Source organism: Acidovorax sp. 99, assembly GCF_003096455.1.
Lineage (GTDB): Bacteria > Pseudomonadota > Gammaproteobacteria > Burkholderiales > Burkholderiaceae_C > Acidovorax > Acidovorax delafieldii.
Window position 1 is genome coordinate 1 of record NZ_QEKU01000002.1, and the last position, 56,185, is coordinate 56,185.

Below are 56,185 nucleotides of genomic sequence, written 5' to 3' on the forward strand. Positions count from 1 at the left end.
CCCTGCGCGTAAGTGCCAGCGCCCGATCAGGATTGAGTGGACTTGAGGCCAAGGCCGTGGCTTGGGCAGATCCGTGCAAAGGCGCTCTACGTCGCGGACAATCGCCAGAAGATCAGTGAGCTGGGTTTGTATCGCAGCAACTGAGAGCCTTCAACAGCCGGGAATTGGCATTCATGGATAAAAACACGTTCTCAAAGATGATCCCCTCGAATTCTTTTTCGAACATTCATCAAGAGTATTTGGCAGCGATGAAGTGGATGACCGATCTGGGGATTGACCTGCAGGTTGGACGCACTTCCAACTTTGAAAAGGTCATTGGCTACTGGAAGGATGCGTACCTCACCGCTTCTATCGAGGATAGCGGATCAAGCGTTCCCAGACTTTGTGAGTTCACTGCTTGAAATCGTAGAGTTCACAAGAATCCATCAGGCCTTGCAAGGGGTTGCGCCACTGCAACTGATTTCCGTGACAGAGAAGCTGAAAAAGGCCGTCAATGGCCCGATCAATGCAGCCAATGAAACCCCCAAAACCACCGCCGCACGCAACTACTTGTTCGAAGCCACGGTAGCTGCAATGGCCCATCGGCCGGCTCGCCGCGTGGAGGCGATCTTGAATGCGCGCAGCGACACCGGAATCAAGATTGAGGGACGCAAGATCTGGGTTGAATGTAAGCGCGTGACAACTGAACATGCGCTGGAGCGCAATCTGCGCAAAGCCTGCTCGCAACTTCAGGATACTTTTAATGCAGAGATTGGGTCAGGCCATCGGGGCATCATTGCGATGGACGTGTCAAAGATACTCAATCCCAAGGGAGAGCTTCTCGTTGCGAAAGACGATACCGAGTTAAAAAGGGGGCTGGTGCGCCTGCTGCAGGATTTCAGCGACAAACACTCAAACCTCTGGCAGCGTATTTATGCCGAGAAAAGCCGAAAAATCATTGGGACAGTCTTCCGGCTGTCATGCTTGGCGACATCGGAGGTAAGGAAGATGTCTGTTCAGTGCTCTCAATGGGCGGTAATCCCAAGAGCAGACGCAACAGCAGCAGATGTTCAGCTTCAGGAGCGACTGGTGGAAGCGTTGTCGCAAGATCTGTGAAGCATGTGCTGGCGCGTCACTTCACATAGCAATAGGAGTTTGCATTGCCAAAGACACTTGCTCAGATGAAGAGGCGGCTTGAAGACGCAATGACCGAGGCAAGTGCAGCGGAGGAGATCATCCCGCTGATAAAGCAGGCCATTGCTCGATTTGGATTGGAACCAGAGGATTTGTTCGACGGGGACAACACGGAGACGACCACTGCCTTGTATCGGGACGCAAATGGCAACACGTGGGGCGGGCGCGGGCGACGTCCCACTTGGTTGAGTGAAGCGCTTGCGCTCGGCAAAACGCTTGAAGACTTTCAGGTTGGCGCGGCGTTGGGGAAAACTTCTAAGTAGTTGATTTAGAAATTATTTTGTTCAAAACTTTCTGCTTTTGCCAGAAAACCGAGATCACCCCGATCCGGTGAGTTCTCGTGGCAAGGACGATCAACGCTTGTTGGGCCTGCTCAAGCACGCGTGGCTGGAGAGTGGCGGCGTCTATGGCTATCGCAAGCTCACGATGGACATGCGCGACCTGGCAGAGCGCTGCGGCAAGCACCGCGTGGCCCGATTGCTCAAGCTTGAAGGCCTGCGTTCACAGACTGGCTATCGACGCCGACCTGGCCCGCGTGGCGCCAAGCCAGCGGTGGTGGCACCAAACCATCTGCAGCGCCAGTTCAATGTCAGCGAGCCCAATCAGTCATGGGTGACCGACATCACCTACATCCGCACCCATGAAGGCTGGTTGTACCTGAGCGCCGTCATCGACCTGTTCTCCAGGCAGGTGATCGGCTGGTCCATGGGGCACCGCATCGACACTGAGTTAGTGCTCAACGCGCTGCTGATGGCATTGTGGCGCCGGCAACCCAAAGCCGCTGTCACCGTCCACTCTGATCAGGGCAGTCAGTTCACTGGGCATGCATGGCAAGACTTCCTGCGCGCTCACAACCTGGTTTCCAGCATGAGCCGTCGGGGCAATTGCCATGACAACGCCGTGGCCGAAAGCTTCTTCCAACTTTTGAAACGAGAGCGAATCCGCCGCCAGATCTACCCAACCCGCGATCAAGCCAGAGCCGATGTCTTCAATTACATCGAGATGTTTTACAACCCTAAGCGACGCCACGGCACTGCCGGAGATACTTCACCGGTAGAGTTCGAAAGACGCCATTTCCAACGGCTCAAAAGTGTCTAGGGAATCCGGGGCGATTCAACCAGGCGCGCGGTGGGACGCTCGATGTGGCCGGCATGCTGTTCGCGAACCGTTGCACTTGGGCGCACGTGGCGGCCGAGGCGGCTCAAGGGCTCGGTGTCGATCCGGCGAGCTTGCTGAGCGTCGAGGAGTTGGCGGCCGTGCAGGGGCATGGAGACCCGCGCGTGGTGATGGCCCCGGCTTGACCCCCCTTTCGGTCACATGGCGCGACCGGATTTATCGGCGGTCTGCGGCGACAGACCGCCCTGCCGCTGGTCGCCGTCTTGTGGAATGGGTGTGGTCGGATGTCGCGGCGGCCCATGCTGGATTCGCAAGACCGCCATTGTCCCGTTGCTCCTGGCATTCCGTCAGGTCAGGGCCAAGGCGACTGCAAAGCCAACCGCAGCCATTGCCGCATACGACGGGAACACTCTCCACGCAAGCGCCTTTCCGTCCAACGACGTCAACAGGACAAGTTTGGTGGCTTGATTGACGGACGCCGCGATGAACAACGCCAGGGTGGCCGATGCGGCGGTGACGGCGCCTTCGTCTACCAGACGGCCAATCGAGAGCGTGATCGCATCGACGTCCACAAGACCCGAGGCGGCGGCGGTGAGCATGACTCCGGCATCCCCGAAGCGATCGGCAAGAAAGCGGCCTGCCAGCATCACCGCGGCCAAGAACGCCGCGAAATGTAGCGCGGAGCGCAGTTGCAACGGGTTTCCAAGTTGCAGTTCGGGCAAGTCTTCGGCGGACGACCGCGCCGCCAAGAACGTCCCCACAACGCCGCCAACTGCGGCCATGGCCACAAAGATGACCACCGGGCCCCAGCCGATGCCGGGGGCCGCGATGGCGACGAGGGCCGCCATGCGGGCAAACATGGCTGCGCACGCGAGCGCCGCACCCGCCGCTGCCAGTGGACGCCACCCTGGCGTCTGCCCGGCCCACCGAGCCAACGTGGCCGTGGTGGCGGTGCTCGACACGATCCCCCCGAGCAGCGCTGTGAATACCAGCCCTCGCTTCCTGCCGAGCGAGCGCATCAGGACGAACCCAGTGAACGACAGCACAGCCAGCAGGACAACGGCCCACCAAAGGCGATAGGGATTCAGCGCCTCATAGGGGCCAAAGCCACGGTCAGGGAGCACAGGCAGCACGACCACGCTGATCAACAGCAACTGCGTGCCGCTGCTGATCTCCGCCTCCGACAGCTTGCCGACGCCGGCGTGCAAGAACTGCTTGAAACGCAGCAGTGCCAGCACGACCACGGCCGCGACCGCCGAGACTTGCCAAGCGCCGCTCGTCGCCAGCGCCCCGATGGCGAATGTCGCAAGGGCGGCGACGGATGTGGTCAGTCCCATCACGGCATGCATATGCGCCGTCACCAGGTAGCCGACCGCCAGATACAACCCGACGAGTACCAGCAGCGCGATGAGCATGCCGGCTCCCCAGCGCTGGGCCAGCAGGCCACCAAGGCCGCCGAGCAGGCCGATCAGCGCGAAGGTGCGAACGCCCGCGACCCGATGCCCCTCGGGCCGCTCACGTTGCTGCCAACCCCGTTCCAGGCCGATCAGGAGCCCCGAAGCGAGCGCCAGCCCAAGCCCGACCAGCATGGGATCATTGAGTTCACTCATCGCCGAACCGGGACGCGATCGCGGATGAAATCGCGCCGCAGTCCCAGGGAAGAGTCGGTCCGCGCCATCGACACCAGGGGATCGGCCTCGATGCCGCTCAACGCACGAATCGCATCGATGGTTTCGGGAATCACGATCGCTTGGTTGAAGACCTGGTAGGTGTAGTACACCTGATCGCCATCGACCGAAAGGACGTCCTCCCACAAGGCGACCTCCCACAGGTCGCCGCGCGGGCGGCCAAGATCGGCCATGAGTTCCACCGTGCTGTTGAGGGCGACCAGACCATCGGAGGAACGCACGAACGCGATCCGTGGTGCCGCGCGAAAGGCCGCCAGCACCTCGTCGCGCGTCGCCGGCCTCGTCAGTTCGACCCACCAGGTATGCAGGTGGCTGCTGTTGTGCGGCGCCTTGACCGCGATCGTGACGACGTCCAGGTCCGGGATCACCGTACGCGCGTCCGGTCCCTGATGGCTGGGAATCGTCTTCTCCGGCACGAGCGTGTTGATGATGCCCTCCGCATGCGCCTCCCACGGGTCGGAAGCCCGGCGGATTAGCGTCCCGCGGGCACGCTTGAGCAGGCCCGCTGTCCGAAGCGCCCCCAGGGTGCGCACGATCGACGTCGTGTTGCAGGACACCACCCGGGTGGAGGTGCGGCCGATCGCGGTTGCGTAGTTCTCCTGCGCGACGAACGAATGACCGGTCAACGCATGGGACTCGCCGCCATGGAAGATGGACTTCACGCCGGCAGCGTCGTACACACCCTTGTTGACCGCGGCGACTTTCTTAGGTGTGCAGTCGACCACGACGTCCGCGTGGGCGAGCAGGTCGGCCAGGTCGCCCGCCACAGGAAGTCCAGCAGCACGCATCGATTCTCGTGCTTCAGCGGTCGCCGCGTGTATCGGGAACTCGCGCTGCGCGGCGACCTGCAGGCGATAGTCGTGCACCACGTCCGCGACGCCAGCCAGGGCCATGTCCTCCTGGAGCGCGACCGCATCCGCCACCCTCTTGCCGATCACGCCGTATCCGTTCACCGCCACTCTGACCTTGTTCATGCCTGACTCCTTGCTTGATGAGGCGCCTCAGCCGCGGCTGCGCGCGATGGAAAACGTGAACCGGATCGCCAGCGCATAGCCCAGCAGTGCGAGTACCAGCATGTCGCCCCAGCGCGGGCCCACGCCGTGCTGCATCAGCAAGCTCGAAGCGATGTACAGGCCCAGCGTCACGAGCGCCAGCGCGATGCGCCGGCCGAGGCGGTCGATGCCGCTCAGCATCCTGGCGTCGGGCTTGATCGAGAGTTGCAGCAGCTCGCGCTGCCGCAGGACGCTGTGCAGTCGCCGGGCCAGCAGCGTGGGCAGGGCGTTGGCTGCGTTCCCCAGCTCGTAGGGCAGACGCTGCGATGCCGCAGACTTGCGCTCATCGAAGACGCCCGTGGTCGTGTGGCGCGAGATGGCCTTGATGATGGAAAACTCTGGTGCCAGCAGCCGCACCGTCCCTTCCAGCAACAGCAGGGTACGGGTGAGCACCAGGAGGTCCCTGGGCAGCCGGACCTCCTGGGTCCGGCCGGCTGCCACGAGTTGCGCGAGCGCACCGGAGAGCGACCAGTCCTTCAGCGGCCGCTGCGCGCAGTCCGCGACCAGGGCACGCACCACAGGCACGAACACGGCCCGATCGGTGCCGTCGCCGAGCAGGCCCAGGTCGAGCCAGGCATCGATCACCCATTCGGCATCCTGCTCGACGAAGGCCAGGGCGAACGCCACCAGCGCGCGCCGCATGTTGCCATCGACCCGCCCCACGATGCCGAAGTCGTGCAGGCAGATGCGGCCATCGTCCATCACGAAGACGTTGCCGGGATGGGGGTCGCCGTGGAAGAAGCCATCGCGGAAGATCTGGGCGACGTAGCTGTCCACGAGTTTGCCCGCGGCCGCCACCGCGGTGGGCGAAGGCAGACCGTGCAGGTGGGCACCGTGGCTGAACTGCTGGACCATGACGGTCGGCGTGCACAGGCCGTCCACCACGTCGGGGATCACGATGTCGGCAGAGCCCCGCCACGCGTCGGCAAACCGCCGCACGGAAGCTGCCTCGCGAGACAAATCCATCTCGTAGCGGAAGTTGGCCGCGACCTCGTCCACGATGGCTGCCAGCCCCCAGCGACGCAGCGAGGGAATGAACCACTGCATGGCCAGCACGAGCCGGCGCAGGATGCGCATGTCGGTCTCGGCCTGCTCGGCGGCGCCGGGACGGCGGATCTTCACCACCACTTGCGTCCCGTCGGGCAGGGCTGCACGATGGATCTGGGCGATAGAGGCCGCGGCGAGCGCGTGCATGTCGAAGCGCGCGAAGACTTGCTGCCAGGGGCAGCCGAGCGCCGCCTCGATCTCCTGGACAGCCTGTTCGGGAGGAAACGGCGCCACATGCGCCTGCAGGCTGGCCAGAGCCTCTTGCGCATCGGGCGGAAGAATGTCTGCCCGCAGGCTGAGGTGTTGGCCCAGCTTCACGAAGGTCGTGCCCAATCGCTGCAACACTTCGGCGAAGCGGTCGGCCGCCCGGTGGGTGTCGCAGCGCATCAGTCCCCGGTGCCAGGCCACCCAGAGCAGGAAACCCGTCAGGGCCATCGCGATCTGCGTCGCCCGGCGCAGCGCCGAACGTTGCGGTGTATGGCCCGGAAGGCGTGCGGCGGAAACGGGGCGGTCCGGGCGCGTCATGGCTCATCCACCCTGTTGCGCAGCCGACCCGCATGCCAGGCGGCGATGTTCGAGACGGTCTCGTCAAGGATGCGCGCGATCGCCTCGGATGTGTTGAACCCGACATGCGGTGTCACGAGCACACGCGGATGGATCAGCAGCGGGCTGGATGCCGTCCAGCCGGTATCGCAACCCAGTCCGCCGCAGCCCGTGGGCACTTCGGGAGACAGTGCCCCTTCCTGTTCCAGCACGTCCAGTCCTGCTGCCGCGACGGCACCTTCTTCCAGTGCGTGCAGCAAGGCGGCCTCGTCGATGAGCGCTCCCCGTGCCGTGTTGATCACTACCATGCCCGGCTTCATGCGCGCGAAGGCCTGGCCATCGAGGAGGTGGTGCGTGGCCTGCGTGGCCGGAACATGGAGGCTCAGGACATCGCTGCTTTGCAGGATCTGCTCCCACGTCACCAAACGGATGCCGGCGATAGGCTCTGCCGTGGCGTCGAGGGATGGGTCGTGGGCGAGAACGTCCATGCCGAAGCCCAGGGCGATACGGGCCACGTGGCGCCCGATGCGACCCAGCCCGACGATGCCCAGCGTTTTGCCGTCCAGCTCGAAGCCGGTGAGGCCGCGGTAGGCGAACGAGCCCTGGCGCGCCCGCTCGTGGGCCTGTGTCAGATGGCGGGTCACGCCCAGCAGCAGCGCGAAGGCATGTTCGGCGACACTGGCAGACCCATAATCCGGCACGTGGCACACGGCAATGCCGCGTCGGCGGCAAGCCTGCAGATCGATGTGATCGAAGCCCGCGGAGCGCGTTGCCACGAGCCGCAAGCGCGGCAGCAACCGGAGCACCGATTCGTCCACGCGCGTGCGCACGAAGACGCACAGGACCTCGATTGCTTCATCGCCGGCGTCGGACGCCACGAGGCGTTCGCTTTGGACGAAATGCGCGTGCCAGCGGGGCGGAAGACGCAGCTGCAGCGCGGCCTGGTCCGCTGACGCGATGTCGGAGAACAGAACGGTGAGACGGCTTTGGGCGCTCATGAGGCATCCTTGGTGGCGCGGTACAGGGACAGGATGCCGAAGGCGGTGATGAAGTGCCGTGTCTCGGCGACTTGCGCGAATCCCGCCTGCGCGAGCACCGTCGGCAACCGGCCGGCGACCGCATCGCGCGTGGTCTCGAATCCGTCGAGCAACTGAACCGCGAAAAACGCCGCGCGGCTGACCGGTCCGTGCGCGTGGCCCCAGTCCGCGACGTGCAGTTGGCCGCCTGAGCGCAGCACACGATGCATCTGCCGGGCCGTGGTCCGCTTGTCGGCGGGTCTCAGGTGGTGGAAGAAGAGGCTCGACACGACCCGATCGAAGGCGCCATTGCCGTAGGGAAGCGCCGTTGACAGGCCTTCATCGAACCGGACGCACGCCGACGCGCCCGCGGCCTTCCGGCGGGCTATTGCCAGGATGGCGGGGTCGGCATCGAGCCCAATGACACGGGCCAGTGGGCACGTGGAAGCCGCAAGGAGGGCAAGCGTTCCCGTCCCGCACCCCACATCCAGCACGTCGTGCCCCGGCTGGATCGACGCCTGTGCCACAAGAGCCGGCTTGAACGCGTGCTCCCGCGTGGTCAGCGTGACCACCCGGTCGTACAGGGGGGTGAGCGCGTGGTAAGCGAGTGCGGGCTTGAATCCGGCCGGGCGGTCTGTCATGGCACGGCCAGCCTCGTTCGGGGTACATGGAACTGCCACAGCACGATGATGCTGAGCACGGCGGCGAAGAAGCACCACACCGAGATGAACCAGGTTGCATAGAACAGGTAGGCGGCGACTGCGGAGACAAAGGCGGCCACCCCGAAGGCCGCCACGCGCCGGTGGCTGGAAACCATCAGACTTGCGCAGGTGCCGATCAAGTACAGGGCCATCGTGGTGAGCACGTAGAAGTGCGGCGAGTCGTAGAGGATGTGCTGGCCGACCACGCGGGCCGTGATAGGCAGCTTCACCAGCATCGCCAGCAGGTACAGCCCGACGAGCGCGCCCGCGACTGCAATGGCCACAAGCACCCGGCGGCGCCAACGGACGGTCTCCAGCGCCAGGGCGGCCAGCGGCACGTAGATCGGCCACAGGACATGTGAGAAGAACGAGTAGAGATGCGTCAGTCCCGCGTTCAGCAAGGGCGCGCGGTCGGGGAATGTCAGCCACAGCATGCCTTCGAGCAGTTGCTGGATCCCGAACAGCAGCGGGATGGCGGCATAGGGCAACTCGCGCCGTGAGCGGGCTCGGCGCATGGTGACGGTCCCCAGGCCCAGCAGAACCGCTGCGGCCGTGAAACTGGCGGGTGCAGAAAAGCACATGGGCGGTCATCTCCCCTCGATCGTGAACGTCATGGCGAGCGCGGCGCAGCGGCTCATGGCGCGCCGGCTTCCATCAGTTCCTGCACCGCTGTCGCCAGCGGTGCCACCACGCTGATGCCGTTGGAAACATGCGGCACGGTGTCGCAGGTCACCACCCGCTGGGGCCCTGCCGCAAGAAGTGCGTGGTACGCGTCGGCGGCGAACAGGGCGTGCACCCCGATGCACACCGGTGGCGGCAATCCCACGCTGCGCACACTGGCGATTGCCTGGATCATCGTGCGCGCGCTGGACACGATGTCATCGATGAGCACGGGCTCGCGGTCTGCCAGGGCCGCGGTGTCGGGAAGGCTGACCTCCACGTCCTTGTCGCCCCGGCGGATCTTCTGCAACACCGTGAACGGCGCGCCAGCCAAGCGCGCGACTTCCTGGACCCATTGCTCGCTTTCCGCATCGGGTCCGATCAACACGGGACGGTCCACATGGGCTGCGACCCAGGCCGCGATGGCGGGCGCGGACTGGACCACACGGGTCGGCACCCGGTAGACCTCGCCGAGCGAGCGGTAGCGGTGCAGATGGGGATCGACGGTGACGATACCGTCGAACACCGTCGACACCAGCGCAGCGAACGTGCGGGACGTGATGGCTTCGCCCGTGTTGAAGCGCCGGTCCTGACGCAGGTACGCCAGGTACGGGGCAGCCAGCAATACGCGGGTGGCGCCGAGGTCGCGCGCTGCGTCCGCGGCGAACAACAAGGGCAGCGCCTTGGCGTCCGGCTGTGCCAGGCTGGCCACGATCACGACGGTGCGGCCGGTGACGTCGGCGTCCAGCCGCACCAGCGACTCGCCGTCCGGGAACCGGTGCAGTTGCAGGGCAGCCCGCTGCGCGCCCAACGCCCGGATCAGTCCATCGGCGAAGTCTTCGTCGCCCGGCAGGTGAAAAACGAGAGGTTTCATAGGTTCTCCGAAATCTGGAAGATCGGTGGGCGCGAGCGGACGAACTGCAGCGCATAGGCCAGCTCGCCCGGCGCCTGGGCGTGCAGCGTGAAGAGCGGCTGTCCCGCTTCGACCTGGTCGCCCAGGCGCGCATGCACGTCGATGCCGGCGGCAGCGGCGGTCGGTGCTCCGGCGAGCTTGGCCGCCCGCGCGAGCAGCCGGTTGTCGATTCGGGAGACCCGTCCCGTGGACGGCGATGCGACGGTGTGCCGATGCGTTGCCACCGGGATGCTGCGCAGGCCGCCCTGCTCAGCGCAGATCGCCTGGAACGTGGCCCAGGCGCGGCCGTCGGCCAGCACCAGCGTGGCGAGCGTCAGGCCGCCGCCGGCGGGCGCTGCACCGCCCATTTCGAGGATGTCCGCCGCCAGCCGCAACGCTCGCTCCCGCAGGTCGGCCGGGGCCTCGGGCGTCCCTTGTAGGACGGCCAGCACGTCGCGGGCCTCCAGTGCCGGGCCGATCCCGCGGCCGACCGGCTGCTCACCATCGGTGACGCGCAAGGCCACGTGCAGGCCGATGGCGCTGCCCACCTCCTGCAGGCGCCGACCGAGCGCCGCCGCGGCCTGCGCGCTGCGCACTTTGGCGGTGGCACCCACGGGCAGGTCGATCAGCACATGGGTCGAGCCCGCAGCGGCCTTCTTGGACAGGACCGAGGCGACGAGCTGGCCCTCGCTGTCCAGGTCCAGCGGCCGCTCGACGCGGATGAGGATGTCGTCGGCGGGGCTGAGCCGTACCGAGCCGCCCCAGACGATGCAGCCGCCCGTGCGTTCGACCACGCGCCGCATGCTCCGCACATCCAGGTTCACCGGCGCCAGCACCTCCATTGTGTCGGCCGTCCCGGCCGGCGAGGTGATGGCGCGCGAGGAGGTCTTGGGCATCGTGAGGCCGCAGGCGGCCACGATGGGCACCACGAGCAGGGTCGTGCGGTTGCCGGGCAGGCCGCCGACGCAATGCTTGTCCACCACCAGCGGGCGCCCCCAATCGATGCGGTCACCGACGCCAATCATGGCTTTCGTGAGCGAGACGGTCTCCGCGAGGTCCAGGCGATCGCCGGCGCAGGCGGTGATGAAGGTGGCCAGATGCAGGTCAGAGTAATGGCCCGCCGCGACGTCGGAGATGATGGCGCTGAACTCGGCATCGCCCAGGGCATTGCCGTAGACCTTGGCCCGGACATGGCTGAGCGAATCCAGCGGCGGTGCATGGGTCACCGTGACCAGCTGGCCCGGCTGCGCCCCCAGCGACGCCCATGCCGATTCGGACAGGCCAGCGACGTTCTCGGCCAGCCAATCCCCATCGACGACGCTGAGCGTCGCCACGATGCTGCGGCGGCCGGCCGTCAGCTGCACGCGCGCCTGGGTCGTGAAACCCTCCGACCGGCAGACAGGGCAGTCGCGCCGCATGTAGACCACCGGCTCCTGATGGGTGTCGATGCCGGTGCGCCACGCCTGCAGCGTGTTCACGCCATCCTCTCCGGTGCCGGTCCCGGTCTCGTGCAGGTGCGCCGTCATACCAGATCCACCGTCTGCAGGTACTCGGGCACGGCAACCGACCAGCCCAGTTCATGGTCGATCCGCGCGCGCAGCGCATCGGCCGCCTCCGGCTCGCCGTGGGTCACGAAGGTTCGGCGCGGTGTTTGCGTGAAGCCGCGCATCCACGCGAGGATCTCGTCGGCATCGGCGTGGGCGGAAAGGTTGTCGAGCGAGGCCACCTCGGCGCGGATCGGCACGTCCTGGCCATGGATGCGGACGGTGGACGCGCCGTGCACGATCGCGGCGCCACGGGTGCCGCCCGCCTGGTAGCCGGCGAACAGGATGGTGTTGCGATGGTCGGGCGCGAATGACTTGAGGTGGTGCACCACGCGTCCTCCCGTGGCCATGCCACTGGCGGAGATGATGACCATCGGTCCACGACCGGCGCTGAGCGCCTTGGACTCCTCGACCTTGTTGACGATCTTCGCGGCATGGCACATGCCCTCGCATTCCTCGGGCGAGAGCCGGTGCTCGTCGCGATGGGCGTGGTACAGCCGTGTGGCATCGATGGCCATCGGGCTGTCCAGGTACACGGGCAGGTGCTGGTGGATGCGCCCTTGCTTCTTGAGCTGGTAGATGCCGTACATCAGGCTCTGCGCTCGGCCGACAGCGAACGCTGGGATGACCACGACCCCTCCACGGGCGGCCGTCTTGTTGATGACAGTCTCCAGCTGCGCCAGTGCGTCGGACGCTTCATGCTTGCGGTTGCCGTAGGTGGATTCCACCAGCAGGTAGTCGGCGCCGGGGACCTGCACCGGCGGGCGCAGCACCGGGTCGTTGGGCCGGCCGATGTCGCCGGAGAAGAGCACGGATCGCCGGCCGTCGTTGAGGTGCACGAAGGCCGAGCCGAGCATGTGCCCGGAAGGCGTCAACCGCGCGGTGAGTCCGGGCAGCGCCTCGAAGTCCTGAGAGAACGGACGTGGCGCGAACAGCTTCAGGCAGCGCTCGGCGTCCTCACGGGTGTACAGCGGCAGCGCGGGCTGGTGTTTGGAGAAACCGTGCCGGTTGGCGAACTTCGCCTCTTCCTCCTGCAGATGGCCGCTGTCGGTGAGCAGGATCTTGCACAGCTCGTGCGTCGCGGACGTGCAGTAAACCCGGCCGCGAAAGCCTTGTCGCGCCAGCAGTGGCAGGTAGCCGCTGTGGTCGATGTGGGCGTGGGTGAGCACGACCGCGTCGACAATCTTGGGCGCGACCGGCAGCGGCTCCCAGTTGCGCAGGCGCAGTTGCTTGAATCCTTGGAACAGGCCGCAGTCCACCAGAATGGTCGCGTCGCCATGGCGCAGCAGGTATTTGGAACCGGTCACGGTGCCGGTGGCACCCAGAAATTGAAGTTGCATGGTAGGTCTCCAAGGATGTTGTCGTTCAAAGAAGGACCGGCCGATCCGGCAACTCGTTGCCGTGGTCCGCGCCCCGCGGAAAGTGCTGCACCAGCAGGTGGCTGACGGCCACGATGCCTTCCAGGGCTCCGGCCTCGAAGCGTCCCTGCGCAAACTGGGCTTCCATGCGCTGGCACACAGCCGACCACCTTTCGGCACCGCAACAGGCATGGATGCCGCGATCGGCCACGATCTCCACGGCCCGGTCGGCCAGCAGCACGTAGATCAGGACGCCGCTGTTGTGCGCCGTATCCCACACACCCAGGCGTGCGAACAGGTCCAGCGCCCGCTCGCCCGGCGATTGGTTGCGCCACAGTGGCGATCCGTCCAGCGCACCCTCGACCACGAAGCGCAGTTGGCCCCCATGCTGGAACTCTCCAGTGCGGATGGCCTGCTCGATCGCATCCAGGGCACGCGGGGGGAAGGCGCGGCGGACTGCGCGATCCGTGGTCGCAAGGTGGCGAAGAAGTCGTTGCATGTTCATCTCACCACCGTCCTGACGCGCCGCCGCCACCGAAGCCGCCGCCGCCGCCGCGGAATCCACCGCCACCACCGCCCAATCCTCCGCCCGGCCAGCCGCCTCCCCGGTGGCGCCCGTGCAGGCCGCCGTGGCCACCCATGCCGATGCCCAGCAGCGTGACGAGGAATCCCGCCAGTCCAGCCACCGCGGCCACCGCGAAGGTGCCCACCAACAGCCACGCAGCGGCACCCAGCACGCCAGCCGTGACCAGGGAGCCTGGAAGGCGGCCGAGGGCGTTGCGCAGCACTCCGCCCAGCATCAGGGCCGCGACGAACAGGAAGGGCCAGGCCTGCCCGATGTCGTTGGTCTGCCCCTGCCGCCGTGGGTCCGCCGCAGGCAGGGCCTCGCCATCGATCACCCGCATGATCTGTTCGGCGCCTGCGGCGATGCCGCCGTCGAAATCGCCCTGGCGCAGGCGCGGCGTGATCACCTCGTCGATGATGCGCCGCGATACCACGTCGCTCAGCGCACCCTCGATGCCGTATCCGACTTCGATGCGCACGGTGCGGTCGTCCTTGGCCACCAGGAGCAACGCGCCGTCGTCCACCTTGCGACGGCCGAGCTTCCATTGCTCTACCACCCGCAGGGCGTACTGCTCGACGGGTTCGGGCCGCGTCGAGCGGACCATCAGCACGGCGATCTGCACGCCCTTGCGTTGCTCGAAGGCCCGAAGCTGCGCATCCAGCGCGGCGACACGATCGGCGGCGAGCGTTCCCGTGAGATCGGTGACGCGCGCCTGCAGCGGGGGAACGGCGACCAACTCCTGCGCGGACGCGACCGAAAGGAACAGGCTCAGCAGCAGCCAGGCCAGAGCGTGGGCCAGCCGAAGAGGGGCCGCCGGAGAGAGCACCGCTGTTCTGGGCGTTCTCATGTCAGGGGCGCGCCGCCGGCGCCGAGGCGCCGAAATCGACCTGTGGCGGCGCCGCCATGGCCTTCTCGTCGGCGACCGAGAAATTGGGCTTGACGACGTAGCTGAACAGCTTGGCCGTGATGTTGGTCGGGAAGCTGCGCGTGAGCACGTTGTAATCCTGCACCGCCTTCACGTAGCGCCCACGCGCCACGGTGATGCGGTTCTCCGTGCCCTCAAGTTGGGCACGCAGGTCTTGAAAAGCCTGGTTCGCCTTGAGTTGCGGGTAGTTCTCGCTCACCACCAGCAGCCGGCTCAGCGCGCCGGACAGTTCGCCCTGTGCCGCCTGGAACTTCTGGAACGCCTCGGGGTTGTTGACGAGTTCCGGCGTGGCCTGGATCGAGGTCGCCTTCGCGCGGGCCTCGACCACCCGGGTCAGCGTCTCCTGCTCGAAGTTGGTCTCGCCCTTGACGGTCGCGACGATGTTGGGGATCAGGTCGGCGCGCCGCTGGTACTGGTTCAGCACCTCGGACCAGGCGGACTTGGTCTGCTCGTCCAGCCGCTGGAAGTCGTTGTAGCCGCATCCGCTCAGCGACAGGGCAAGCGCTGCGAGCAGGGACATCAGGATCAGTCTCATGGTTCGGTTTCCGTGGAAGTGAGAAAAGTGCGGGACGGTGAAGCGCTCACCAGGACGGGGTTGGCTGGCCACCAATGCCGCGGAATGAGCAGCAGCGCGAGGGTGGCGGCCAGTGGAATCGACAGCCACACAAAGGTGCTCTGCATCACAGCGCCGAATAGCCATCCGGTGGCGGCCGATCCCAGTGTTTGTCCGAGGCCGGCTGCCGCGGCGAGCCCTCCCATCGCGATACCGAGCCGCCGCGCCGAGGTGCCGGCAGCGAGGTAGGCCAGGGTGGGGAGCACGAGACCCGTGCCCGCAGCCGTGAAACTCACGCCGACGTACAGCCACATCTCGCTGCCATGGCGGGCCAGCATCAGGAGCCCGGCGATGCCCAGGACCATGCCGCAGGCCAGTACGCGGCGTGGGTCGGCGCGCTCCAGCAGGCCGGTGAAGAACAGCACCGCGTTGACGCCCAGCATCACCAGACTGCACTCGGCGAACATCAACGACACCTCTCGGGAGGAGAGATCGGGGTGGCGCTGGCCCTGCAGCACGATGCCGAGTTCAAAGCCGGCAAGCACGAACATGACCACACCGTTGAGAATCCAGAGCGCCAGGGAGCGGCTCCGGGGTGCTCCGTCGTGATCGGCTGCGTCCGCCTCTCCACGGGAGGAAGGTGCGGGAAGCGTTGCGGCCAGGCCCAGCATCATCAGCGCGCCGAGCGCGGCCGAGAGTGCGATCACGAGCGTGGTCGATGAGCCCTGTACCAGCACGCTCAAGAAGCCCAGGCCGACAAGCCGTTCTGCAGCGGCGTTCAGGCCGGGGCCGAACAGGAACCCGAGCAGCGACATCGCACCCAGCCATGCAAAGCGCCTGGCGCGAATCGATTCTGGGGTGTACTGCGCGACGAGCGCCGGCACCACCGGCACGACCGCGGCCACAAAAAAGCCCGTCGCGCCGCGCAGCGCATAGATGCCGACCACGCCCAGGGCCTCGGGGCGCAGCAGCGGGAGCAGGCTGGCCACGTAGCCGATCAGGCCCACCAGCAACACGCGGGCACGCCCCAGCCTGTCCGCCAGCATGCCCCACAGGGGCGCACCCAGCAGGATGCCCGCCGTGTAGATGCCGCTGAGGTAGCCGACATGGCGCGCAAGCGTCGCAGGATCCGCGTCGCCCATCAAGGGCCGCAGCCAGTCGGGGATCAAGGGCATCAGTGCCCCATATCCGGCCGAGACGACGAATACGGCCGCAGCGAGCCAACCCAGCTGCGCGACGCCGAGGTCTTGCTGGCGGGTGGGCTCGGATTCGCGCGGTGATCGCATGGCGCGGCTCTCTACCATGGTGGCCCGCCGCTCAGGCTGACGCGGCCGCTGGGACCCTGGCACGCGACGTCACGCGCTTGATCCCCGGCAGGCGCGTGCGCTTGAGCATCAGCGCATTGATCGCGACGATCGCGGAACTGCCCGACATGGACAATGCAGCGACCTCGGGCGACAAGGTGAACGGATACAGCACCCCGGCGGCCAGCGGGAAGGCGATCACGTTGTAGGCCACGGCCCACCAGAGGTTCTGGTGCATCTTGCGCAGCGTCGCCCGGGACAGTTCGATGGCCCCGACCACATCGTAGGGGTCACTCTTCATCAACACCACCTGGGCGCTTTCCATCGCCACGTCCGTCCCCGCGCCAATCGCAAAGCCCACGTCGGCCTGCGTCAGCGCCGGAGCGTCGTTGATGCCGTCGCCGACCATGCCGACCTTGTGACCCTGCTGCTGCAGTTCCTTGATCTTGGAGGCCTTCTGCCCGGGCAACACATCCGCAAGCACGATGTCGATACCCAGTTCCTTGCCGATGCGCTCGGCGGTCGCCTGGTTGTCCCCGGTCAGCATCGCGACCTTCACGCCGCGTGCCTGCAGCTTGGCGATCGTCTCGCGCGAGGTCGGCCGCACGGCATCGGCGATCGCGATGAGGCCGATCAGCCGGCCACCGCGCGCGACGTGGACCACAGTGCGCCCCCCGCCTTGCAGCCGCGCCGCCTCGCTGGCAAGGGGGGCCAGATCCACCTGTTCCGACTGCATCAGCAGCCGGTTGCCCAGGAGCACCGTCTCGCCCCCGATAGTGGCCCGTGCGCCTTGCCCATCGATGTTGGTGAAGTTCTCGGTGACCTCCGTCGGCATGTCTCCCGCACGCTTGAGCACTGCGAGCGCGAGGGGGTGCTCGGAGAACTTCTCCACCGCGGCGGCCGTCGCCAGAAGCCGCGTCTCCTCGACACCGGGCGCGGCCACCATCTCGACGACATCGGGCTGCCCCAGTGTCAAGGTGCCGGTCTTGTCGAACACCACGACCGTCAACTTGGTGGCGTTCTCCAATGCGGCCGCATTCTTGAAGAGAATGCCGTTCATTGCGCCCAACCCGGTCCCGACCATGATGGCCATCGGGGTGGCCAGCCCCAGCGCATCAGGGCATGCGATCACGAACACGGTGATGGTCAAGGTGAGTGCGAACAGCAATGTCTGTCCCATCACCCAGTACCAGACGCTGAAGGTCAGCAGGCCAATCACGATCGCCGCCAGCACCAGCCACTGGGATGCGTGGTCGGCCAGCAGCTGGCCGGGGGCCTTCGAGTTCTGGGCCTCCTGGACCAGCTTGACAATCTGCGCCAAGGCCGTGTCCGCGCCGACCTTCGTGGCCTTGTAGCGAAAGCTCCCGCTCTTGTTGATGCTGGCGCCTACGACGGTGCTGCCCACGCCCTTCTTGACCGGCATGGACTCGCCCGTCAGCATCGACTCGTCCACTTGCGACGCGCCCTCGACGATCTCGCCATCCACCGGGATCTTGTCGCCGGGCTTGATCACGACCAGTTCCCCGGCTGCAACCTCGGCGGTCGGTACCTTGGTCTCCACCCCGTTGCGCACGACCGTGGCCATGGGCGGGGCGAGATCCATCAACGCGCGAATCGCGTCGGATGCGCCCGCGCGGGCGCGCATCTCCAGCCAGTGCCCCAGCAGGATGAAGACCAGCAGCACCGATGCCGCTTCATAGAACACCTCACCCTCGTAGAAGAAGGTCGCGCCGATGCTGAACAGGTAGCCGGTGCCCACCGACAGCACGACCAACGTGGCCATGTTGGCGACGCCGTTGCGCAGCGCGCGCCACGCCGCCACGTAGAAAGGCCAACCTGGATAGATGATCGCGGCACTCGCGAGGAAGAAAAGAAAGAGCTTGTCGTCCAGCCCGAACGGCGTCTGGAAGTCGCCGAACATCTTCCCCATCGGGGAATAGAAGAACACGGGAATGGCGAAGACCAGGGCCACGAAGAAGCGATTGCGCATGTCCCGGGCCATGTCCTGCATCGAGCCCGACCCGTGGCCCATGTCGTGCATCATGTCTGCCATCGCAGGGTCGCCTGCGTGGGCCTGGTGCGCAGCATGGGCGGCGGGCGTGGTGGCCGCAGCCTTCGCGCGTGCGGCCGTGGCGGGGGCATGCGCGTGGTGCCCCTCATGCCCCATCTCTTGCGCCTGACGTGCGGGTGCGCCGTGATGGCCGTGCACCGCATGGCTGGGGTCGGCAGAGACGCCAGCGGCGGGCGCGCACACGTGCTTGGGCGTCTGCTCGCCACGGCAGTGATAGCCGCATTCGGCGATGCGCTGGCGCAGATCCTCGACACTGAGTTGTCCCTCATCGAGATGGACCGTTGCGCTTCCCGCAACATAGTTGACATCTGCATGATGGACGCCGGGAAGCTGCAGCAGCTTGCGGCGTACTCCCTCCGCGCTCAGGCTCGATACGAGCCCTCCGACTTCAACGTTGATCGACTTCATGGATGTTCTTCCTGTTCGCTGTGTACGTGGTCTCAACGAGCGAGTCGGCCCGAGTCCAGGCAGTCCTGCGAGAACTCGAAGACGATCTCCCGGTCGGGAGCGATGACCTTGTGCTTCTTGCCGGCGTAGTGCAGCCGGGAGAGGATGTCTCTGATCAGGTTGAGCCTCGCCAACCGTTTGTTGTCGCCGTGCACGACAGACCAGGGCGCTGCGGCCGTATGGGTGCGCATGAACATCTCGTCGCGCGCCCGTGTATAGCCGTCCCAGTGCTTCAGCGCGACGGCATCCACCGGGCTCGACTTCCACTGTTTGAGGGGATCACGGCGGCGTTCCCCGAGCCGGCGGCTCTGCTCCTTCTTGCCGATGTCGAGGTAATACTTCAGCAGCTTGATGCCGGAGTTGACCAGCATCTCCTCGAACTTGGGCACTGAGTTCATGAATTCCTCGTGCTCCTCGGCGGTACAGAAGCCCATCACCGGTTCCACGCCCGCACGGTTGTACCAACTGCGGTTGAACACCACGAGCTCTTCGCCAACCGGCAGGTGCGGGACGTAGCGCTGGAAGTACCAGCCCGTGCGATCCCGGTCGGAGGGCTTTCCTAGCGCGACGACCCGTGTTTCCCGAGGACTCAGGTGTTCGACCAGCCGCTTGATGCTGCCGTCCTTGCCTGCGCCGTCCCTTCCCTCCAAGAGGATCAGGATACGGTCGTTGCATTTGATGAAATGCCGCTGCAGTTTCACCAGTTCGATCTGCAGCATGTGCAACTGTGCTTCGTAGTCCTCGCGGCCGATCGAGCGTGTCGCTGTCTCGTCGCGCGCTGAGCCGTGGGCAGTGCCGGTACCGTCCACATCGGCCTTGTGCTTGGCGCCTTTGGCACCCTTCTTGTTCTTTGCCATGGGTTCTCCGTTAGGTCTGGTCGCAGGCGATCAGCATTGCGTGTGTCGACGCCCGGCGGGGCGCGGCGCTCATGTCCGCATCCGAGCGGGAGCCGCAGCCATCGCCTTGTCCGTAGGCTGCAGCCAGGTACGGTCGATTGATGAGCTGACGCCAGCGGGTCTTCTTCATGTCAGCCTCGCTGGCGCGTGTCCGAGAGGGAGGGAACGAAGCGCGGCGTGCGCGCGGCATAGGCGTCGAACTCGGCGCCGAACTGCTTGCGCATGTCCTTCTCCTCGTTGACTGCCAGCCTCGAATACATCACGACGAGGAAGGGGAACATCAGCAGCGTCAACAGCGTCGGCCACTGCAGCAGAAAGCCGAAAAGGATCGCCACGAAGGCCACATACTGCGGGTGCCGAATCCTGGCGTATGGGCCGCTCACGGCAAGTTGGGCGTGCCGTTGCGCGTGGTAGAGCACCGTCCAGGCGCTCGACAGAAGCCAGAAGCCGCCCCCGATGAAGATGTAGCTTGCGATATGAAGCGGGCTGAAGTGAGGGTCGCCGCTCTCGCCCAGCAGGGTCGACCATAGATGGCCGCTGTTGTGCGACAGCAAGTCCAGACTGGGATACTTGGTCTGAAGCCAGCCGGACAGCACGTACAGCGTCAGCGGAAAGCCGTACATCTCGACGAACAAGGCAACAATGAACGCTGCGAATGTCCCGAAGGTTCTCCAGTCGCGCGAGGTCTGCGGTTTGAAGAAGCTGAAGGCGAACATGATGAAGACCGCCGAGTTCACGAGGACGAGCAGCCAAAGCCCATAAGCGGGCGCATCGTGGTTCATTTGCGCTCTCCCGGGTACGGTGGATTCGCCTTGCTACCGTCGCCTGGTACGGCATGGCGATGCATCAGCACATGAGCGATGACGCAAGTCGCCAGGAGGACCAGTGGCAGCGCGGCCAGGTAGTGCCCGCGGTGTTCCGTCAGCAGCATGTAGATGCTCACGGCCAGGAAGACCAGAAAGCCCAGGAACCATCGCGAGCGCGAAAACCTTGGACCGGTGCGGTGAGAAGTTGTCATGGTTGTCCTCCTCACATCGCCGGCTCAGGCATCCGGTCCATCATCATCTGCATCATGGATTGGCACATGTCCATGCGCATTTCGAGCATTTGCTGCCGCTCAGCTGTCGGCGCCGACTCGGCTCCATCCTTCATTGCGCCCATCATCGCCATGCCAGCCCGCATGGCCTGCATGTGTTCGGCCATGAGCGCCTTGCGCTGCGCAGGCGTCTTCGCAGCCACCATCCGTTCGTGCATGGCCTGCATCGACTTCAGTTGCGCATCCATGCCCTCGGTGGTCGGCGCCCTTGGCGTCTCGGCCGCAGTCGGACTCGCACCTGCGGGGTGATGGGCCTGATGGTTGTCCTGCGCGAACGCAGACAAGGTGACCAGTGCGGCGCCAACGATGGCCGCGATCGAACGCTTGAATTTCATTTCTCTCTCCTTTAGCCGCGGGTGCCTGCCAGTGGGGCGGACCAGATGTCGCCGCAAGCGGACAAATCCCTATGAAAACTCCGTAGTCGGGTACAGAGTCAAGGCATATGAGGCGCGCGCCGGGTGTGACCGACACGGCAACTCAAAGGAGGCGCTACAGCGCGAGACGCTCAAACAGCAGCCAGGAAGGCTGCTTTGGAGGAGGCCGCTCGTGCCCCCTCGATGGGATGGCTTGAAGAGCCAACGTCGGAGCCAGCAGTTGGTCTGCATAAGAGGGAGGCGCCAAACCGACGAGGTCGAACGCGAAGGCTGGCGCTTTCTGAATGGCGGACTGGTTGACCTCGCCGCACAGCTTCAGGCAAGGAGCCTTAGACGGGTCGTGGGTCCTTTCTTCGTGCTGACCATGGCCGCCCTCATGCTTTCCATGCACGGACGCTGGGGCGTACTCATATCCGGCAGCATGATGGTGTTGCTGCGGCGATTCCAGAAGGCAGGCATTGGCCACCCCGGCCCCGAGAGCGAACAGCCATACCCCCAGCACCATCCACGCGATGGCGCGAATCCTTCGGTGGTTGAGAAGTGTGCGCATGTGCGGCCTATTGACCCATTGACACCGGTCATCCTATGCCCAACTGAGCTGCGGGATATTGATTTGGATCAAATGGACGCAGGGGTCAACTACGCGGTACTGCGTTATTCTGTCTTGGTCATGAATAAGACAGTGGATCCCTCAATGAACGAAGGTCCGGGTGACTGGATGACGGTCGGCAGGCTGGCGAAGGTCGCCGGTGTCGGCGTGGAGACAATCCGCTACTACCAGGGACGTGGGCTCTTGCCGGTCCCGAAGACCGCCGGCAGCTTCCGGCGCTACCCCGCTTCGATGATCCAGCGGATTGGTTTCATCAAGCGCGCTCAGAGCCTTGGGTTCTCGCTGGACGAGGTGAAATCCCTCTTGGACCTGGAGGATGGACGGAATCGCCGAGCCATTCAAACTGTGACGCGGCGGCGCCTTGACCAGATCGACGAGAAGGTCGGCGATCTTGAGCGCATGCGAGGCGCTCTGCGGGACATGCTGGTGAGGTGCGAAGAGACGGGAGAGACGCTGCCTTGTCCCATCATCGCTGCGCTGATGGCGCCTTTGACTCCGTCCGAATGAAGGTATGGCGTGGGAGCCAGCGCGCCGGCCTCCGGGTGTTCCTGCGCATAGCGTTGGAACACGCCCGGGCTGACGAGATAGGCCGTGTCGCTCACCGTATGCACCAGCGCCTTCGCGTCGTTGATGATGAGCCTGCGAGATTTCGAGTGTGCCAAGCCGCGCGAAGCGCGGCTCACGTGCGCCCTAGCCGCGGAGGTGTTGGCGATAGAAGATGGTGAGCTTGTCCACCGCCGGGCCGACATACTTGGGCTTGTCGTACATGTCCACGTGCGAAGCGCCCGGAACGACGAACAGTTCCTTGGGACTCTGCGCCTTGGCCAGCACCTCGTCGCTCAAGAACTTGGTGTCGGCGTTGCCACCCACGATCAGTAGGAGCGGGCGCGGCGAGATCGTCTCGACCTGGGCCATGGGGAAGAACGCCATCTGCTGTGCCAGGCTGGTGAACACGTAGTTGCCCGGCGCGTTGGGGTGCTGGCCGCGCGGGGTGCGGTAGTACTCGTAGCCCTCGCGGTACAGGGGTGGGGTCTTGTCGGTGAAGTCCGCACTAGAGGCAGGCACGGCCAACGCCATTTGCAGGGGCGCCCCTTGCACTTCCTTGCTGCGCTGCTCGGCCACCTCCTTCAAGCGCTGCATGCGCGCCTCGTAGGACAGCGACCCCATCGCGCGGCGCCGTGCATCGCCCAGGTCGAAGAGACTGACTGTCGCAACCGCTTTCACGCGCATCTCGGTGGGCGCGTTGCCCAGCGCGTAACTGCCGCCGGCGCACACACCCAGCGAGCCGATGTTGCCAACATCCACGCCCGGTTGCTGGATCAGATAAAGACACCAAACTGGAATTGTTAGATCTTGCTTGGTACTTCAGCGCATATAGCGTTGACGATGGAATGATTGACGACCTGGAAGCTTTGATGGTGAGGAGCTTCGCCAATAACCTGCTCAACGTGCGTATGGAAACCTTTGCCCATTCAAAAGCATAGGCACTAGAAGGCATCCGAATCAGTATCCACGCCAGTATCCGAAGGTGGGATTTGCTTGCATCCATTGGCATGCAAGAGACCAATACCTCACTTGAATACACCTTGGTTCACTGGGTACAGGAATAGGTCATCACCATCGGTGACCTCATTGCAATCACAGAGAGCCTTATCACCCAATAGGGACTCAAACAAATAGCCCTTGCGTGCTCTCATCCAGCGAATGGCTGTTCGCTTGCTGCATCACAGCACATCACTAATTTTCTACTGCGAACCTCCCTATGTTATGGAGAAGAACAAGTAGGTATAGAGCAGTGCATGTAGGAGTGGAAGACTCATTGGACCTGCGGTCATGAGATCACACATCGAAAAAGCAGAGGAATAAACACGCGCACTTACCGTTTCTCTTGGTATTGAGTGTTGATTTCCATCCAACCGTAACCCACCATTTCCATCTCGATCTGACCCACCCTTGTTCGTGAACTTCACGCTCACGTTGTGGATAAGTTCTTGGTCGCCTTCTCCTTCTTGGTGGTCTGTGGTGGTTGCTGTGCGGAGCTGTTCTTGAACCTGTAGCTGTCGTTGCCGGTTTCCAGAATATGGCAGTGATGCGTGAGCCGGTCCAGCAGTGCCGTGGTCATCTTCGCATCTCCGAACACATTGGCCCACTCGCTGAAACTCAGGTTGGTGGTGATCACGACGCTCGTGCGCTCGTACAGTTTGGACAGCAGGTGGAACAGCAAGGCTCCTCCAGAGGCACTGAATGGCAGGTAGCCCAGCTCGTCCAGAATCACCAGATCGGCATAGGCCAACCGGTGGGCCAACTGTCCGGGCTTGCCGTTGGCCTTCTCCTCCTCCAACGCATTGACCAGTTCCACCGTGGAGAAGAACCGCACCCTGCGGTGATGGTGCTCGATGGCTTGCACCCCGAGGGCTGTGGCGATGTGGGTCTTGCCCGTCCCCGGTCCACCCACCAGCACCACGTTGTTGGCGTCCTCCAAGAATTCACAGCGGTGCAGCTGGCGCACCAGCGCCTCGTTCACCTCACTGTGGCCGAAGTCAAACCCAGCCAGGTCCCTGTACGCCGGGAACCTGGCCACCTTCAATTGGTAGGCCACCGAGCGCACCTCCCGCTCGGCGGTCTCGGCCTTGAGCAGTTGGGACAGGATGGGCTGCGCCGCATCGAAGGCCGGTGCACCTTGCTCAGCCAGTTCTGCAACTGCCTGGGCCATGCCGTGCATCTTGAGCTCGCGCAGCATGATCACGATGGAAGCGATGGCAGGGTCATGACGCATAGCGCACCTCCCTCAATTGGTCGTAACGAAGCACATTGGCTTGGGGTTCCACCGCCAGCTTGAGGGCCTGCGGCGATGTGACCGGTGCTGGGGCGGGCTTACCGTCCAGCAGGCGGTGGAGCACGTTCAGGATGTGGGTCTTGCTGGCAGCCCCTGACTCCAGTGCCAACTCCACTGCAGCGAGCACAGCCTGTTCATCGTGGTGCAGCACCAGTGCCAGTACCTCCACCATCTCCCGGTCGCCGCCGGGTTGCTTGAGCAAGGTGGCCTGCAGTCGCTTGAAGGCCGCTGGCAGTTCCAGGAACGGCGCGCCATTGCGCAAGGCCCCGGGCTTACGCTGCAGCACCGCCAGGTAGTGGCGCCAGTCGTACACTGTCTGTCCCGCACCATGGTGGTTACGCTCGATCAAGCGCTGGTGCTCGCACACGATCTGGCCTTCGGCGGCAATCACCAAGCGATCCGCGTAGACCCGCAGGCTCACGGGTCGGTTGGCGAATGGCGCCGGCACGCTGTAGCGGTTGCGCTCGAAGTGGATCAGGCAGGTGGGAGAGACTCGCTTCGTGTGCTCAACAAAGCCATCGAAGGGACGCGGTACCGGCATCAAGGCAGCCCGCTCCGCGGCCCAGACATCCGCAACGGTACCCGGCAGCTTGCCGTGCTCGATCTCGTGCCACAGGGCCACACAACGCTCCTGAAGCCAATCATTGAGCTCCACAAGGCCAGGGAATGGCGGCACGACCTGCCACAGGCGATGGCGGGCATCGCGCACGTTCTTCTCCACTTGGCCCTTCTCCCAGCCCGACGCGGGATTGCAGAACTCGGCCTCGAACAGGAAGTGGCTGACCATGGCCGCAAAGCGCGCATTGACGTCGCGCTCCTTGCCACGGCGCACCCGGTCTACGGCGGTGCGCATGTTGTCGTAGATGCCACGGCGGGGCACGCCACCCAGGACTACGAATGCATGGTTGTGGGCATCGAACAGCATCTCGTGCGTCTGCAGGGGGTAGGCGCGCAGGTAGAACGCTCGGCTGTGGCTGAGCTTGAAGTGGGCTACCTGCAGCTTGGTGCGCACGCCAGCGAGAACAGCCCAGTCCTCGCTCCAGTCGAACTGGAAGGCCTCACCCGGACCGAAAGTCAGGGGAACGAAGGTGCCACGGCCAGTGGTCTGCTGTGCCACAAGGCGCTGCTCGTGCCAGAGGCGCGCAAAGGCCGCCACACGGTTGTAGGAGCCGCCATAACCGAGCGCCTGCAGATCCACGTACATCTGCTTGATGGTGCGCCGCTGCTTGCGGGATCGGCCAGCTTCCGTCTTGAGCCAGCCGGCGAGCTTCAAGGCGAAGGGATCGAGCTTGGATGGACTGACCCGCTTGGCATAGTGCGGCTCGGCCTCGCCTGAGCGCAGGTACTTGCGGATGGTGTTGCGCGAGAGGCCCGTGCAGCGGGCGATCTCCCGGATGGACAACTGCTCTCGCAGGGCCCAGCGCCTGATGACACTCAGTGTTGCCACGTCTATCACTCCTGGTCTCCTGCTGCTCAACAAAGCAGCAGGTTAGGGTTAGTACGTGGATCAGATTTGGATGGAAATCCTGGGGGTTAGTGGGTCACTTCTGCGTGGAAATCAACAGCCAGCGGGCTCTTCTGAGCGCCCTCCTCCCCCTCGGGATGGCAAAAGCGCCTTTTTGCTCAAGTGCGAAGCACTCACGAGTGAGAAAAGCGGTTGAACTCAACAGTCGGTTGTAGGGGGCAGAGCGCACGCAGCCTGACCCCGCTTTCGGGCGGGGCATGTAATCCAAACAAATCACACTTTTTGCCCTCGGTCCTGCGCGATATACTTGCAAGGCCACCCCTGGGCGCGCGCCGCTTGCGGCGTTGGGGGTCTATTGAGACCATGGCCTGATCACCATTTACAAACCCTCGATCCTCTTTCTGGACCGGTGGAGCTTTGCGAATGCGCCCTCCCAAGCTTTGGCCCGAAAGCGCCAAGGCAGCTCCATCGTGAATGAAGGAGTTCGAATGAAGTTGTATGTCAACGATGGCGCCGTTTTTGCCGCCAATGTCAACCTTAGCCAAGCTGCCAAGAAGGCAAAATCCCTGAAGTACGTCGAAACCGTTGAGGAGGGCGAGAATCTGATCGCCCAGCTGCTCGGACACCGCGACTTTTTCGAGGTGCGACATCTCGCCAAGAAGGGCGCAGCCAGCCGCAACATTGCGCACCTCGACGAATTTGCTATCTACGACCTGTTGCACAAGAAGTCCGTGACCAAGGGCGAACCGTTCCCTAGCGATCTGCCCCGCCAGTTCAATCGTCCCTGGAAGGATCAAGCCCTGCAGCTTCTGGATGTGGCGCTGGCCAACTGCAAGCCAGACGAACTGGATTTCGTGGCTCTTATGGGTAGTCCTGGATCTGGCAAGACGATCCTCGCAAAAGCCCACAGCCTCAAGACAGGTGGCTACTTCATCGACGCGGACCTGTACGCGTGGTGGGCAAAACTCTCACCTCCGCGTAACGTTGCGCCGGCAAACTATCTGGACCGCCCAGCGAAAACGCCCACAACGACCGGCACCAACGCGCGTTTCGTTGCTGCCCGCGAGTGGCAGGCAACCGGTATGGACCAGCGCACCGAGGCCAAGGCCTCAGGAGTCTTTCGTGTCCCTGAACTCGGCTTCCCGATGGATGAGATTGAGGTCATGGAAAGCAATTCTCCGGCTCGGGCACTGGTGCGCAGCAGCCCAACGGTGATCGCCTTCGGGTCTCTAGATGCCGTACAGAAAGCTCTTGACAACGCTTGGCATGCGTACATGGGCGACCCAGCCAAAACCGCCCGTCTGAACTGGGGTGTAGCCCACGTGGTTTGCTTGGACGACATGACAACGCACACGCTGCGCCGTAAGTCGGGATAAGCATTCTGGGGGTCCGGCATATGCCCGAGCCCCCTCCTCAGCTCCAAGGGTCCAGCTTCACTTAGCTGTCTGCCGCGTGCCTGATGAGCATGCAAACCGCCTTGTAGCTCTCCATCACCAGAAGCGTGCGGGCCCCTTGATGCACTCCGTGACCAGAGCAGGTTTCATTGAGCGTCAACTTCGTCTTCACACCCGCCGCGTAATTGGCGCTTGCCACATCGACCACCGTGGCGATCAGGTCCACCTGCACCAGCGCGCTACGCGGTACTACCAGGTCATCGCTGGAATCGTTGACGACAGTCAGGTCGATGCGGGGAGTCGGCATGTTGGGGCGCTGTCAGACCATCAAGGTCTTGCCAGTCTTGTTGGCCATATCGCCCATGCTACTTGATGGCCCTGAAGGAAGTCACACACGGGCATGCCCTGGCGCTCCCCCGAATAACACACGGGCCCATGGCCCGCAGTCTCACTTTCCGGTTGCTGGAACGGGTGCATAAACGCAAACCAGAGGCCGGAGGAAAGTGAGCCCGTTGAACAGATGACAGTGGCAACTCTCGGGGATGTGGCCATCATCTCCGACGGGGGGGAGCAGTATCTACGCGCAATCAACACAAAGGGCATGAACCGCGACACGCTGGCAGACAACTTCATTGGTGCAATCCAGGCTGAGCCTTCACGGCATCCCCTGACCTTCCAAAACCCATATCCCGGTGGTCATACGCTGGCTTGTCTCGCAACACACGACTGTTTGCTGAGCCACGTTGTGCTTTTCGGGGTCTTCTACGCCACGTTCATAACGCGCAATCCATCGGGTTATGGCGGCGACTCCAGGGTGTTCTTCATCAACCCGGCATCTAGGGAGGACAACGCCAGCGACTTCAGCCGCGAGGTTGCCGCAGGGCGAATCAAGGGCTTGGGGAGACCTACTTCGCCCAGCGCTTGATGCGGGCTACCAGTCGCGCGATTTCTGGAGGCTCCAGTGGCATTGAGGGAGCAAGTTCGAGACACCTTTCAAGGGTCACATACCCTCGACGCAAGAGCCCCGTGCAATACTCCTGATCCTTCGGCCTGGCTGCAGCCGCCTTCGACATGAAAAGGTCTTCAACGTCCAAGCACCAGCCAATGAAGCTGTCGGTATTCCCGTTCTGCACCTTCCATAGCCGTTCCTCCCACCCCTGGGGCAGGACTGCAGTCTCTGGGCCCACGCCTTGGGCATAAAACCCGTTCGCAAGGTGAAACTCGGAACCCTCGCCCAGCACCCCTTCGATCTTCTCCGCAAGCTCAGGCGCGTACCTGGGATAAATGTCAGCCTCTGCAGACATCTTGAACTCGGGGTCTGGGTAGGGAATCTTGCCCAGAATGGACTGGCTCCCGATCACAACGAATTCGTACTCTTCGGTGATCGCACCGCTCGCCCGGATCAGATGCTCCAGTTCGTGGCGATTCATGGAAGGGGCCCTTCCGCACCGAGAACAATCCCCTTCTTGAGAGTTGAAACATGACTCAAGATGCTTTCGCGATCCTCTTTCGAGAGCAACGTGGGCAAAGGAGACGCCTGGCGTAGCTCCTGCGCATGTCTCGAACGGCCCAAAACCTTGCTCCACTTCTTCGCCATGAGGATCTTGAGCCACTCTGCGTAAAGGGTGTGCGAATGCGTATTGCCACTTTTCATCCAGCGATTAACAGTCTCCTTGGCTTCCTCGATCAGCTCGGGATTGGCCCGCACCCGCTCCACCGCCTTTTCGTGAAGAACCAGGCTCAACAGATCCTGCGCCTGATGCCGCTTATTGTCCGCGCTGACCATGATTTGAACCTGAGGCGCTGGTCGATGTGACCGGGCCGCCGCCGTACCAGGCTGCGCTGGATAAACCATATCTCCCGCCAAAAATGCCAAGTCAGCGGCCACGCCTAGAACACCCATCACCCGCAGATAGGTGCCCATGGATGGGCCTGGATCGCCAGCTTCCACCGAAGCGAGTGTCATGCGGGAAATGCCAGCGCGTTCAGCCATCTCGACCGTGGTGAGCTTTCGCGCCTTGCGCAGTCGGCGCAGGCGATCACCCAGCTGCAATAGCAACTGCCGGTGAAGGACGAGAGAATCAGAAGGATCGGGTTTCATTTGGCTAGAATTTTATACAAACTAACTATCAATGTCCATATTTCTAGCCACATGAAAAGGCGCGACCACATAGCTAATGCGACGACAAAGGCTCCTGCTCAATCAACCTTTTGTCATGACATACCAACGCACATGGCCCTCAGGCGGCTGGGGCGCGTCTGGTAACTCGACTGCAGCCACAAGGCGCTGGACCAGCCACATGACCTTCCGGCCCGAGCAAGAGGACCCTTGGCAAGCTTATCCACCACACCATCGTCCCGAATGCCCAAAAGCGGCTGCGGGCACCGCACTGAGCCCCCAACCATGGCGATCTGGGTTCCCAGCGAAGATCGCCCTTGCCCTGCCCTTATCCATGTGGGGCCTCACAAAGATGGCCTCGAAGTCCTCCACAGCCTTCGGACTTGGGGCCATGCGCGTAACGGGCACCTGCGGCTGTGGGCCCGACACAGAGGTACCACAAATGGCCGTCCAGCAGCGCAACGGCAATAGGGGGTCGCCTCAGAAAACGGAAAATAAAGCACGTTAAGCCGGTTGCAGCGGTCGTAATGGCCTGAACTTGCCCGCGCCGATCTTGGCGCTGTTGCGCCACAGGTAATCGCCGGTCAAGTTGATGTGCTCCCAACCCAGTGGGGACAGGTACTGCAAAAGCCCATCATCGACGGCATAACCATTACCATGCAGCGCATGCGCTGCGCGCTCCAGATAGACCGTGTTCCACAACACGACAGCCGCCGTCACCAAGTTGAGGCCGCTGGCCCGGTAGCGCTGCTGCTCAAAGCTGCGGTCGCGGATTTCGCCCAGACGGTTGAAGAACACGGCGCGGGCCAGTGCATTGCGCGCCTCGCCCTTATTCAGTCCTGCATGGACACGGCGGCGCAGCTCCACGCTTTGCAGCCAGTCCAGAATGAATAGCGTGCGCTCGATGCGCCCCAGCTCGCGCAGGGCGACAGCCAAGCCGTTCTGGCGTGGGTAGCTGCCGAGCTTGCGCAGCATCAGCGAGGCCGTCACCGTGCCCTGCTTGATCGAGGTAGCCAGCCGCAGGATTTCATCCCAGTGGGCACGGACGTGCTTGATGTTGAGTGTGCCGCCGATCATCGGCTTCAGAGCGTCATAGACGGTTTCGCCCTTTGGAATATAGAGTTTGGTGTCGCCCAGGTCGCGGATGCGCGGCGCAAAGCGGAAGCCTAGCAGGTGCATCAAGGCGAAGACGTGATCGGTGAAGCCCGCCGTGTCCGTGTAGTGCTCCTCGATGCGCAAGTCGGACTCGTGGTACAGCAGACCGTCAAGCACGTAGGTCGAGTCGCGCACGCCGACATTGACCACCTTGGTATGGAATGGCGCGTACTGGTCGGAGATGTGAGTGTAAAAAGTCCGTCCTGGGCTGCTGCCGTACTTCGGGTTGATGTGCCCAGTGCTCTCCGCCTTGCTGCCCGTTCGGAAGTTCTGGCCGTCCGACGATGACGTGGTGCCGTCGCCCCAGTGCCCGGCGAAGGGATGCCGGAATTGGGCGTTGACCAATTCAGCCAACGCTGTCGAATAGGTTTCGTCGCGGGTATGCCAGGCTTGCAGCCAAGCGAGCTTGGCGTAGGTCGTGCCGGGGCACGACTCGGCCATCTTGGTCAGGCCCAGGTTGATCGCGTCGGCCAGTATGGTGGTCAACAGCAGGTTCTTGTCCTTGGCCGGGTCGCCTGATTTCAAGTGCGTAAAGTGCCGGGTGAAGCCCGTCCACTCATCGACTTCGAGCAGCAGCTCGGTGATCTTGACGTGCGGCAGAATCATCGCCGTCTGATCGATCAATGCCTGCGCGGTGTCGGGCACCGCAGCATCCAGCGGCGTGATCTTCAAGCCCGTTTCGGTGATGATGGCGTCCGGCAGGTCGTTGGCTGCCGCCATTCGGTTGACCGTGGCAAGTTGCGCTTCCAGCAGTTCCAAGCGCTCGCTCAGGTACTGGTCGCAATCGGTGGCCACGGCCAGCGGCAATTCGCTGGACCGCTTGAGGCTGGCGAATTTTTCGGGAGGCTCCAGGTAGTCCTCGAAGTCTTTGAACTGCCGTGAACCTTGCACCCAGATGTCGCCCGAGCGCAGCAAGTTTTTCAACTCCGACAGCGCACACAGTTCGTAGTAGCGTCGGTCGATGCCGGCGTCGGTCATCACCAGCTTTTCCCAGCGTTTCTTGATGAAGTCGGTCGGTGCATCAGCGGGCACCTTACGGGCGTTGTCGGTGTTCATGCCGCGCAGCACCTCAATGGCGTCGAGCACGTTCTTGGCAGCGGGCGCGGCTCGCAGTTTAAGAACAGCGAGGAATTCCGGCGCGTAGCGGCGCAAGGTAGCGTAACTCTCGCCGATGCGGTGAAGGAAATCGAAGTCCTCGGGCTGGGCGAGCGTCTGCGCTTCGGTGACGCTTACAGCGAACGCATCCCAGGACATGACGGCCTCAATGGCAGCGAATGGGTCGCCACCCGATTGCTTGGCGTCGATCAGCGCCTGGCCGATGCGTCCGTACAAGCGCACCTTGGCGTTGATGGCTTTGCCGGATGCCTGGAACAGCTGCTGATGCTTGTTCTTGGCCGCATTGAACAGCTTGCCCAGGATGCGATCGTGCAGGTCGATGATTTCATCGGTGACGGTGGCCATGCCCTCAATGGCCAGTGCCACGAGGGTGGCGTAACGTCGTTGCGGCTCAAACTTGGCTAGGTCGGCGGGCGTCATCTGGCCGCCCTCGCGGGCGATTTTGAGTAGCCGGTTCTGGTGAACCAGCCGCTCGATGCCGGTAGGCAGGTCGAGCGCCTGCCAGGCTTTCAGGCGCTCGATGTGTTCCAGCATGTGCCGGGAATTCGGTTTGGCGGGCGACTGGCGCAGCCATGCCAGCCAGGTCGTTTTGCCGTTGTCGCGGCGTTTCAGCAGTTCATCGAGTCTATGGCGATGCCCGTTAGACAACGGTTCGGACAAGGTTTCGTAGATGTGCCGATTGGCGCGGGTGATGGCCTCGGCGCTGGCGCGCTCAATGGCGTTGAGCACGGGCAGAATGATCGACTGTCGCCGTAGATGCTCAATCAAGGCGCTGGCCAGCACAATGCCCTTGTCGGTTTGCATGGCCAGCTCGGTCAGCGTGTGGACGGCCTGCCGGTAGTGGCTCATGGTGAACGGCTGGAAGCTGAACACCGTTTGCAACTCGACCAGGTGTTCGCGCCGGGTCTGCTCACGCCGCCCGTAGTCGTCCCAGCTTTCGATTGGCACTTTGAGCTGCGACGCCACGATGCGCAGCAAAGGCGGAAATGGCAGCTCATCAGCGCCCAGGATGACGCCGGGGAATCGCAGGTAGCAAAGCTGAACGGCGAAGCCCAGCCGGTTCGCAGGCCCGCGCCGCTGACGGATCACCGACAGGTCGGTTTCGCTGAACGTGTAGTACCGGATTAGATCGTCTTTGGCATCGGGCAATGCCAGCAGGCTTTCGCGCTCAGTGGCGGACAGAATGGAACGACGCGGCATGCTCAGGACTCGCGCAGGTACTGGTACAACGTTTCACGGCTGATGCCGAAATCTCTGGCGATCAGGGCCTTTTGCTCGCCCGCTGCGACACGCCGTTTCAGTTCGGCAATCTGCTCATCATTCAGTGACTTTTTGCGGCCCCGGTACGCACCCCGCTGCCGGGCGAGCGCGATCCCTTCACGCTGCCGCTCGCGGATCAAGGCTCGCTCGAACTCAGCAAACGCGCCCATCACCGACAGCATCAAATTCGCCATTGGCGAGTCCTCGCCGGTGAAAGCCAGGCTTTCCTTGACGAATTCGATGCGCACGCCGCGCTTAGTCAGACCCTGTACGATGCGGCGCAAGTCATCCAGGTTGCGTGCCAGCCGATCCATGCTGTGCACCACTACGGTGTCGCTTTCGCGCACGAAGGCGAGCAACCTTTCCAGCTCAGGACGCTGGGTGTCCTTCCCGGATGCCTTGTCGGTGAACACCCGCGCCACCTGAACCCCCTCCAATTGCCGTTCCGGGTTCTGGTCGAAGCTGCTGACGCGAACGTAGCCGATGCGTTGACCGTACAAAGTGTCTCCAAGGGGTGATGTGTCAAGTTGAAATCTATTACTCTTGACTGATGATGTCAATAAATAGAGTATTGGACTCTATCCTGACGTGATTCCAGTCTCTCCCTGACGTTGCGTTAGGGTATAGCTCAAACTGACACTGTTTGCGAGATAGGCAAGCGCCTTGAATCAGCTTCGCCGCGTTGCCCTCTGCCGCGTCGAACGCAAATTGATAGTGAAAGCCACCACAGTGGTGAGCAGAACGACAAACTGCGCTAGGACCGTTTGCCACGACGGATAGATACCAAGCAAATCAATCCGAGGGATTGCAATCGGACTGGTATGCAGGAGTCCGGCCTCTTGCAGACCCGCAATGCCCTTGCCAGCCAGGATCACCGCGAGCACTGCTACCAGCATGGAACTCGCCGCAAAAAACTGCCCGATCGGCAATCGCGCACTGGTGCGCAGCAGTAACACTGCAAGCAACGCCAAAAGCGCCATGCCCGTACTCAGGCCAGCGAGCAGAGGCCATCCATTACCCTCTGTCCAAAGGGCGGCGTAGAACAGTACCGTCTCAAACACCTCGCGGTACACCGCGACGAATGCCAGCGAGAACAAGAACCACGCCGTGCGCTTGTTGAGGGCCGAGGATAGCTTTTCCTTGAGGTAAATCTGCCAGCGACCGGCGACGCTCTTTTGGTGCATCCACATTCCGACGCCGAGCAGGACCACAGCCGCAAACAGTGAAGAAAAGCCTTCCGTCAATTCCCGGCTCGCACCGCTGACGCCGACCAGATAGGTCGCCACGCCCCAAGTGATGCCACCTGCCGCCAGTGCGGCCATCCATCCTGCATGCACATAGACCGCGACATCCCGGCGTTCGGCCTTCTTGAGAAATGCCAGCATGGCGACGACTACTAGCAACGCTTCTAAGCCCTCCCGCAGCAAAATAGTCAATGCCCCGATAAAGGCCGCGACGGCATCGTTCTCCGAAGGGGCAAGAACTTTGTCTGCCTCATCGAGCAAGCCATGTAACCGTTGGTGCGCAGCCTGCACGTCGGCGGCAGTACCGTTTGCCACCAATGCTCGGTAGGACACCATTGCAGCTTCGATCTGCTCGAACAACGGGCGGTTGCGGGTGGCGAGCGCCGGTTCAACGGGCTCGAAACCATCAAGGTAAGCGGACAAGGCCAACTTGGCTGCGGTCGCACGATCCCCGTTTTGCAATGCAACCACGCTCTCGCCAAGCTTGGCCTTGGCTATTGCCGTGCCTTTCGGCTTGTTTGCGTCCAACGCACTCGGGTTAGCGCGAAGATATGCGGTCAGCGCTTTAGCTGAGGGTTCATCCAGCTTGTCCGCCAAGACATGCTCGGAGGTTTGCGTCAATGCTTCCAGATTGGCAACCGTTTGACGGGCTTGCCCATTCGTTTGCCAAAGCTTTGCCCCTGCGGTCTTGTCGCTCTGTACATAGGGCAACGTACCGACAAAGAATGCCAGCGCCCAGCGATCCTCGTCCGATAATGAGCCAAAGCCTTGCATGGCAGTCCCTGGGACGCCGTTGCTGATGATCTGATGTAGTGCGAACAAGCTGCGCTCCCGCGCCCGCAAGTGCTCGGCCAGCGCGGTTGGTTTGGGGTTCAGGGAGGTAGCCAAGGGGCCATCACCGTGCCCTTGCATGCCATGACAGGCCGCGCATTGCGCCTGAAACAACTGCGCACCCCGGGCCAAGTCCGGTACGGCGGCTGGGGCCACCGGGAATGGATACGCTTTTTGCACGGCGCTGGATAGCGCATGCGCCAGTTGCGCCACGATGGCTGGATCAGCTTTATTCGCTACTGCGCGGCGAAGCTCCGTAGCTTGTTGCAGCAAGCGCGCCTTGTCGGTCTTACTTGGTAGCTCGCCCAATTGACGCTCGGCGGTGGCGACGAACTCCTGCATCTCTGCATATTCCGACGCCTTCAGCACCGTGCCATTGGCTACGGCACCGCCGTAATCGACAGCCACATAGTCCAGAAGCTGCCAAATTTGCTTGGCTTTGGTTTCGGTGCTGTCGGCTGCGAGTGCTGGCCCGCTGATAAGCGCATAAGTCGCGAGCAACAGCGCCATCAACCAGCGATAAGGTGTTCGGCAAGGCATAGGAGAGTGCCAGAATAATTTATTGCAAATGATTATAGTTCTCAATTGGCTTTGCGTCCACCGCCCTGCCTTGGATCAGCCCGTTTATGATGAGCAAGACCGCCCCTGAGGTGATGGCAACATCAGCGAGATTGAAGGCAGGCCAGTGCGAGTGCCGCCAATGGAAGTCGAGAAAGTCCACGACCTGCCCGCGCAATAGGCGATCCGCGACGTTTCCAAGCGCCCCGCCGAGAATCAGGCTGTATCCCAGTGCTTCAAGGCTTGGCAACCGCTGTTTCAGCATGCGTGCCAGCCAAGCCGAGACTGCCAAACCAAGAGCGATGAAGAAGTAGCGTTGCCAACCGCCCGCACCTGCCAGAAAGCTGAACGCGGCCCCCGGATTCAGTACATGGACGAAATTGAAGAACGGCGTGACTTCGACCTGTTCGCCATAGGCATACGTGCGGACGATGGCGAGCTTGGCGAACTGGTCGGCCATGAAGGCGCAAACGGCCACCACGTACCAGACCGAGGCCGACGTGTGGCGAGCCGTCTGCCACGTGGGAGCGACAAGCGGTATCAGCCGTCCGGCAAGAACGGTGCTGCCCAATCCTAGACACCAGCCCGCCAGCACATCAGCCGGGAAGTGCATTCCAGCAGCAATGCGCGACCATCCGACCAAGACGGCATAAAGCACCAAACCGACGCGGCCACGGCGACCCATCAAAGGCCAAAGCGCGCCGATAACTAACGCCGAATAGGTAGCATGCCCACTGGGCAGGCTGTAGTGCCGCTCATGCTCACCGATGCGCACTAACTCGCCGAAAACGGCAGGCGGACGTGGGAAGTCGAGCCACAGCTTCAAGACAGTGGCGGCCAGCAAGGCCAGCAGGAAGGCGGTGCCAAAAACAATGAGCCGATGCCAAACTGCATCAGCGCGGGCTGAATTGGTTGCTGACTTCGACCACCACCCCAGACCCAGCAGCGTCAAGGGCGCTGTCCAGTAATTGCCCACGAGGCTGAAGAACCACGCCAGCGGCCCCAGCGTGGCAGGCGTCCCCGCATTGATGACCTGGAACAACGCGACGTTCAGACCATACCAGTCATAGAGAATGAATTTCCAGTTCATCGGCGCAACAGCCTCAAGCCATTGCCCACGACAAGCAAGCTGGCTCCCATGTCGGCAAACACGGCCATCCACATGGTCGCGTGACCGGTAAAAGTTAGCACGAGAAACACCGCTTTAATGCCCAGTGCCAGCACGATGTTTTGCATCAGTACCTGAGCCGTCGCACGTGACAGGCGCACAAAAGTTGGAATCTTGCGCAGGTCATCATCCATCAGGGCGACGTCCGCCGTCTCAATGGCCGTGTCGGTGCCAGCGGCCCCCATTGCAAAACCGATGTCAGCACGTGCCAACGCCGGGGCATCGTTGATACCGTCGCCGACCATGCCGACCTTGCCAGTCTGCGCCAGTTGTTCGACCTCGCGCAGTTTGTCCTCTGGCAGCAAATTGCCCTGCGCCCGATCAATCCCGGCTTGTGTGGCAATTGCCTGCGCGGTGTGCGGGTTGTCGCCAGTCAGCATCATGGTGTTGATGCCGAGCGCATGCAGCTCGCCGATAGCGCTCCTGCTGCTGTCCTTGATGGTGTCTGCCACCGCGATCAGGGCTTGCGCACTCTTTGTACTCACCAGGATCACTACAGTTTTGCCTTCGCGCTCCATCGCAGCGATGCGCTGCTCCAATTCAGGTGGACAATGCCCCAGCTCTTCGAGCATCCGATGGTTGCCAAGGTGATAGGTCACACCGTCAATGCTGCCTCGCACGCCACGACCGGGCAGTGCAACGAACTCGGCAACATCGTGTAGCGCAACCCCTTCGGCATGCGCTGCCTGCGCTATGGCTTTGGACACGGGATGGTCAGAGCGAGCCGCGAGACTGGCGGCAATGCTCCGGCTGCTGGCAGGTGACGCATCGCCCCACGCGACGAAATCGGTTTGCGCAGGTTTGCCGTGCGTGATCGTGCCGGTCTTGTCCAGTGCCAGCCAGCGCAGCTTGCGGCCTTCTTCCAGATAGACGCCACCCTTGATAAGAATGCCGTGCCGCGCCGCCGCCGCCAAGCCGCTAACGATGCTGACCGGTGTGGAGATTACCAGCGCGCACGGGCAGGCGACGACCAGCAAAACCAGCGAGCGGTAAATCCAGTCCAGCCACGCTGCGCCCATGAATAGCGGGGGCATCAGTGCGACCGCAACCGCCACACCGAACACGATTGGCGTGTACCAACGTGCAAACTGATCGACAAAGCGTTGTGTGGGTGCGCGGCTACCTTGGGCAGCTTCCACCGCGTGGATAATGCGGGCCAATGTGGAGTTGCTGGCCGTGGCCGTAACGCGATACTCAAACGAGCCGGATTCGTTGATGGTGGCGGCGAACACCAGATCACCAGGCGCTTTTTCAACCGGCAGGCTTTCACCAGTGATCGGCGCTTGGTTGACCGTAGAGCGTCCTTCCAGCACTTCGCCATCGAGAGCGATACGCTCACCCGGCTTGACCCGAACCCGGCTGCCGATGGCGACCTGCTTGGCATCCTCTTCGCGCCACGAGCCATCCGGCTGCTGCACCGTGGCTTGTTCCGGGGCAAGGTCGAGCAGGCCACGAATGGCGTTGCGAGCACGGTCCAGCGACTTTGCCTCGATCACTTCAGCGAGTGCAAACAGCACCATCACCATCGCTGCTTCCGGCCAGTGACCGATCAACATGGCGCCCGTGACGGCTATTGACATCAGGGCGTTCATGTTGAGATTGCGGTTCTTGAGCGCAATCCAGCCCTTCTTGTAGGTGGGAAGGCCGCCCGCGAAGATGGCGACGAGCGCCAGAACGACGACCGACCAATGGTTGCCGTTGTGGAACCAGTAGACGGCTTCCGCAGCCAATGCAGCCGCCAAGGAGATGCCAAGCGGCCCCCAGTTGGTAGATGCGAGCGTCGATATCGCCGGTGAGGCGTTGGCTTCCTCCGCATTGAGCACTTGCGCCTCGAAGTTCAGAAATTTCAGCGCGGCCAATACTTCCGGCAGGGTGTGGGCAGCATGGCGCACCGACAGGGTGCGCTGCATCAGGTTGAAATCGAGATTGGTCACCCCGGCTACCGTGGCAAGCTTGTTGCGGATCAGCGCTTCTTCGGTTGGACAATCCATCTTGGCGATGACCAGCTTGGTCGTCTGCTCGCCAGAAGCTTTATCCATGCGCACGGCCTGCATGCCGATGGCCTTCAAGGCTTGCTCGACCGGAGTCAACGATGGCAGTTCATGCCGCACGGCCAAGGTGCGCTGCATCAGGTTGAAGTCAAGCCCGACCACGCCCGCCAGCGCGGCCAGCTTGCTTCGGATCAGCGCCTCTTCCGTGGGGCAATCCATGTTCTCGATGCGGTAGACCGCTTGGGCCGATTCAGCCGTTAGCTGGGCTTGCGCAGGGGGCTGGCTGATCGGCACGGTCGAGCAGCCGCACCCTTTTGAACCGCATTCGCTCATGACAATTCCTTTACGTTGATTTCTGTATTGCGCATTAAAGACCCTATAGCTACTATAGAGTCAAGTTTTAAATGAGGATGAAATATGGAAATCAGGATTGGTGAACTTGCCAAGCGGACAAGGTGCGAGATCGTCACCATCCGCTATTACGAGAAGGAGGGGCTATTGCCAAAGCCAGCGCGCAGCGGCGGCAACTTCCGGCTATACGGTGACGCTCACGTCGAGCGCTTGCAGTTCATCCGCCATTGCCGTTCGCTCGATATGACGCTGGGAGAAATCCAGGCATTACTGGACCTGCGAGATAACCCGAATCAGGATTGCGGCGAGGTCAATGCGCTACTGGATGGCCATATCCAACAAGTAGAGGCCCGCGTGGAAGCGTTGTTACAGTTGAAGAAACACTTGGCCATTTTGCGCGAGAGGTGCTCAGGCGCTCGACAGGTAGAAGCATGCGGCATCTTACAAGGGCTGGCAGATTGTTGTAGCCAGGCCGTTTCCGCCTCAAATGCGCCTGTGGCGTGATCTGCCAACTGCATGATCGAGCTTTCGCTTAGCGTGCTTTATTTTCCGTTTTCTGAGGCGACCCCTTCATGTCCATAGCCATTGGGCCGCCTGGCCCGCAAACCACCGCAAGTAGTCCTGCGACACCCCCTTGCTGCACTCCCCTGAGGATGCAATGGAGGCACCGATGAAAAGGACCTCATTGCTGCTTCTAGCCGCCTGGTTGACCGCTGTTGTGGCAACTGGCTGCGCGCTGTTCATCGGCGAGGTGATGGGCATGGCCCCCTGCGTGCTGTGTTGGTATCAGCGCATTGCCATGTTCCCCTTGGCATTGGTGCTGGGCATGGCCTTTTACAGCGATGACCGCCGGGGAGCGGTCTATGCCTTGCCCCTGGCGATTGCAGGCGCGGCCGTAGCGGGGTACCACAGCCTTCTGGCTGCAGGCCTGGTTCCCAGGGCATGGGTTCCATGCGCTGTAGGAGTGTCCTGCGCCGATCAGAAGCTCGACTTTTTCTATGGCATTGAACTGCCCTGGCTTTCCTTGACGGCGTTCATTGTTATCGCCGTTTCACTCTGCCTTTATCTGCGCAAAACAGCAAAATGATCCACCGCAAATACATCATCGCCCTCGTGCTGGGCGTCGCACTTGCCGCCTTCGGGGTAGGTGCGAGTCTCTACCAGAGCCGTGTGCACAGCAAGCAAGAGCAGCAGGCCTCCGAGCAGTCTGAGCGGCTGGTGCGCATGCATTCGCCGGTCATCGGTCCCCGCGAGGCGCCCGTGACAATTGTCGAATTCTTCGATCCCGCGTGTGAAACCTGCCGCGCTTTCTATCCGGTCGTGAAAGATCTCATGAAGCAGTATCCTACCCGGGTACGGTTGGTCATTCGGTATGCGCCGTTTCACCAGGGCTCGGGAGAGGTGGTCAAGCTGCTGGAGTCCGCCCGGCGGCAGGACAAGTACCTCCTGGTCTTGGAGTCCCTGCTGGCGGCACAGCCACAGTGGGCAGACCATGGAAGTCCCAATCTGGCATTGGCCTACAGTGCGGCCGAGCAGGCAGGTCTGGACATGGCGAGAGCTCGGGCCGACATGGCATCGCCCACGCTGGAAGCGATGCTGCAGCAGGATGTGCAGGACCTGACTGCCCTCAAGGTCGACAAGACCCCGACCTTCTTTGTGAATGGGCGGCCATTGCCCAGCTTTGGCGCCAAGCAACTGGCTGAGCTGGTAGCCCAGGAGGTCTCCAAGGCGGGCAAATAGGCATCGTGCGTCCCGGGTAATCGCTAGTGGGAATGGGCATGCTCCTTGGGCTGCGCAGGCTGGGCCTTGGCGGCAGGCTCGACCCGCGTGCCGCGAAGCAGGCGCAGTCCATTGCCCACGACCAGCAAGCTGGCCCCCATGTCCGCAAAAACGGCCATCCACATGGTCGCAGTGCCCACCACCGCCATCACCAGAAAAACGCTCTTGATACCCAGCGCCAAGGTGATGTTCTGCCAGAGAACGGCATGGGTGCGCTTGGACAGGCGCACGGTCTCGGCGACGCGCTGCAGGTCATCGTTCATGATGACCACGTCGGCCGCTTCCATCGCTGTGTCGGTTCCCGCACCGCCCATGGCAAAGCCGATGTCGGCCTGCGCCAGCGCCGGCGCGTCATTGATGCCATCGCCGGTCATACCGGTGGCGCCATAGCGCTTTTGCATCTCCTTGATAGCATCAAGCTTGGCTTCGGGCAGCAGATCTCCGCGGGCATCATCAATGCCGGCCTGCGCTGCGATGGCCTTTGCAGTGGCCGTGTTATCGCCTGTCAGCATGACCGAAGTCACTCCCAGTGCCTTGAGATCGGCGATGGCCTGTTTTGAGGTCTCGCGAATGGTGTCCGCTACCGCGAAGAGCGCCAGGACGCGCGATTCGTCTGCAAGAAGGGTGACCGTGCGACCTTGCTTTTCGTGGATGGCCAGCTCCGCCTCCAGTTCCGGCCCGCACAATCCCTGCTCGTGAATCAGCCGGTGATTGCCCAGCACCAGGCGCGCACCATTGACCCAGCCCTCGACACCGCGCCCCGGCAAGGCCTTGAAGCTCTCAGCCTCTGGGCCTTGCGCCTCCAGGCCCTGAACAATCGCCTTCGAGACCGGGTGATCGGATCGGGCCGCCAGGCTGGCCGCCATCAGCTGGATTGCGGACTCATCGCCGGCACCCCACACCTGCCACTTCACCAACTTGGGTTTGCCCTCGGTGATGGTGCCCGTCTTGTCCAGCGCAACGGCCTTCAGGAGCCGGGCGTCTTCCAGGTAGGTTCCGCCCTTGATCAGGATCCCGCGGCGCGCTCCCGCGGCCAATCCGCTGACCACTGTGACGGGTGTGGAAATGACCAGAGCACATGGACAGGCGATCACCAGCAGCACCAAGGCCTTATAGAGCGCCTCCAGCCAGGTCAGGCCCATCAGGAAAGGGGTCAGCACCGCTACCGCCACGGCAATGGCGAAGACAGCCGGGGTGTAGATCGAGGCAAAGCGGTCGACGAAGCGCTGCGTCGGTGCACGCGTGCCCTGCGCCTGCTCCACGGCCTGGATGATCCTGGCCAGGGTGGTGTTGCTGGACAAGGCAGTAACCTCAAACTCCAGTTCACCAGTTTCGTTGATGGTCCCTGCGAACACCTGGTCGCCAGGCGCTTTGTCCACTGGAATGCTCTCTCCAGTCACCGGCGCCTGGTTGATGGCCCCGTTGCCCTTGGTCACCTTGCCGTCCAGGGGCACCCTCTCGCCTGGCTTGATGCGCACGGTTGCTCCAATGGCCACCGAAGCCACCGGTGTAGCAGACCACGACCCATTTGCTCCCAGAACCAGTGCCTCTTCCGGCGCCAGTTCCAGCAAGCCCTTGATGGCGTTGCGGGCCCGGTCCACTGCCTTGGCCTCGATGAGTTCGGCAATCGCATACAGGGCCATCACCATGGCGGCCTCGGGCCACTGACCGATCAGGAATGCCCCGGTGACTGCCACCGACATCAGCGCATTGATGTTGAGCTTGCCGCGCAAAAGTGCCGCAATGCCTTTTTTGTAGGTGTCGATCCCCGCCAGCCAGATCGCCACGGCGGCGATGGCCATGCCCGCCACCTTCCAGACCATTTGGTCCGGTGCAAAGAACGACAAGACCTCTGCCCCAGTCGCGAACACCAGCGCAGCCACCAACCGGGTAATGCCACCTGCAAAACCATGTCCATGGTCGTGGTCGTCGGCTGCTCCGCCCGCCTGTCCACCCTCGGAGCTGGCCACAGGCTGCGGATCGAAGCCCGCTTTCCGGATAGCGTCGAGTGCCAACGGGAAGGTGCTTTCCTCTGCGTCGATCTTCAGCGTCCGTGCGCCCAGCTGAAAACCCAGGGAGCGGATTCCACCCAGAGGTTCCAGCGCCCGGCGAATCTCCGCCTCCTCGGCACTGCAGTCCATGGTCGCTATGCGAAACACCCGGCCCTGGCCACCCTGAGTGTGTGCCGCAGTAGACACCGGCTGTGGATCGAAACCCGCCTTGCGGATGGCATCCAGCGCCAAGGGCAAGACACCATCCTCTGCATCGATCTTCAGCGTGCGCGCGCCCAGTTGGAAGCCCAATGACCGGATTCCCTCTAGAGGTTCCAGCGCCCGGCGGATCTCTGACTCCTCGGCGCTGCAGTCCATGGTGGCGATGCGCAACAGCGTGCCTTTGCCTGGGCTGCTTGCGGCGGCAGGAGGCGAGGCAACGGTACTGGAGCAGCCCGAGGAGCAGCAGGTGTCATTAACGCTAGAGGAAGTGCTGGTTTCTGATTTCATGGCCTAATTGGAAACCCTGTAGTGACCTTAAAGTCAAGCGACTCCCCAAATCTCGCCGCCTTGTCCTACGGAAACCAGATTTTGCAAAGGACGCTTTATGAAAATCGGCGAACTTGCCAAGGCCACCGGCACGCAGACTGAGACCATCCGCTACTACGAGCGCGAGAACCTGCTGCCGATCGCGATGCGCACAGAAAGCAACTACAGGGTCTACGACAGCAGTCATGTCGAGCGTCTGGCCTTCATCCGCCATTGCCGATGCCTGGATATGACCCTCGATGAGATCAGGGTGCTGTTGCATTTCAAGGACGCTCCGGATGAAAACTGCGGCGCGGTGGACGCACTTCTTCAGGAGCACATCGGGCACGTGGTGTCTCGCATCCGGGAACTCCAGGCACTGGAGTCGGAATTGCGCAGCTTGCAGCAGCAGTGCTCACCAGGCCACCTCGCCGGTGAGTGCGGCATCTTGGGCGGCTTGGCCACTGCGGCACTTCAACACAATCACATGCAGCCCAGCGAGGCCCACCCGCCAGGTGCTCATCATGATATTGGCGTGGCTCCGAGGCAGCGGGCCAACAAACGACGCTGATTTTCAGTGAGCGCGAATTTCTAACCCGACACTTGTCACCCCATTCTCTGACTTGGCCACCGGCTTGCCCTGGTGCATGCGGGCAATCGCGCCCACGATGGCCAGACCCAGGCCGTGGTTGCTCTGCCCATGGCTGCGAGCAGGATCTGCCCGGAAAAACCGGTCAAACAGCTGGGGAAGTATTTCGGGATCGATGGTGTTGCCGTAGTTGGTGACGCTGATCAACACGCGGTCCTCGTCACCAGTTCTCAAGTTGATCTGAACGATGGAGCCGGTGCTCGCGTAGCGGGTTGCGTTTCCCAGCAGGTTGGACAATGCCCGGCGCAACAACGGCACATCGAAGGTGCCATGCGCATCGCCGACCACTTTCGCGGTGAGACCCGCCTCGGCCAGCGCTGCCTCGTGGTAGTCCAGCACGTCGGCCGCCACCGATGCCAGGCTAGCCACGGGCGCGCGACGCGCTCCCACGCCCCGATCTGCCTGGGACAGGAACAACATGTCGTTGACGATACCGGTCAGGCGATGCAGCTCCTCCAGATTGGACGCCAGCACCTCGCGAATATCCGCTTGCTCGGGGCGCCGCAGCGCCAGTTCATTGTTGGCAATGAGCGTGGCCAAAGGCGTGCACAACTCGTGCGCCACGTCCGCATTGAAGCCCTCCATCTGGGAGTAGGCCTTTTCAATGCGAGCCAGGAGTGCATTGAACTGGTCGATCAGCGGCACGAGTTCAAGGGGCTGCTCCGCGCCATCGAGCCGCTGGTGGAGGTTGTCCGCCGAAACGGCGCGCGTCTGGCTGGCCAGTCTTCGAACGGGCGCCAGGCCCAGGTTGACCAGGGAGAAGCCGCCCAGCGAAACCACGACGGCCCCGCCAATGGCTGCCACCAGCAATGTGACCGCAAGACGGTGCAGCAACTGGTTGTCGGTCTGGATGTCCAGCGACAGCTGGACGCGCAAACTCTTTGAGGCCGTCTGGCCCGAAGCCAGTGCCACTTCGAACTGCCGCTGGCGCCAGACCGTCTTCGCATTCTGGTTGCGGGTATGGGCGTAGAGGATGGCCCCATCGGCCTGCGCGACTTCAAGCGAAAGATCTCCGTGCCCTACCAGGAAATCATCGAGCTTGTGAGCAAGGTCTTCCGAATCCCCGTGCTCCTTGCCGTCCACCAGCAAGTGCCGGATGACGTTTTCCTTTTGCGCCAGCGTTTCCTCCTGTCGATCTCGGAAGTTGAATTCGGTCACCAGGTAGACGGCCAGACAGACCAGCCCGAGCCCGGCAAAGCTCTGAAGTGCCAGCCACCACGACAACCGCTGGCGCAATGAGCGATGTTGGATCAGGGCCTTCATCCGTTGCGCTCTTCCATGACGTACCCCATACCGCGGATGGTGTGCAGAAGCGCGGTGTCAAAGGGCACATCGATCTTGGTACGCAGGCGCCGTATGGCGACCTCCACCACGTTGGTATCGCTGTCGAAGTTCATGTCCCAGACCTGCTCGGCGATCTCCGTGCGGGACAGCACTTCTCCCTTCCTTCTCAGAAAAAGGGTCAACAGCAGGAACTCCTTGGCAGTTAACTCCAAGCGCTGACCGCCTCGGGACGCCTTGCGCCGCACCAGGTCGACATCCAGGTCGGCCAAACGCAGTTGCGTGGGCTCTGCCGCGACCCGCGCACCTTGGGTGCGCCTGAGCAGAACCTGGATGCGGGCGCTCAACTCGGAAAACGCAAAGGGCTTGACCAGATAGTCATCCGCACCCGTCTGAAGTCCGAGCACCCGATCCTCGACACTGACCCTGGCTGTGAGCATCAAGACAGGGGTCTGCCTGGTCTTGCGAAAGGCCGTCAGCAGGCTGAAGCCGTCGATCCCTGGGAGCATCGCGTCCAGCACCAGCAGATCGTGGCCGCCTTCAAGGGCCATGTGTAGGCCGTCCACCCCGTTATGGGCGACGTCCACCACATAACCGACCTCTCCGAGGCCCTTGCGCAGGTACTCGGCCAGCTTGACCTCGTCTTCAATGAGCAGAATTTTCATGGTGCCATTCTCGAAGAATGCCGCCTGTTCGTAGATTACGAATTTGTCATCTGGCTGTTGGCGCCTTGTCGAGGTCCGATTTTTACAGTACCCCCTGTGTCGAAAGGCATAGCCGCGGTAGATCGCCGCTGGCTCATTCGAATCAAGGGACCACACCATGACCGTTCGCAAACCCCTCGCACTCTCCCTGATTGCCCTGGCCATTGCGGCCCCAGGCTTGGCATCTGCTTCGGCGCTCTACCATCCAGCCGGTGGCGAAGTGGGAATGACCACCCATCCCGACCACGTCCAAAGCAACGTGTCCCGTGGCGAAGTGCTTCAGTCTGTAGAAGCCGCGCGCAAGGACGGTACGCTGGCGATCTTGTCTCGCGGTGGTGCACTGCCTGTCAAAGCAACGGGTGGCTCCAAGACGCGTGAGCAGGTGCAGCAGGAGTACCTGAACATGTCAGCCGCTGAGAAGCAGCGCAACCAGGAACTGTACGGCGCGGGCGGCTGATCGGCACACGAAGTCTTCTTGACCGCGTGCTAGACTCAAAAAATGCGCCGCCTGATCGTCGTTTTTATGCTTGCATTGCTCCCGTTCCAGTTCAGCTGGTCCGCGGTGGCTGCTTATTGCATGCACGAGAACTCGACCGACCAGGCCCAGCACCTTGGGCATCACGAGCACAAGCACGAAGCCAAAAGCGGGGTCGGCCAAGCCGACAAGACCAGCCAAGGCACCGACATGTCCGATGTCGACTGCTCGGTTTGCCATGGTGCCGGCATCGGGGCCCTCAACTGGTCCTGCGCCAAACATCGCGTCTCCCATGACAGCCGCGTGGACTCACCGTCGGGCGAGCGCCTGGCGGCTGTAACGCCCACACCTCCCGACCGCCCACAGTGGCCCGTCCTCGCCTGATCGGCGGGGGCATCTCTCCTTCTTTCAGTCAGTCGTGACCGCCCCTTGGCGGCTGCAGTTGTGCGTGTCGCGGCTGCACTGACTGACGAGTTGCCAGGCAGCTGCACGGTTGCCACCCCGCCGATTCCCTCGTGTTTTGAAATCACTGGAGAATCGGATGTTCAAGGGTATTTACCTTCAAGGAAAGCCGCACGCATGGGGCGGCCGCACGAAATTCAGGCTCGCAGCAGGTGCCGCGGCCATATTGCTGACCTTCTCGGGCGGGGCCTTTTCTCAGGGCATGTCGCAAGGTCCAGTCGTTGGAGTACAGGCACCCCAGACTGCCGCGGTGTCTCCCGCTGAGCCTCTGTCACTGGCCAAGGCCATCGAGTTGGCCCTGGAAGGGAATCCAGAGGTGGCTGCCGCTACGCGCCAGTTGGAGGCAACAGAGGGGCAGATTCTTCAAGGGCGCTCACGCCCTAATCCCGAGCTCGCTTACTCACTGGAAGACGCACGGTCCAAAACGCGTACGCAAAGCTGGCAGCTCAACCTTCCCGTGGAATTGGGTGGAAAGCGTGCAGCGCGCACCAAGGCGGCCGAAAAATCACGCGAGCAGGCGCAGGCCCAACTCGCTGAGCTGAAGGCGACCGTGCGGGCCAATGTGGCCGCAGCCTACTTCGATGTCCTGACGGCGCAGGAGCGATTGGCGCTTGCCAAAGACAGCGTGGCATTGGCCAAGTCGTCGACGGATACCGTGGCCAAGCGCGTAGCCGCTGGCAAGGTGTCACCTGTGGAAGAGTCCAAGGCCCGCGTTGCGGAAGCCGGCGTTCGCGTCGAGCTCGCCCAGGCAGCCAGCGAACAACGCAATGCACTGTCTCGCCTGTTTGCGCTGTTGGGACAGATCAACGCGCCGTTCACCGTCCTCGAGGGCAAAGCCGACAACCTCCCCGCGGTACCGCCCCTCGCCGATCTTCAGCCCTTGATTTCTTCTTCGCCGGGCGTTGTCCTCGCCCGGATCGAGGTGGATCGGCGCCAGGCCCTGACCGAGCTGGAGCAAAGCAAGCGCGTGCCCGATGTCACCGTCAGCGTCGGCATGCAGCGCAGCAACGAGACCCAACGCAACGTCCTTCTGTTTGGTGTCTCTGTGCCTCTGCCTGTGTTTGACCGCAACCAGGGCAACCTGCTGGAAGCGCTCAAGCTTGAGGACAAGGCCCGTGACGAGCTGCAAGGGGCCACGGTGCGCCTGCACAGCGAAGTGGCGCAGGCGCGCGAACGCCTTTCCACGATCACCGCGGAGATCCAGTCGCTGCAACAGGACGTCTTGCCCGGCGCAAAGTCGGCCTATGACGCGGCCACCATTGGCTTTGAGAACGGAAAGTTCAACTTCCTGGAGGTGCTCGATGCCCAGCGCACCTACTTCACCGCCAAGTCCCAGTACCTCAAAGCCCTGGGCGAGGCACACCGCGCGGCGGCAGATGTCGACCGCCTGCTCGGGGCCAGCACGGTTTCCGGCCTGATCGCAACGCACAACTGAGCATGACCATGAACACCAGCACATCCACCATCAGCAAAAAGCATCTCATCGCTATTGCCGTTGTCCTCGCGCTAGGGGTCGGGGCAGGAGCCTTCATCCTGCAGGGCGGCGGCAAGCCCAAAGCAGTCGCCGCCGAGGGCGACGGCCACGGCCACGGCAGCCATACCGAGGCCAAGGGGCACGGTGATGGAGAACACCAAGGCAAGGGCGGCGAAAAAGGCCACGACGACGACAAGGGCCATGCCGATGGCGAGCACCATGAAAAGAGCGAAGCCAAGGGCCCCCACGGTGGTACCGTGTTCAAGGAAGGCGACTTTAGCCTGGAAGCGTTGCTGTCCGAAGACGGTGGCGAGCCTCGGCTGCGGATCTGGCTGTCCGACAAGGACAAGCCGCTCCCCCTGACCGCTGTAACGGTCACGGCAACAGTGACCCGCCCGACAGACGACAAGCAGAAGCTGACGTTTGCCGCTGAAAAAGACAGCTTGGTCAGCCGCGAGATCGTCGCCGAACCCCACGCGTTCGACATCGAGATCATTGCGCAGACGGCCACCGAACCTTTCATGTTCGTGATGAGCAAGGAAGAGGGAAAGATCGAGCTGACCGACGCCCAGATCAAGGCCGCATCCATCACGGTGGACTCTGCGTCGGCAGCCAACATCAAGACGGCGCTGCTTTTGCCCGGCGAGATCCGGCTGAACGAGGACCGCACCTCGCACGTGGTTCCCCGCCTGGCGGGGGTCGTGGAGAGTGTCAGCGCCAGCCTGGGCCAGGTCGTCAAGAAGGGGCAGGTTCTTGCCGCCATCGCGAGCCCGACCGCTTCGGAGCAGCGCAGCGAGCTGCAGACCGCGCAAAAGCGCCTGGCACTGGCCAAGACCACCTACGAGCGGGAAAAGAAGCTGTGGGAGCAGAAGGTCTCCGCCGAACAGGACTACCTGCAGGCCAGGCAGGCGTTGAGCGAAGCGGAGGTCGCTGTTGCCAACGCCAATCAGAAGCTCAGTGCGCTGGGCCTGTCCACCTCGTCCGTGTCCGGACTGAACCGTATCGAACTGCGCGCGCCCTTTGACGGCATCGTCATCGAGAAGCACCTGAGTCTTGGCGAGGCCGTCAAGGAAGATGCGGCGGTGTTCACCATCTCGGACCTTGCCACGGTGTGGGCTGAGATCAATGTTCCTGCAAAGGATCTGCCGTCGGTGCGGGTGGGCGAGAAGGTCACCATCAAGGCCACCGCCTTCGATGCCTCCGCCACGGGTACTGTCGCTTTCGTGGGCGCGTTGATCGGTGAGCAGACCCGTACCGCCAAGGCCCGCGTCGTTCTTGATAACCCCAAGGGCGCCTGGCGCCCCGGCCTGTTCGTCAACGTCGAGGTGGTGTCCGAAGAAACGGCAGCGCCTGTGACCATCTCGGCCGACGCAGTCCAGAACGTCGGAGAAAAGCCCGTGGTCTTCCTCAAGGTCGACGGCGGCTTCATCGCCCAACCTGTGAAGCTGGGCCGAAGCGATGGCAAGCGCATCGAGGTCCTGTCGGGCCTCAAGCCCGGCATGCCCTACGCCTCGACAGGCAGCTTCGTCGTGAAGTCCGAACTCGGCAAGGGATCTGCCGAACACACGCACTGATCCCGGAGCCCATACATGTTTGAAAAACTTATCCGATTCTCGATCGAGCAGCGATGGCTGGTGCTGCTGGCGGCCCTGGGCATGGCGGCGCTGGGCGTCTTCAGCTACCAGAAGCTGCCCATCGACGCGGTCCCCGACATCACCAACGTCCAGGTTCAGATCAACACCCAGGCCGCCGGTTATTCGCCTCTGGAGACCGAGCAGCGGGTCACGTATCCCATCGAGACAGTCATGGCCGGCCTGCCGAACCTGGAGCAGACCAGGTCGCTGTCACGGTACGGACTGTCGCAAGTGACCGTCATCTTCAAAGACGGAACCGACATCTATTTCGCGCGCCAGTTGGTCAATGAGCGCATCCAGGAAGCCAGAGACCGGCTGCCCGCCGGCATCACGCCAGCCCTGGGGCCCATCTCAACCGGTTTGGGCGAGATCTATCTGTGGACCGTCGAAACCAAGGATGGGGCCAAGAAGCCCGATGGCAGTCCCTACACCCCGACCGACCTGCGCGAGATCCAGGACTGGATCATCAAGCCGCAGCTGCGAAACGTTCCTGGCGTGACCGAAATCAACTCCATTGGCGGCTTTGCCAAGGAGTACCAGATCGCCCCCATCCCGGAACGACTGGCCTCGCTGGGCGTGACGCTGCAAGACGTCGTCACGGCACTGGACCGCAACAACGGCAACGTGGGCGCTGGGTATATCGAAAAGCGCGGCGAGCAGTACCTGATTCGCGCCCCTGGACAGGTCAAGTCGCTGGAGGACATCGGCAACGTGATCCTCAGCAGTGCCAACGGTGTTCCTGTGCGCGTGCGCGACGTGGCCGACGTGGGCATTGGCCGGGAGCTGCGAACGGGTGCCGCAACCGACAACGGGCGCGAGGTGGTTCTCGGCACGGTGTTCATGCTGATCGGAGAAAACAGCCGGACCGTCTCGCAGGCAGTGGACAAGAAGATGCTGGAGGTCAACAAGAGCCTCCCAGAGGGCGTGCACGCGGTGACGGTCTATGACCGCACCGTGCTCGTCGACAAGGCCATCAATACCGTCAAGAAGAACTTGCTGGAAGGCGCGGTACTGGTGATCGTGATCCTGTTCCTCTTTCTGGGCAATATCAGGGCCGCAGTCATCACGGCAATGGTCATCCCCTTGTCGATGCTCTTCACGTTCACCGGGATGGTCCACTACAAGGTGAGTGCCAACCTGATGAGCCTGGGGGCCCTGGACTTCGGCATCATCATTGACGGAGCTGTGGTGATCGTGGAGAACTGCGTTCGGCGGCTCGCCCATGCGCAGGCGCACCACGGCCGGCCGTTGACGCGGGCCGAGCGCTTTCATGAAGTGTTCCTGGCATCCCAGGAGTCGCGCCGCCCATTGCTGTTCGGACAGCTCATCATCATGGTGGTGTACCTGCCCATCTTCGCGCTGACGGGCGTGGAAGGGAAGATGTTCCACCCCATGGCCTTCACGGTGGTTGCCGCTTTGGTGGGCGCGATGATCCTTTCTGTGACCTTCATCCCGGCAGCTGTGGCCCTCTTCATCGGCAATCGGGTCAGCGAGAAGGAGAACTTTTTGCTGGGCCACGCCAAGCGCCTGTACGGCCCCATGCTTGATCGCGTGATGGGCGCCAAAACGCTGGTTCTCACCATTGCCGCGGTTGCCGTGGTCCTGTGCGGACTGATCGCGACCCGCATGGGCAGCGAGTTTGTACCCAACCTCAATGAAGGCGACTTCGCGATCCAGGCACTGCGCATTCCGGGCACCAGCCTTTCCCAGTCGGTGGCGATGCAGCAGCAGATCGAAAAGACGCTGAAAGCGAAGTTCCCCGAAATCGAGCGCATCTTCGCCAGAACCGGTACTGCGGAGATTGCTTCGGACCCCATGCCGCCGAACATTTCGGACGGGTACATCATGCTCAAGCCGATGGATGAATGGCCCGAGCCTCGAAAGACCCGTGATGAGCTGCTCGCGGCGATCCAGGAAGTCATTGGCAAGATCCCCGGCAACAACTACGAGTTCTCCCAGCCCATTCAGCTGCGATTCAACGAGCTGATCTCAGGGGTGCGCAGTGACGTGGCCGTGAAGATTTTCGGTGACGACATGGACGTGTTGAACAAGTCCGCTGAAGAAGTCTCCGCCATGCTGCAAAAGATCCAGGGCTCCTCCGAGGTCAAGGTCGAGCAGACGACGGGCCTTCCGATGCTCACGGTGAACATCGACCGCCAGAAGGCAGCGCGCTACGGGCTGAACGTTGCCGACATCCAGGACACCGTGGCCACGGCCATCGGTGGTCGTGAGGCCGGCACCATGTTCGAGGGGGACCGCCGGTTCGACATCCTGGTTCGCCTGCCTGAGGCGCTTCGCAATGACCTGGAAGGCATGAAGCGGCTACCCATACCGTTGCCGCGGTCTGCCGGTGGCACGGAAGCCAAGACGAATTTCATCCCATTGGGTGAGGTCGCATCGTTCGAGCTGGCACCCGGCCCCAACCAGGTCAGCCGAGAGAACGGCAAGCGCCGCATTGTCGTGAGCACCAACGTGCGCGGACGGGATGTGGGCTCGTTCGTTGCAGAGGCCGAGCAAGGCCTGGCGCAGATCAAGATCCCCACCGGCTACTGGACGAGCTGGGGTGGCACCTTTGAGAACCTGCAGTCAGCCACCAAGCGCCTGCAGATCGTTGTACCGGTCTCCCTGCTGCTGGTCTTCGTGCTGCTGTTCGCGATGTTCGGCAATGCCAAGGACGGTTTGCTGGTCTTCACCGGCATCCCATTCGCATTGACAGGGGGCATCCTGGCGCTGTGGCTTCGGGACATTCCGATGTCCATCTCCGCGGCCGTTGGCTTCATCGCGCTCTCTGGGGTGGCAGTGCTCAACGGCCTGGTGATGATTTCCTACATCCGCAGCCTGAGGGAAGGCGGTGTCGGCCTGGACGAAGCGATCAGGGATGGCGCCCTGACCCGCTTGCGCCCGGTGCTGATGACCGCCCTGGTGGCCTCGCTGGGATTCATTCCCATGGCCATCGCCACAGGCACCGGCGCGGAAGTCCAGCGTCCTCTGGCCACCGTGGTGATCGGTGGAATTCTTTCATCCACGCTGCTCACGCTGCTCGTGCTGCCGATTCTTTACCGGCTGGCCCACAGGCCCGATGAAGAAGCCGAGGACGTGTCTGCCGAGCCCTCCCACCCGGACGCACCGAAGCCTGTGTAGTCAAAGGCGGTCCCGCTGATCGCGGGACCTTCCCATTTCTCCAACCCCAAAGGAACTGCCATGAAACTCTCCCACCTCTTTCTCGCCCTCACGGTATCGAACTCTGGCGCAGCCATCGCGGCTGACAACCACGGCCACGACGTCAAGCCGATGCATGGTGGTGCTGTGGCGGAAGCCAAGGACGTCGAGTACGAATTCGTCGCCAGTGCCGACAAGCTGCAGCTCTTCATGCGCGACCACGGAAAACCCGTTGCCGTGGCGGGGATGACCGCCAAGGTCACCCTGCTGGCCGGCAGCGAGAAGCAGGAGGTTCAACTCCAAGCCGGTGAGGGCAAGTTGGAAGCCGCGGGTAGCTTCAAGGTCCCCGCCGGTACCAAAGCCGTGGTCGCCGTCTCGAAGGCCGGCAAGTCGGTCGCCTCGGTCCGCTTCACGCTGAAGTAACACCAACGCCGCCCGAAGCATCGCTCCAGTCCATGCGAACGACACCGCAGTGGCGGGTCCGTACCGCCCCTCGGCGCTGTGCATGTCCTTGCCCTTAGAGGCAAAAAGGAGCGATCCATGTCAATGCAGGCGGCCCAGGGTGGGCTTTTCGCCAAGCTGTTCTGGATCTGGATCAGCTTGTTGGTCTCTGTGTTTGTGTTCTGGCGGCTGCGGCACATGTGGCTCAAGCGCCATCCCCCGATGGACGTTCGAACCAAGTACAGCCGGCGACTGGCCAAGAGACTGAGGGACCGGCAAATAACGCGCTTGAAGTGCCGGACCACGGGTAAGCCTCGGCACCGGCGACGTCACTGAGCGCCAAGGCCGGACGAGGACCGCGGACTGAACGCGGTCGATGACATCACCAGACTGAATCTGAGGAGACAGACCATGGGAAAAGGTTCCGACCACGCTTTGCCAGCGGCAGGAAACGAAAAGGCTTTGCGCTACGCGCTGATGCTCACCGGCGGTTTCATGCTGGCAGAGGTCATTGGCGGCGTCATGCTCAACAGCCTGGCTCTGCTGTCCGATGCCGCACACATGTTCACCGACGTGGCGGCGCTGGCCATTGCGCTGGCGGCCATTCGGGTCGGGCGCCGGGATGTCGACGACCGGCGCACCTTTGGCTACCACCGATTTGAGATCCTGGCCGCCGCGTTCAATGCCTTACTCCTGTTTGGCGTTGCGGCGTACATCCTTTATGAGGCGTGGCAACGCTGGAGCAACCCGCCGGCAGTCCAGACCACTGGGGTGCTGGTGATCGCTGTACTGGGCACGATCGTCAACCTCGTGAGCATGCGCCTTCTGTCCTCAGGCAAGGATTCCAGCCTCAACGTCAAAGGAGCCTACCTTGAAGTCTGGAGCGACCTGCTCGGCTCGATTGGGGTCATCGTGGGGGCGCTGGTCATTCTGTTCACAGGGTGGAACTGGGTCGACACCGTCATTGCCGTGGCCATCGGCTTGTGGGTGCTGCCGCGCACCTGGATCCTCCTGAAAGAGACGCTCAACATCCTGCTCGAAGGCGTCCCCGAAGGCATCGATCTGCCTCAGCTCAAGCGTGCGCTCCTGGACCTGCCAGGGGTGGTGTCCTTGCATGAACTGCATGTCTGGGCGGTCAGCAGCGCCAAGACCAGCCTGAGCGCTCACGTCGTGTACAACCCGCAAGCGGCAGACCCTGGCACCATGCTGGCCGCCGTCAACCAGTTGCTGGCGAAGCAATTCGAGATCACCCACACCACCATTCAGTTGGAAACCCAAGCCTGCGGTACGGCTGCCGCCGGCACTTCGAATGCTGGTGCGGATCACTGGAAAGCACCCGTGTGATTTCCGCGTGGACGACCACCCTCCGTTCCTGCTTTGCACAGCGCTGGGCAAACAGGTGGCGCCTGCCAGCGCTGTGTGTCGTGGCCATGCTCGCCGCCGGCTGCGCCACCCCCGTGTATGAAAACTCCCTACCGTGGGCGGAGGGTTGGCGCGTGGGCAAAGTCAGCAGGGTTGAAGCCACTGCTCAGGACCTGGCGTTCTACAAGCGCCGGTGCAAGGCCGATCAGTTAGATCGTGCGCAAGAGCGGTTCGCCATTGTTCAGTGGAGAGAGGTGGGTCGGTCGCGCTGGACCGTTGCGCGTCTGCCTGCAGATGTAGCCGTGGTTGCTGGAGAGCCGGTCTACGTCAAGGTTTGGGATTGCTCGGCAGCCCTCGTCAAACGTGAGATGAACTAGAGCACAGGCGAGCTCAAGTCGGCCGATTCAGATACCTCACCGGTCGCACCCGGTGTGCACGAGTGAACGGCGCTGGTGCCCACCACCACGGAGCGTGAGGGCGGGCCAGCCCAGCGCGACTGGGCTCTGGATCTGATGTTCAGAGATCGCGGCCATTGGAGTGGCCCGATTGCGCGGCCGTCGAGCCCGCGTGGTGCTGGTGGTATTGGCCAGGGTAGATTTCATTGAGCTTGCGGCCGTCCTCGCCGGCGGCCATCAGGTCCCCGGTGTGGATAGCCTCTGCCAGTTCCTCCTTGACCTGCTCGCGTGTCTTGCCTGCTTGCGCCATCTTGGACGGATACAGGTTGGGCTGCAGTTCATTGAGCCGTGATCCGGATTCCCCGGCGGCAAGCATGTCACCGCTGCGAACAGCCTGCTCCAGTTCCGCGCGCACCTGGTCCCGGGTCTTGCCCAGCACCGGGGTCTTCAACTGGTAGCCACCGGAGTTGAGCTCACTGACTTTGGCGCCGATTTCCCCGCCGGCCATGATGTCGCCGCTGCGCAGGGCTTGCGAGAGCTCGGCTTTGACCTCCTCGCGTGTCTTGGACTGGGCGCCATGGCTGGCATCGAAAGCGAATGCAGGGGCTGCGCTCAGCGCGAGGATGATGAGGGTGGTCTTGAGTTTCATGTTGGTCCTTAAGGTCAATGGTTGGAAGCGAAAATTTGTGCCTTGGATGGGCGGAGTCGATTGCATTGCGTGTGCCAGGCCCG

Annotated in this window: 52 protein-coding genes and 2 pseudogenes; 19 read left to right on the forward strand and 35 right to left on the reverse strand. The window is 62.7% G+C overall.

Annotated features, from left to right (window positions below; all coding sequences use genetic code 11):
* The first annotated feature begins 173 nt into the window (after positions 1-173).
* From C8C95_RS22795 to C8C95_RS22815, 5 genes and pseudogenes are all read left to right on the forward strand, one after another.
* Positions 174-401 carry a hypothetical protein gene (locus C8C95_RS22795; protein ID WP_133246254.1) on the forward strand — a complete coding sequence of 76 codons (228 nt, stop codon included), beginning with the start codon at positions 174-176 and terminating at the stop codon, positions 399-401.
* The gene (locus tag C8C95_RS22800) at positions 385-1,095 is read left to right on the forward strand and encodes a hypothetical protein (protein WP_133246255.1); all 711 of its coding nucleotides are present in this window, start codon (positions 385-387) and stop codon (positions 1,093-1,095) included. Before C8C95_RS22795 ends, C8C95_RS22800 begins: the two co-directional genes overlap by 17 nt.
* 44 nt (positions 1,096-1,139) lie before the next feature.
* Positions 1,140-1,436 (forward strand): H-NS family nucleoid-associated regulatory protein, encoded by a 297-nt coding sequence (locus tag C8C95_RS22805; RefSeq protein ID WP_133246256.1) that lies wholly within the window; start codon positions 1,140-1,142, stop codon positions 1,434-1,436.
* A gap of 64 nt (positions 1,437-1,500) precedes the next feature.
* A pseudogene (locus C8C95_RS22810) lies at positions 1,501-2,271 on the forward strand (IS3 family transposase); the annotation flags it as partial.
* A 53-nt stretch (positions 2,272-2,324) separates the two neighbouring features.
* Complete coding sequence (locus C8C95_RS22815) at positions 2,325-2,474, forward strand: hypothetical protein (protein ID WP_243415799.1); 150 nt, start codon at positions 2,325-2,327, stop codon at positions 2,472-2,474.
* A gap of 162 nt (positions 2,475-2,636) precedes the next feature.
* Here C8C95_RS22815 and C8C95_RS22820 read toward each other — a convergent pair whose 3' ends face one another.
* From C8C95_RS22820 to C8C95_RS22905, 19 genes are all read right to left on the reverse strand, one after another.
* Positions 2,637-3,899: an MgtC/SapB family protein gene (locus C8C95_RS22820; protein WP_116750426.1), complete on the reverse strand. Its 1,263-nt coding sequence runs from the start codon at positions 3,897-3,899 to the stop codon at positions 2,637-2,639.
* A complete protein-coding gene (locus C8C95_RS22825) occupies positions 3,896-4,951 on the reverse strand; it encodes a type II glyceraldehyde-3-phosphate dehydrogenase (RefSeq protein WP_116750427.1) in 1,056 nt (351 codons plus the stop codon). Before C8C95_RS22825 ends, C8C95_RS22820 begins: the two co-directional genes overlap by 4 nt.
* A 27-nt stretch (positions 4,952-4,978) precedes the next feature.
* Positions 4,979-6,511 (reverse strand): AarF/UbiB family protein, encoded by a 1,533-nt coding sequence (locus C8C95_RS22830; protein ID WP_207780667.1) that lies wholly within the window; start codon positions 6,509-6,511, stop codon positions 4,979-4,981.
* 86 nt (positions 6,512-6,597) lie between these two features.
* Positions 6,598-7,617: a hydroxyacid dehydrogenase gene (locus C8C95_RS22835; protein WP_116750429.1), complete on the reverse strand. Its 1,020-nt coding sequence runs from the start codon at positions 7,615-7,617 to the stop codon at positions 6,598-6,600.
* A complete protein-coding gene (locus C8C95_RS22840; RefSeq protein WP_116750430.1) occupies positions 7,614-8,276 on the reverse strand; it encodes a class I SAM-dependent methyltransferase in 663 nt (220 codons plus the stop codon). Before C8C95_RS22840 ends, C8C95_RS22835 begins: the two co-directional genes overlap by 4 nt.
* On the reverse strand, positions 8,273-8,917 hold the full coding sequence (locus tag C8C95_RS22845; RefSeq protein WP_116750431.1) for a DUF6629 family protein: 645 nt from the start codon (positions 8,915-8,917) through the stop codon (positions 8,273-8,275). The genes C8C95_RS22840 and C8C95_RS22845 overlap by 4 nt, the downstream gene beginning before the upstream one ends.
* Positions 8,918-8,970: 53 nt before the next feature.
* Positions 8,971-9,870, reverse strand: a complete 900-nt coding sequence (locus tag C8C95_RS22850) for a ribose-phosphate pyrophosphokinase (RefSeq protein ID WP_023093280.1) — start codon at positions 9,868-9,870, stop codon at positions 8,971-8,973.
* Positions 9,867-11,414 carry a thymidine phosphorylase family protein gene (locus tag C8C95_RS22855; protein WP_116750432.1) on the reverse strand — a complete coding sequence of 516 codons (1,548 nt, stop codon included), beginning with the start codon at positions 11,412-11,414 and terminating at the stop codon, positions 9,867-9,869. Before C8C95_RS22855 ends, C8C95_RS22850 begins: the two co-directional genes overlap by 4 nt.
* Positions 11,411-12,772: an MBL fold metallo-hydrolase gene (locus tag C8C95_RS22860; RefSeq protein ID WP_116750433.1), complete on the reverse strand. Its 1,362-nt coding sequence runs from the start codon at positions 12,770-12,772 to the stop codon at positions 11,411-11,413. Before C8C95_RS22860 ends, C8C95_RS22855 begins: the two co-directional genes overlap by 4 nt.
* A 25-nt stretch (positions 12,773-12,797) precedes the next feature.
* Positions 12,798-13,295, reverse strand: a complete 498-nt coding sequence (locus C8C95_RS22865; RefSeq protein WP_003121538.1) for a TPM domain-containing protein — start codon at positions 13,293-13,295, stop codon at positions 12,798-12,800.
* 1 nt (position 13,296) lies between these two features.
* Complete coding sequence (locus C8C95_RS22870; protein WP_116750434.1) at positions 13,297-14,202, reverse strand: TPM domain-containing protein; 906 nt, start codon at positions 14,200-14,202, stop codon at positions 13,297-13,299.
* A gap of 1 nt (position 14,203) precedes the next feature.
* A complete protein-coding gene (locus tag C8C95_RS22875) occupies positions 14,204-14,815 on the reverse strand; it encodes a LemA family protein (RefSeq protein WP_009516025.1) in 612 nt (203 codons plus the stop codon).
* Entirely contained in the window at positions 14,812-16,119 is a 1,308-nt protein-coding gene (locus C8C95_RS22880; RefSeq protein ID WP_116750494.1) for an MFS transporter, read from the reverse strand. The genes C8C95_RS22875 and C8C95_RS22880 overlap by 4 nt, the downstream gene beginning before the upstream one ends.
* A 31-nt stretch (positions 16,120-16,150) precedes the next feature.
* Positions 16,151-18,616 carry a heavy metal translocating P-type ATPase gene (locus C8C95_RS22885; RefSeq protein ID WP_116750435.1) on the reverse strand — a complete coding sequence of 822 codons (2,466 nt, stop codon included), beginning with the start codon at positions 18,614-18,616 and terminating at the stop codon, positions 16,151-16,153.
* A gap of 32 nt (positions 18,617-18,648) precedes the next feature.
* A complete protein-coding gene (gene ppk2, locus C8C95_RS22890; RefSeq protein ID WP_023087280.1) occupies positions 18,649-19,512 on the reverse strand; it encodes a polyphosphate kinase 2 in 864 nt (287 codons plus the stop codon).
* 10 nt (positions 19,513-19,522) lie between these two features.
* Positions 19,523-19,681, reverse strand: coding sequence for a hypothetical protein (locus C8C95_RS23745; protein WP_165836608.1), 159 nt, complete (start codon positions 19,679-19,681; stop codon positions 19,523-19,525).
* Position 19,682: 1 nt separating this feature from the next.
* Complete coding sequence (locus tag C8C95_RS22895; protein WP_116750436.1) at positions 19,683-20,333, reverse strand: isoprenylcysteine carboxylmethyltransferase family protein; 651 nt, start codon at positions 20,331-20,333, stop codon at positions 19,683-19,685.
* Positions 20,330-20,569 carry a DUF2933 domain-containing protein gene (locus C8C95_RS22900; RefSeq protein WP_003090237.1) on the reverse strand — a complete coding sequence of 80 codons (240 nt, stop codon included), beginning with the start codon at positions 20,567-20,569 and terminating at the stop codon, positions 20,330-20,332. Before C8C95_RS22900 ends, C8C95_RS22895 begins: the two co-directional genes overlap by 4 nt.
* Positions 20,570-20,580: 11 nt before the next feature.
* Positions 20,581-20,982: a hypothetical protein gene (locus C8C95_RS22905; protein WP_116750437.1), complete on the reverse strand. Its 402-nt coding sequence runs from the start codon at positions 20,980-20,982 to the stop codon at positions 20,581-20,583.
* Positions 20,983-21,385: 403 nt separating this feature from the next.
* Between C8C95_RS22905 and C8C95_RS23940 the strand changes: the two genes are divergently transcribed.
* Entirely contained in the window at positions 21,386-22,138 is a 753-nt protein-coding gene (locus C8C95_RS23940; RefSeq protein WP_243415800.1) for a MerR family DNA-binding protein, read from the forward strand.
* A 14-nt stretch (positions 22,139-22,152) separates the two neighbouring features.
* Here the strand turns inward: C8C95_RS23940 and C8C95_RS22920 are convergent.
* From C8C95_RS22920 to istA, 4 genes and pseudogenes are all read right to left on the reverse strand, one after another.
* A pseudogene (locus tag C8C95_RS22920) lies at positions 22,153-22,296 on the reverse strand (DNA-binding domain-containing protein); the annotation flags it as partial.
* 25 nt (positions 22,297-22,321) lie between these two features.
* Positions 22,322-22,936, reverse strand: coding sequence for an alpha/beta hydrolase (locus C8C95_RS22925; RefSeq protein ID WP_207780664.1), 615 nt, complete (start codon positions 22,934-22,936; stop codon positions 22,322-22,324).
* 667 nt (positions 22,937-23,603) lie between these two features.
* Positions 23,604-24,407 (reverse strand): IS21-like element ISThsp10 family helper ATPase IstB, encoded by an 804-nt coding sequence (gene istB, locus C8C95_RS22930; RefSeq protein WP_116750439.1) that lies wholly within the window; start codon positions 24,405-24,407, stop codon positions 23,604-23,606.
* Positions 24,397-25,923, reverse strand: a complete 1,527-nt coding sequence (gene istA, locus C8C95_RS22935) for an IS21 family transposase (RefSeq protein WP_116750440.1) — start codon at positions 25,921-25,923, stop codon at positions 24,397-24,399. Before istA ends, istB begins: the two co-directional genes overlap by 11 nt.
* Positions 25,924-26,420: 497 nt before the next feature.
* On the opposite strand from istA, the gene C8C95_RS22940 reads away from it, so the two are divergent.
* Positions 26,421-27,308 (forward strand): hypothetical protein, encoded by an 888-nt coding sequence (locus C8C95_RS22940; RefSeq protein ID WP_060986108.1) that lies wholly within the window; start codon positions 26,421-26,423, stop codon positions 27,306-27,308.
* A 61-nt stretch (positions 27,309-27,369) separates the two neighbouring features.
* Here the strand turns inward: C8C95_RS22940 and C8C95_RS22945 are convergent, their stop codons facing one another.
* Positions 27,370-27,633, reverse strand: a complete 264-nt coding sequence (locus tag C8C95_RS22945; protein WP_060986107.1) for a hypothetical protein — start codon at positions 27,631-27,633, stop codon at positions 27,370-27,372.
* A 294-nt stretch (positions 27,634-27,927) separates the two neighbouring features.
* Here C8C95_RS22945 and C8C95_RS22950 point away from each other — a divergent pair, with 294 nt between their 5' ends.
* Entirely contained in the window at positions 27,928-28,251 is a 324-nt protein-coding gene (locus C8C95_RS22950; protein ID WP_133246257.1) for a hypothetical protein, read from the forward strand.
* On the opposite strand, the gene C8C95_RS22955 is transcribed toward C8C95_RS22950, so the two are convergent.
* The 7 genes from C8C95_RS22955 to C8C95_RS22985 form a co-directional block, all read right to left on the reverse strand.
* Positions 28,232-28,756, reverse strand: coding sequence for a DUF6036 family nucleotidyltransferase (locus C8C95_RS22955; RefSeq protein WP_060986105.1), 525 nt, complete (start codon positions 28,754-28,756; stop codon positions 28,232-28,234). The genes C8C95_RS22950 and C8C95_RS22955 overlap by 20 nt on opposite strands.
* Positions 28,753-29,427, reverse strand: a complete 675-nt coding sequence (locus C8C95_RS22960) for a helix-turn-helix domain-containing protein (protein WP_060986104.1) — start codon at positions 29,425-29,427, stop codon at positions 28,753-28,755. Before C8C95_RS22960 ends, C8C95_RS22955 begins: the two co-directional genes overlap by 4 nt.
* A gap of 522 nt (positions 29,428-29,949) precedes the next feature.
* Positions 29,950-32,916, reverse strand: coding sequence for a Tn3 family transposase (locus C8C95_RS22965; protein WP_116750441.1), 2,967 nt, complete (start codon positions 32,914-32,916; stop codon positions 29,950-29,952).
* Between the two features lie 2 nt (positions 32,917-32,918).
* Positions 32,919-33,476, reverse strand: a complete 558-nt coding sequence (locus tag C8C95_RS22970; protein WP_012478189.1) for a recombinase family protein — start codon at positions 33,474-33,476, stop codon at positions 32,919-32,921.
* Positions 33,477-33,644: 168 nt separating this feature from the next.
* On the reverse strand, positions 33,645-35,561 hold the full coding sequence (locus C8C95_RS22975) for a cytochrome c/FTR1 family iron permease (RefSeq protein ID WP_116750442.1): 1,917 nt from the start codon (positions 35,559-35,561) through the stop codon (positions 33,645-33,647).
* 49 nt (positions 35,562-35,610) lie between these two features.
* Positions 35,611-36,699, reverse strand: coding sequence for a signal peptidase II (gene lspA / locus C8C95_RS22980; protein WP_116750443.1), 1,089 nt, complete (start codon positions 36,697-36,699; stop codon positions 35,611-35,613).
* On the reverse strand, positions 36,696-39,101 hold the full coding sequence (locus C8C95_RS22985; protein WP_116750444.1) for a heavy metal translocating P-type ATPase: 2,406 nt from the start codon (positions 39,099-39,101) through the stop codon (positions 36,696-36,698). Before C8C95_RS22985 ends, lspA begins: the two co-directional genes overlap by 4 nt.
* Before the next feature lie 84 nt (positions 39,102-39,185).
* On the opposite strand from C8C95_RS22985, the gene cadR (C8C95_RS22990) reads away from it, so the two are divergent.
* From cadR (C8C95_RS22990) to C8C95_RS23000, 3 genes are all read left to right on the forward strand, one after another.
* The gene (gene cadR, locus C8C95_RS22990) at positions 39,186-39,623 is read left to right on the forward strand and encodes a Cd(II)/Pb(II)-responsive transcriptional regulator (protein ID WP_116750445.1); all 438 of its coding nucleotides are present in this window, start codon (positions 39,186-39,188) and stop codon (positions 39,621-39,623) included.
* Positions 39,624-39,789: 166 nt separating this feature from the next.
* Positions 39,790-40,206: a disulfide bond formation protein B gene (locus tag C8C95_RS22995; RefSeq protein WP_056419932.1), complete on the forward strand. Its 417-nt coding sequence runs from the start codon at positions 39,790-39,792 to the stop codon at positions 40,204-40,206.
* Positions 40,203-40,859 carry a thioredoxin domain-containing protein gene (locus tag C8C95_RS23000; protein ID WP_116750446.1) on the forward strand — a complete coding sequence of 219 codons (657 nt, stop codon included), beginning with the start codon at positions 40,203-40,205 and terminating at the stop codon, positions 40,857-40,859. Before C8C95_RS22995 ends, C8C95_RS23000 begins: the two co-directional genes overlap by 4 nt.
* Positions 40,860-40,882: 23 nt before the next feature.
* Here the strand turns inward: C8C95_RS23000 and C8C95_RS23005 are convergent, their stop codons facing one another.
* Complete coding sequence (locus C8C95_RS23005; protein WP_116750447.1) at positions 40,883-43,267, reverse strand: heavy metal translocating P-type ATPase; 2,385 nt, start codon at positions 43,265-43,267, stop codon at positions 40,883-40,885.
* 229 nt (positions 43,268-43,496) lie between these two features.
* Here C8C95_RS23005 and cadR (C8C95_RS23010) point away from each other — a divergent pair, with 229 nt between their 5' ends.
* Positions 43,497-43,988: a Cd(II)/Pb(II)-responsive transcriptional regulator gene (gene cadR / locus C8C95_RS23010; RefSeq protein WP_056419711.1), complete on the forward strand. Its 492-nt coding sequence runs from the start codon at positions 43,497-43,499 to the stop codon at positions 43,986-43,988.
* 3 nt (positions 43,989-43,991) lie between these two features.
* Here the strand turns inward: cadR (C8C95_RS23010) and C8C95_RS23015 are convergent, their stop codons facing one another.
* Together C8C95_RS23015 and C8C95_RS23020 are read right to left on the reverse strand one after the other, a co-directional pair.
* Positions 43,992-45,329 (reverse strand): heavy metal sensor histidine kinase, encoded by a 1,338-nt coding sequence (locus C8C95_RS23015; protein ID WP_082493263.1) that lies wholly within the window; start codon positions 45,327-45,329, stop codon positions 43,992-43,994.
* Positions 45,326-46,012 carry a heavy metal response regulator transcription factor gene (locus tag C8C95_RS23020; protein WP_056419925.1) on the reverse strand — a complete coding sequence of 229 codons (687 nt, stop codon included), beginning with the start codon at positions 46,010-46,012 and terminating at the stop codon, positions 45,326-45,328. The genes C8C95_RS23015 and C8C95_RS23020 overlap by 4 nt, the downstream gene beginning before the upstream one ends.
* Positions 46,013-46,169: 157 nt before the next feature.
* On the opposite strand from C8C95_RS23020, the gene C8C95_RS23025 reads away from it, so the two are divergent.
* From C8C95_RS23025 to C8C95_RS23060, 7 genes are all read left to right on the forward strand, one after another.
* Positions 46,170-46,508, forward strand: a complete 339-nt coding sequence (locus C8C95_RS23025; RefSeq protein WP_056419708.1) for a DUF4148 domain-containing protein — start codon at positions 46,170-46,172, stop codon at positions 46,506-46,508.
* A 42-nt stretch (positions 46,509-46,550) separates the two neighbouring features.
* Positions 46,551-46,910, forward strand: a complete 360-nt coding sequence (gene czcI, locus C8C95_RS23030) for a cation efflux protein, CzcI family (RefSeq protein ID WP_056419705.1) — start codon at positions 46,551-46,553, stop codon at positions 46,908-46,910.
* Positions 46,911-47,067: 157 nt separating this feature from the next.
* Entirely contained in the window at positions 47,068-48,423 is a 1,356-nt protein-coding gene (locus C8C95_RS23035) for a TolC family protein (protein WP_116750448.1), read from the forward strand.
* A gap of 2 nt (positions 48,424-48,425) precedes the next feature.
* Positions 48,426-50,036 (forward strand): efflux RND transporter periplasmic adaptor subunit, encoded by a 1,611-nt coding sequence (locus tag C8C95_RS23040; RefSeq protein ID WP_116750449.1) that lies wholly within the window; start codon positions 48,426-48,428, stop codon positions 50,034-50,036.
* Between the two features lie 15 nt (positions 50,037-50,051).
* Positions 50,052-53,237 carry a CusA/CzcA family heavy metal efflux RND transporter gene (locus tag C8C95_RS23045; RefSeq protein WP_056419696.1) on the forward strand — a complete coding sequence of 1,062 codons (3,186 nt, stop codon included), beginning with the start codon at positions 50,052-50,054 and terminating at the stop codon, positions 53,235-53,237.
* A gap of 60 nt (positions 53,238-53,297) precedes the next feature.
* Positions 53,298-53,678, forward strand: coding sequence for a hypothetical protein (locus C8C95_RS23050; RefSeq protein WP_116750450.1), 381 nt, complete (start codon positions 53,298-53,300; stop codon positions 53,676-53,678).
* A gap of 429 nt (positions 53,679-54,107) precedes the next feature.
* Positions 54,108-55,040 carry a cation diffusion facilitator family transporter gene (locus C8C95_RS23060; protein ID WP_056419686.1) on the forward strand — a complete coding sequence of 311 codons (933 nt, stop codon included), beginning with the start codon at positions 54,108-54,110 and terminating at the stop codon, positions 55,038-55,040.
* Positions 55,041-55,574: 534 nt separating this feature from the next.
* Here the strand turns inward: C8C95_RS23060 and C8C95_RS23070 are convergent.
* The gene (locus C8C95_RS23070; protein WP_056419680.1) at positions 55,575-56,102 is read right to left on the reverse strand and encodes a DUF4148 domain-containing protein; all 528 of its coding nucleotides are present in this window, start codon (positions 56,100-56,102) and stop codon (positions 55,575-55,577) included.
* Positions 56,103-56,185 lie beyond the last annotated feature (83 nt).

What these genes read in the sequence shown, in the direction of transcription:
- C8C95_RS22795 (WP_133246254.1), top strand. Translation starts at nt 174, where the DNA reads ATGGATAAAAACACGTTCTCAAAGATGATCCCCTCGAATTCTTTTTCG.
- C8C95_RS22815 (WP_243415799.1), top strand. Translation starts at nt 2,325, where the DNA reads ATGCTGTTCGCGAACCGTTGCACTTGGGCGCACGTGGCGGCCGAGGCG.
- C8C95_RS22820 (WP_116750426.1), bottom strand. Translation starts at nt 3,899, where the DNA reads ATGAGTGAACTCAATGATCCCATGCTGGTCGGGCTTGGGCTGGCGCTC.
- C8C95_RS22825 (WP_116750427.1), bottom strand. Translation starts at nt 4,951, where the DNA reads ATGAACAAGGTCAGAGTGGCGGTGAACGGATACGGCGTGATCGGCAAG.
- C8C95_RS22830 (WP_207780667.1), bottom strand. Translation starts at nt 6,511, where the DNA reads ATGGCCCTGACGGGTTTCCTGCTCTGGGTGGCCTGGCACCGGGGACTG.
- C8C95_RS22835 (WP_116750429.1), bottom strand. Translation starts at nt 7,617, where the DNA reads ATGAGCGCCCAAAGCCGTCTCACCGTTCTGTTCTCCGACATCGCGTCA.
- C8C95_RS22840 (WP_116750430.1), bottom strand. Translation starts at nt 8,276, where the DNA reads ATGACAGACCGCCCGGCCGGATTCAAGCCCGCACTCGCTTACCACGCG.
- C8C95_RS22845 (WP_116750431.1), bottom strand. Translation starts at nt 8,917, where the DNA reads ATGTGCTTTTCTGCACCCGCCAGTTTCACGGCCGCAGCGGTTCTGCTG.
- C8C95_RS22850 (WP_023093280.1), bottom strand. Translation starts at nt 9,870, where the DNA reads ATGAAACCTCTCGTTTTTCACCTGCCGGGCGACGAAGACTTCGCCGAT.
- C8C95_RS22855 (WP_116750432.1), bottom strand. Translation starts at nt 11,414, where the DNA reads ATGACGGCGCACCTGCACGAGACCGGGACCGGCACCGGAGAGGATGGC.
- C8C95_RS22860 (WP_116750433.1), bottom strand. Translation starts at nt 12,772, where the DNA reads ATGCAACTTCAATTTCTGGGTGCCACCGGCACCGTGACCGGTTCCAAA.
- C8C95_RS22865 (WP_003121538.1), bottom strand. Translation starts at nt 13,295, where the DNA reads ATGAACATGCAACGACTTCTTCGCCACCTTGCGACCACGGATCGCGCA.
- C8C95_RS22870 (WP_116750434.1), bottom strand. Translation starts at nt 14,202, where the DNA reads ATGAGAACGCCCAGAACAGCGGTGCTCTCTCCGGCGGCCCCTCTTCGG.
- C8C95_RS22875 (WP_009516025.1), bottom strand. Translation starts at nt 14,815, where the DNA reads ATGAGACTGATCCTGATGTCCCTGCTCGCAGCGCTTGCCCTGTCGCTG.
- C8C95_RS22880 (WP_116750494.1), bottom strand. Translation starts at nt 16,119, where the DNA reads ATGCGATCACCGCGCGAATCCGAGCCCACCCGCCAGCAAGACCTCGGC.
- C8C95_RS22885 (WP_116750435.1), bottom strand. Translation starts at nt 18,616, where the DNA reads ATGAAGTCGATCAACGTTGAAGTCGGAGGGCTCGTATCGAGCCTGAGC.
- ppk2 (WP_023087280.1), bottom strand. Translation starts at nt 19,512, where the DNA reads ATGGCAAAGAACAAGAAGGGTGCCAAAGGCGCCAAGCACAAGGCCGAT.
- C8C95_RS23745 (WP_165836608.1), bottom strand. Translation starts at nt 19,681, where the DNA reads ATGAAGAAGACCCGCTGGCGTCAGCTCATCAATCGACCGTACCTGGCT.
- C8C95_RS22895 (WP_116750436.1), bottom strand. Translation starts at nt 20,333, where the DNA reads ATGAACCACGATGCGCCCGCTTATGGGCTTTGGCTGCTCGTCCTCGTG.
- C8C95_RS22900 (WP_003090237.1), bottom strand. Translation starts at nt 20,569, where the DNA reads ATGACAACTTCTCACCGCACCGGTCCAAGGTTTTCGCGCTCGCGATGG.
- C8C95_RS22905 (WP_116750437.1), bottom strand. Translation starts at nt 20,982, where the DNA reads ATGAAATTCAAGCGTTCGATCGCGGCCATCGTTGGCGCCGCACTGGTC.
- C8C95_RS23940 (WP_243415800.1), top strand. Translation starts at nt 21,386, where the DNA reads ATGGCCGCCCTCATGCTTTCCATGCACGGACGCTGGGGCGTACTCATA.
- istB (WP_116750439.1), bottom strand. Translation starts at nt 24,407, where the DNA reads ATGCGTCATGACCCTGCCATCGCTTCCATCGTGATCATGCTGCGCGAG.
- C8C95_RS22940 (WP_060986108.1), top strand. Translation starts at nt 26,421, where the DNA reads ATGAAGTTGTATGTCAACGATGGCGCCGTTTTTGCCGCCAATGTCAAC.
- C8C95_RS22945 (WP_060986107.1), bottom strand. Translation starts at nt 27,633, where the DNA reads ATGCCGACTCCCCGCATCGACCTGACTGTCGTCAACGATTCCAGCGAT.
- C8C95_RS22950 (WP_133246257.1), top strand. Translation starts at nt 27,928, where the DNA reads ATGAACCGCGACACGCTGGCAGACAACTTCATTGGTGCAATCCAGGCT.
- C8C95_RS22955 (WP_060986105.1), bottom strand. Translation starts at nt 28,756, where the DNA reads ATGAATCGCCACGAACTGGAGCATCTGATCCGGGCGAGCGGTGCGATC.
- C8C95_RS22960 (WP_060986104.1), bottom strand. Translation starts at nt 29,427, where the DNA reads ATGAAACCCGATCCTTCTGATTCTCTCGTCCTTCACCGGCAGTTGCTA.
- C8C95_RS22965 (WP_116750441.1), bottom strand. Translation starts at nt 32,916, where the DNA reads ATGCCGCGTCGTTCCATTCTGTCCGCCACTGAGCGCGAAAGCCTGCTG.
- C8C95_RS22975 (WP_116750442.1), bottom strand. Translation starts at nt 35,561, where the DNA reads ATGGCGCTGTTGCTCGCGACTTATGCGCTTATCAGCGGGCCAGCACTC.
- lspA (WP_116750443.1), bottom strand. Translation starts at nt 36,699, where the DNA reads ATGAACTGGAAATTCATTCTCTATGACTGGTATGGTCTGAACGTCGCG.
- C8C95_RS22985 (WP_116750444.1), bottom strand. Translation starts at nt 39,101, where the DNA reads ATGAGCGAATGCGGTTCAAAAGGGTGCGGCTGCTCGACCGTGCCGATC.
- cadR (WP_116750445.1), top strand. Translation starts at nt 39,186, where the DNA reads ATGGAAATCAGGATTGGTGAACTTGCCAAGCGGACAAGGTGCGAGATC.
- C8C95_RS22995 (WP_056419932.1), top strand. Translation starts at nt 39,790, where the DNA reads ATGAAAAGGACCTCATTGCTGCTTCTAGCCGCCTGGTTGACCGCTGTT.
- C8C95_RS23000 (WP_116750446.1), top strand. Translation starts at nt 40,203, where the DNA reads ATGATCCACCGCAAATACATCATCGCCCTCGTGCTGGGCGTCGCACTT.
- C8C95_RS23005 (WP_116750447.1), bottom strand. Translation starts at nt 43,267, where the DNA reads ATGGACTGCAGCGCCGAGGAGTCAGAGATCCGCCGGGCGCTGGAACCT.
- cadR (WP_056419711.1), top strand. Translation starts at nt 43,497, where the DNA reads ATGAAAATCGGCGAACTTGCCAAGGCCACCGGCACGCAGACTGAGACC.
- C8C95_RS23015 (WP_082493263.1), bottom strand. Translation starts at nt 45,329, where the DNA reads ATGAAGGCCCTGATCCAACATCGCTCATTGCGCCAGCGGTTGTCGTGG.
- C8C95_RS23020 (WP_056419925.1), bottom strand. Translation starts at nt 46,012, where the DNA reads ATGAAAATTCTGCTCATTGAAGACGAGGTCAAGCTGGCCGAGTACCTG.
- C8C95_RS23025 (WP_056419708.1), top strand. Translation starts at nt 46,170, where the DNA reads ATGACCGTTCGCAAACCCCTCGCACTCTCCCTGATTGCCCTGGCCATT.
- czcI (WP_056419705.1), top strand. Translation starts at nt 46,551, where the DNA reads ATGCGCCGCCTGATCGTCGTTTTTATGCTTGCATTGCTCCCGTTCCAG.
- C8C95_RS23035 (WP_116750448.1), top strand. Translation starts at nt 47,068, where the DNA reads ATGTTCAAGGGTATTTACCTTCAAGGAAAGCCGCACGCATGGGGCGGC.
- C8C95_RS23040 (WP_116750449.1), top strand. Translation starts at nt 48,426, where the DNA reads ATGACCATGAACACCAGCACATCCACCATCAGCAAAAAGCATCTCATC.
- C8C95_RS23045 (WP_056419696.1), top strand. Translation starts at nt 50,052, where the DNA reads ATGTTTGAAAAACTTATCCGATTCTCGATCGAGCAGCGATGGCTGGTG.
- C8C95_RS23050 (WP_116750450.1), top strand. Translation starts at nt 53,298, where the DNA reads ATGAAACTCTCCCACCTCTTTCTCGCCCTCACGGTATCGAACTCTGGC.
- C8C95_RS23060 (WP_056419686.1), top strand. Translation starts at nt 54,108, where the DNA reads ATGGGAAAAGGTTCCGACCACGCTTTGCCAGCGGCAGGAAACGAAAAG.
- C8C95_RS23070 (WP_056419680.1), bottom strand. Translation starts at nt 56,102, where the DNA reads ATGAAACTCAAGACCACCCTCATCATCCTCGCGCTGAGCGCAGCCCCT.